Raw genomic sequence first — 54,332 nt, 5'->3', positions numbered from 1 at the left:
GAATTTATCTCGCTCACCCTCGGCGAAATCCGCCGTCTTCTGGCACACATAATCACCTACCGCCCAGACCACACCGCTATCTGGCAGTGGTCAACCTGGCGGCGCCGGCACCAATACCGGGCCAGAAAAGCCCACTACCAGCGCCGACACCGATTACATAACCAAGTGCGGCTGGAGTACTAGATCGGCTGATCCGCCTCGGGAGCGTGCCCACGGCATTCGGCACAGTCGCCGGCGCCCGGGCGAAACCGTTGGCGGGCCCGAGAGCGGCCCCGAACGCTGTATGCCGGAACCACAGGGGCGCCGGACACGGGGTATAGCGGTTCAGCGGCGCAGGGCGGTCTCGTGCCGCCGATGCGACAACTTCTGAGGATTGCGCACCGCGTAGAGCCAGTGATCGATCCGTTGTCGATGCGTACCGCCAGCACGGTGTCGATCTGTCCATCGACCGCAGGCTCAATACCGGGTGCCCGTTGACCTGCGCCGGCTGTATCGATCTGGCGGCGAGGTTGGCCAGTCCGGCGGTCAGTACAGCGACCGCGGTAGCGCCTACGACGGGCGCGGGCGCGGCTTGCGCGTCGCCGTCGCCGAGGAATACGACGTCGGGTACGAGGAGGTCGAGCAAGTGTTGCACGTGTTCCACCCACCAGACGCCGTGCTCCGTCGTTCTGTGACACCGAACTGTTATGACTCACACCACACTGCGTGGCTGTTACGCCGACAAGAGCGCCGCCGTCTTGTGGTCGTTCAAATTCGATTCATTACTGCGAGTGAGGATCACCTGATGGAACCCCGTTTCGACCTGAACGCGAACACCCTCGGCGCCGAGATCGGCAAGCGGTTCGCCAACACCAGCATGGCGATCATGCAGTCGGGTCTGCCGAAGTCACTGATGGAGCTCCTGGAGCTACGCGCCAGCCAGATCAACGGGTGTGGTTACTGCGTCGACGCCCACGCCAAGGAACTGGCGGTGGTCGGCGAACCCGCGGTCCGGGTCAACCTGGTGGCCGCCTGGCGCGAATCCACTGTGTTCACCGAAGCCGAGCGGGCAGCGCTGGCGCTGGCCGAGGAGGGCACCCGCCTGGCCGATGCGCATCACGGCGTGTCCGATCAGACCTGGGCCCTGGTGCGCAAGCACTACGACGACGATCAGATCGCCGCCCTGGTCTACCTGGTCGCCATGATCAACGCGGCCAACCGGTTGCTGGTGATCACCGAGACCAAGGGCGGCTCCTACCAGCCCGGCACATTCGACGCCGTCGAAGTCTGAACGCCGGGTCGATCCCGATCCCGCCCAGCGATCATCCGCTCCTGGGCCGGATCGGGATTCGGCCGGCAGTTGCTTCTCCGGGCTGCAGGTGAAGCCTCTGTCGCAATTTCCTATGCGCCGGTTCCCTCGAGTCCGGAGGTATCGGCGACCAGCAGCACGGCCGACTCCTGCTGCCATGACTGTCGCTACTGCGGGCGACCCGATTGCCGCAGCAACGTCGGGTTCCGGCGTCCGAGTCGGTGTGCCACCGAGGTCGCGGCTCAACGCCGCAACGAACCAGATCCATGAACTCGATCGGATCATCCGTGGTGATCGACTGCACCGAGTGGTGGCCGATCATCTTCGGCCTGTCGAGTCGTGGGCTGGGGCCACACGATCGTCGCCACAAGCACCGCCAGCGGTAGACCGACCGCGACAACGAACCCCAGCGTGACCACGGCCTACCACCGATCCACATCGACTACAGGCCACCGGTAGCCGCGCGGGTGGATCTGCCTCGGCGTGATCAGTGCACACAGGTCCGTGACCGTATGCCGCACCGCGTCAGGGCGACAGACGGTTCACGAGTCAATCCGGTCCGGACTCCTACGGCACGCTACGGGGCAGCTGACCCCGACTACGAACCGCTGCTCTCCAGATAAGTCGACGATTCAAACTGCACCGAGTCGACCTGTTGATCCTCGATGGCCTGGCCCTGCACCGCCCCGAGCCGAGCCAGGCCAACATTGCTGGCACAGAAAAGTTTTGGCAACATGTGGCCGTGACGGTGGTAGTTTGCCCACCTCCGGCAGGATTTGCAGGCAAGGCAGTCACGCCTAGAGTTGCAGTGCATTTACGTGTCCAACGGCAACGCGAAGATTCCGGTCAAGTCCTTGGAGGTGGTGTATCGGGGCGGTCACCGCTGATCCGGGTGTTGGTCAGGCGGTGAGTTCTGCGGGGGTGGTGTTCTCCTGTTCGTCGTGGTCGGTGGTGGTGGCTCGGGTGCGGGCCAGGACGTCGAGGCCGAGGTAGCGGCGTCCTTCGATCCATTCATCGTGTTGTTCGGCCAGGACAGCGCCGACGAGGCGGATGATCGAGCCGCGGTCGGGGAAGATCCCGACGACGTCGGTGCGGCGCCGGATTTCTTTGTTCAACCGTTCCTGGGGATTGTTCGACCAGATCTGGCGCCAGATCTGTTTCGGGAACGCGGTGAACGACAGCAGGTCCGCCCGTGCCGTATCGAGGTGGGCAGCGACCTTCGGCAGTTTTCTCCGACAGGGCGTCGAGCATCCGGTCGTATTGGGCGGCAACCGATATCGGGTCGGCTTGGTCGAACACTGAATGCAGCAGGGTCCGCACCCAGGGCCATGATGTTTTCGGGCAGACCGACATCAGGTTGACCGTGTAATGGGTCCTGCATCGCTGCCGGGCCGCGCCGGGCAGGGTGGCGCCGATAGCGGCGACCAGATCGCGGAAGAACGCGAGCCGGCCGGCGCCGTCTTCGCCGGAGGTGACCTGCAGGCCGAGGGTCTCGCGGTAGCCATCGGCGTTGACGCCGGTCGCGACCAGAGCGTGAACGTTGACCACACGCCCGTTCTCGCGCACTTTCAATACCCGGGCATCAGCGGCGACGAAGGTGTAAGGCCCTTGATCGAGTGGCCGGGTGCGGAACGCTTCGACCTGGGCATCCAGGCCGGCAGCCATCACCGATACCTGCGATTTCGACAGACTCGTGACGCCGGAGGATTCGACGAGTTTCTCCCTCCGCCGGGTTGACACACCGAGTAGATAGCAGGTCGCGACCACCGAGGTCAGGGCCCGTTCAGCGCGTTTGCGGCGTTCGAGCAGCCAGTCGGGGAAATAGCTGCGCTGGCGGAGTTTCGGGATCGCGACATCGAGGGTGCCGACACGGGTGTCGAAGTCGCGGTGGCGGTAGCCGTTGCGGGAATTGACGCGGTCGTCGCTGCGCTGTCCGTAGTCAGCGCCGCAGACGGCGTCGGCCTCGGCGCTCATCATCGTCTGGATGAACGAAGCGAGCATCTGACGGAGCAGATCCGGGCTCGCGGCGGCGAGTTGCTCGGCGAACGGGGTACTCGGGTCGATACGCTGGACAGAGGTCATCGCGTGGTCTTCTTCCTTCTGAATGACTTGGTAGGTCTTCTGAAGGATCACGCGGTGACCACCCTCTTTCCGGTTAGGACACGCTCAGACTCGGTCTGGCATCCGGGTCGTCACCATCCTGCTGGACTCAACCGACCAGTGATTCGACCGATTCGATATTTCGGACTGTGGATTACAGTTCGATATTCGGTACCCGGCCGGGTTGCTGAAAGTGTACGGGGGTGCTTTGGAAACGGGGTCCTTGCGAACCGCGCACCGAGATGGTCTGTGTGGCGGTCGAGCCGGAGGGTTCTGGGGCATGTACGAATCGAAGGCCCACACAACGGCCCGAAGATAATGGAATCGCGTCTGAAAGCCATTGCGCAGACGAGAATGTGGGCGGCTTCGGTGCGGCCCGCATACCCACCGATCAGACCTGAACGCGAGAGTTGTCCGGCACCATCGAACGAGGTGCCGGGTCTCGGAAGATACAAGACAAGGGAGTCCGGAATTGAGACGGAAAGTATTTTTGGCTGCGCCTGCGCGACGCGCCTCGACACGCACCGCGGCCTCGGCGATACTGACCTTTCTGTCGATGACTGTTCTGGCGACCCCTGCTCTCGCCACTCCGTTGATACTCGACCCGGCCGAGCGGATCGAAACTGCCGAGCAGCGGCCCAGTAAACCAGGCTCTCCGAAGCCGACCCGGCCGAAACCGGCACCACCGAAAACCGACCGGCCGAAACCGGCTCCTGCCAAGCCCGACCGGCCGACACCAGCACCACCGAGAACCGAACGCCACTACCACTACCACGACTACGACCCGCTGCCGTCGAATCCTCCACCATGTGACGGAATATGGTTCGGCAGCGGCTGTATCCGAGTCAGCTGATCAGCGGCCGGAAGTGGACCCGCGCGGGCGGCGCGGCCCGATCCGGGGCCAGGACGACCCCGGGGAAAGCCTCCGACAACGCGGCACCCGGGTTCAGTCGCCGCCCGGCGAAACTGCGTCCCGGCACAAGGAGGACTTCGCCGGCCGGCCCACCTACGAAAGGTACGCGCTGATCAGCAGGCGTTGTGCGCCGAAACAGGCACGTTGCGCGCCTACGGAGTCCAGCAGGGCACCCAGTTCACGCACGACCACCCGGCACTGCGTGGCTCGTCCGGGCGGCGCCAGCTGCCTGGATCGGCGGCCGAGGCGGCGTCCGACGGGGGCTTAGCATCTGCCGCCGGAGAACCGATCGGCGGACGGCCGCCGGTGGAAGTCGACCATGGTGAGGGCCTGCCCGGTGGCAGCAACAACCGAGGCGGAACCATCGGCGGCACGGGAAACGGTCGCCCAATGGCCCCGGCGCCCACCTGAATGGGCCAGGTCCGCTGACGTCTCCCCGGCGGGCCGGTCGGCGGACGGTGGGCGCGATCATGATCCAACCGGATTCGTCTGTTCCGGTGTGGATTCAGACCGATCCGGCGGAACGGCCAGGTTCACAGATCGGCCCACAGTCGGCGCGGCGGGGCCCGGTCATCCGGCATAACCTACGGCGCGGACCGGTGTATCTCATCCCGTCGGCTCCCGTTCGGCCGGTTCGGCATCGGCTCGGGCCAGAACGCCGGACGAATCAGATCGGCACCGAGAAGTGTTCGCACCCTGCGGTTCCCGGCGGTGCCTCGCTCATGTTCGTGGACGGGCGAAAGCAGGCCAGCTGTACGAAAGGTGAGCGATACCCTGTAATGCGCCAGAGGTACGGTGCCGCCGATCCACAAAAGTGGCCGGAGCCGGGGGAGACAGCAAAGAAAGGCCTCCACGAAAACCCGAACCGGCGCGGCAGCGCCCGACCGATATAGACCAGGCGCTCTCCGGGGCCGCCGATCGGTCGGGCACGCAGTCCGACCACGGTATGCACGTTCAGCCGACGTCGCGACGCAACCAGGTAACCTCCGCGCCCTCGCTGCCGGTTCGATAGACTTCGAGGTCCTCGTCCCAGGCCGTGCCCAGGGCCCGATCGAGTTCGGTGGCCAGATCGAATCCGGGCTGCAGGCCCAGTTCCCGGTCGGCCTGCAACAGGACCCGCAGGCGCATCTCGCCCACCATCACATCCCCGTTGGCGCTGGTGGAGCCGTGCCACAGACCCAGCGACGGCACGAAACTGTAGCGTTCCCCGTCGACCCCTTCGCTGGGATCCTCGGTCACCTCGAACCGCAGGACCGGCCACGAACGCAGCGACTGCGCGATACGGGACGCGGTGCCGGCCGGACCCACCCATTCGGTCGTCGCCCGGAGTTGCCCGGGGGCGGCGGGCTGCGCCGTCCAACGCAGCGAGGCGGGGACACCGAGAGCGGCCGCGAGCGCCCATTCGATATGCGGGCACAGCGCGGCGGGCGACGAGTGGATGTACACCACACCCGCCGTCGTCTCCGCGTATCGGGACGATCCGCGCACCTGTACACCTCCGGTTTCGACGATGCTCGTCTTCCCCAACGGGTCCGTCGAAAAGGCGTTGCCCGAGTGTACTCGAGTGCCCGGTGTTACACGTGTTACTTCACTGCCGTGTTGCGCGCGAGTGTTGCCTCCGCGATGACCGAATCACTGAACGGAGGCCATACTTCGCGCGACCAGTCGCCGAAATTCTCGTCACTCGAGGCCACACACGCCACGCCGGGGCGCGGATCCACCCACAGGAACGTCCCGGACTGCCCGAAATGACCGAAGGTCTCGGGCGAGTTGGCCGACCCGGTCCAGTGCGGCGCTTTCCCGTCCTTGATCTCGAAGCCCAGGCCCCAATCATTGGGCCGCTGCGAGCCGAAGCCCGGCAGGACACCGTCGCTGCCCGGAAACTGGACGCTGGTGGCCTCCGCGAGGGTCTGCGCCGAGATCAGGCGCGGTTCGAGAAGTTCGGCGGCGAAACGCAACAGGTCGGCGAGAGTGGAGCTCGCGCCGTGCCCGGCCGAGCCCGTCAATTCCGAATCGACCATGCCCAGCGGCTCGAAGACGCCCTGCCGCAGATACTCCGGGAAAGGGATGCCGGTGTGCTCGGTGACCGCGTCGGCCAGCAGTTCGAAACCGGCGCTCGAATAGATCCGTTTGGCACCGGGCCGGGCCAGGATATCGGTGGTGTCGAAGGCCACGCCGGAGGTGTGGGCCAGCAGATGCCGGACGGTCGCACCGGGCGGCCCGGCGGGCTGATCGAGCTCGATGGCCCCCTCTTCCACGGCGACCAGCGCCGCGTAGGCGACCAGGGGTTTGGTGACCGACGCCAAGCGGTAGACCCGGTCCGTTTCCCCGGCCGACCAGCGTCCGTCCCGGGTGACCACACCCGCCGCGGCATGCCTGACCGGCCATTCCTGGATCTGCTCGAGTGCGCGCACACCCCGAGGTTACGAGACCGAACCGGGGCCGCGGAACCCGGCCGAGCAGTTACCGGAGAACGGTGGAATGCCGCCACACGCCGACGGTCGGCCCGGGTAACGCAAATACGCTGCGAGGGAGCAGATCACCAGGTCGTACGTGTCGGTGGGCCGCACGGATCGGTTCGTCCCCCGGCGGCCGTGGCGGCGGCCGGGGGGTACATCAGGTGCGGCGATCAGAGCGACGCAGCGGGCGAGCACCCGGGTGGGCCGGTGAGGGGTCGGCCCACCCGGGAGCGCCCGGGTCCGCCCGCCGATTCAGCGGTCGGCGTCGGTGTACTTGATGATGCCGCGGATGTTCTTGCCGTCCAGCATGTCCTTGTACCCCTGGTTCACGTCCTCCAGCGAGTAGCTGCGGGTGACCATATCGTCCAGGTTCAGCTGGCCGGCCTTGTACATGGACAGCAGGCGCGGGATGTCCTGGCGGGCGTTGCCACCACCGAAGATGCAGCCCTTGACCGTCTTCTGGAGCATGCAGAGCAGGAAGTTGTTCATCTTCACGTCGGCGGCGTCCATCCGGCCCATGGAGGTGACGACCAGGGTGCCCGCCTTCGCGGTGAGGATCAGGCCCTCTTCGATGTATTCGCCCTGCATCTCGCCCATGGTGAGGATGACCTTGTCGGCCATCCGGCCCTCGGTGGCCTCCATCAGCGGCATGATCGCCTCGGCCATGCTGGCGTAGGTGTGGGTGGCGCCGAATTTCTTGGCCTGCTCCAGCTTCCACGGGTTCGGGTCGATGGCGACGACCTTCTGCGCCCCGGAGAGCACCGCGCCCTGCAGCGCGCTCATCCCGACGCCGCCGATGCCGACGATGGCCGCGGTATCGCCGGGCATCACATTGGCGACATGGGTGGAGGAGCCGAATCCGGTGGGCACACCGCAACCGACCAGGCAGGCGACCTCGAACGGGATCTCGGGGTCGATCTTGACCACCGAGCTGTAGTGCACCGTCATGTACGGCGAGAAGGTGCCGAGCAGGCACATCGGGATGACATCCTTGCCACGGGCCTGGATGCGGTAGCTGCCGTCGCTGATGGACTGCCCGGACAGCAGACCCATCCCGAGATCACACAGGGCCATGTTCCCCGATACGCACGCCGGACAGCGGCCGCAGGCGGGGATGAACGACAGCACCACGTGATCGCCGACGGCGAGGTCGGGCGGGGTGCCGGGGCCCAGTTTGGTGATGACGCCCGCGCCTTCGTGGCCACCCATGGCCGGGAACGACGGCATCGGGGTGGCTCCGGTGACCATATGGTGGTCCGAATGGCACATTCCGGCGGTTTCCAGCTGGATCTGCACCTCACCGGCGCGGGGGTCACCGAGTTCGATTTCCTCGACCGACCACGGTTCGTCGATCCCCCACAGGATCGCGCCCTTCGTCTTCATTCGTGTCCGACCTCTCGCATGCGCGGGCTTTCATGTGACGGCTTCCACACTACGATACGAACTGGAACACGTTCTAGTGGTTTGGCGAAGATTTTCCGAAGAGAACTGGTCGGCCGACCATGACACGGCGGCCGACGAGGGGAACCCACCGCCGGCCGCCCGCCGAGCAACTTCCGAATCGTCCGCTTCCACCGCCGATACCCTCGAGGTGGCGCCTACGGACGAGCGCGCCGCGATACCGCCCGACTCGGACCGAGGGAGGCGCCCACCCGCTCTCGGCGCGTCGAATTAATGAAACCTGTTCTCACTCCATCAGTCCGCGCGCCCGCGCGAAGAGTTCGAGCGTATTCGCGTGCAGGAACTCACCGACCCGCTTCGGCGCCTTGCCCGCGAAGGACCGCGCGTAGGTGCCCTCGAGCACGATGCCGAGTTTGAAGCAGGCCAGCACCGTGTACCAGGTGACCGCGCTCAGATCACGCTCGGAGTATTCGCCGTAGTGCTCGATCATCTCCGCACTCGTCGGCAGCGCGCCCGCCTCGCCGAGCCTGCCGATCAGCGCCGCGCCCGAGGTGCCCGGTTCGGGCCGGGTCGCGATCTGCCAGCCGAGGTCCAGCAGCGGATCGCCGATGGTCGACATCTCCCAGTCGACCAGGGCCGCGACCTCGGGCCGCTCATAGGAGAACATGATGTTCGCCAGATGGCAGTCGCCGTGCAGGATCCCGGGGGTCCATTCGGCCGGGCGGTGGCGTTCCAGCCAGTCCGCCACCGCCTCCACGCCCGGGATCCGCGGGCCGGGATAGCCCTCGTTCGCCGAGTACGATTCCAGTTCGTGGGTCCAGCGGCCGACCTGCCGCTCCAGGAATCCCTCCGGTTTGCCGTAGTCGTCCAGGCCCAGCGCCCGGTAGTCCAGCGCGCCCAGCCGGGCGATGGCCTCCACCGCCGACAGGCCCATCTGCCGGCGGGCCTCCGCGTCCTCGGCGAAGCGGGCGGGCAGCTCGGTCTGCGGGTTGAAACCCTCGATCGGCTCCATCAGATAGAAGACCGCACCCAGCACCGATTCGTCGGGTTCGGCGGCGATCACCCGCGGGGCGCGGACGTCGGTATCGGCCAGGGCGCCCAGCAGTCGCGCCTCCCGGCGGATGACCTCGTTGCTCTTCGCCCGCAGATGCGCCGGGCCGCGGCGCAGCACATAGTCGCGCCCGCCCCGGGTGAACCGCAGCATGATGTTCTGGGTGCCGCCGCCGAGCGCCTTCACCTCCCGGAACTCACCGCCGGTGAGCCCTCGCTCGTCCATCCAGTTCCCGACCACGGTGAAGTCGACGTGCTCGGGATCCACGCCTTCCGGCTGCGCAACAGACATGCCTGACATTGTGCCCCACCCGCCCGGACAAACTGCGGGCAACCGACAACAGTTCGATACCCGCGCACGGCGTAGGGTTCGGTCCACGATGTCTTTCTCCGTGACCCTCCAGCACCACGTACTCGAGCGGGCCGTCGATACCGAGGCGGCCTTCCTGCGGTTGTACGGCACCTCGACGACCGCGTTCTGGCTCGACAGCGAGCACGTGGAACGGGGATCGGCCCGCTTCTCGTTCCTCGGCGACGCCGCCGGCCCGCTGGCCGAGGTGATCGGCTACCGGGTGGGCAGCGGGACCGTCACCGTCCGCACCGCCGACGGCGGGGTCCGCGAGGAGCCGGGCACCATCCTCGACCATCTGGCCGAGGCGCTGCGGACACGGCCGGTCCCGCTGCCCGAGGACTTCCCGTTCGATTTCGCGGGAGGTTATGTGGGATATCTGGGATACGAGGTCAAGGCCGATTGCGGCGGGTCCGCGGCGCACCGCGCACCGGCGCCCGACGCCCAGTGGATCTTCGCCGACCGGGTGGTGGTCGTCGACCATCTCGCCGGGCGCACGTATCTGCTGGCACTGGCCGGCGGCTCCGGCGCCGCCGCGGCGCAGATCTGGCTGCGCGCCACCGCGGCGGTCCTGGACACGCTGCCGACCTGGTCGAATCCGCCACTGATCGACACCGAACGCGACACCACCGGCCTCGGGGAACACCTGGTCCGCGGCCGGGCGCGTTACCTGCGCGATATCGCCGACTGCCGGGCCGCGCTGCGGGCCGGCGAATCGTACGAGATCACGCTGACCGACCAGCTCGTCTTTCCCGCCACCTCCGGCGGACTCGACGCCTACCGTACGCTGCGCCGGGCCAACCCGGCCCCCTATTCGGCCTACCTGCGGTTCGGCGATCTGGAGATCGCCTGCTCCTCCCCCGAACGCTTCCTGAAGATCGACCGGGACCGGGCGGTCGAGACGAAACCGATCAAGGGCACGGCCCGCCGCGACCCCGACCCGCGCGTGGACGAACAGCTGCGCCGCGCGCTGACCGAGGACCCGAAGACCCGGGCGGAGAACGTGATGATCGTGGACCTGCTGCGCAACGATCTGGGACGGGTCTGCGAGATCGGCAGTGTGCGCGTACGCGACCTGCTGGTCACCGAGACCTACTCGACCCTGCACCAGCTGGTCTCGACCGTGCGCGGCACCCTGCGCACCGATACCGGGGTCGTCGACTGCCTGCGGGCCTGCTTCCCCGGGGGTTCCATGACCGGGGCGCCCAAGATCCGCACCATGCAGATCATCGACGCCCTGGAAACCCGGGCACGAGGGGTGTATTCGGGCACGATCGGGTTCCTGGGGCTGGACGGTACGGCCGACCTCAATATCGTCATCCGCACCGCGGTGCGCTACGCCGGGGCCTGGCAGATCGGGGCCGGCGGAGCCATCGTGCTCGACTCGACGGCCGAGGCGGAATACGAAGAGATGCTGCTCAAGGCCGCGGCGGTGTACCGGGCCACCGCCACCGCGCCGGACGGCGCCACCGCGCCGGCCACCGAGGTCACCGCGGCCGGGTGAGCACCGCGGCCGGGCCAGAAGTATTGCGGGCCATCGGAAACGAGCGGCCCAATCCCGCGAACAGCGCGACAATGGAGCGATGGCACAGCTCTGGGTGAGAACACATGGTGGGGACTGGCTTCGCGCCGACCAGATCATCGAGATCGGCACGGAATCGGTGCGGGAGCGCGGCCCACACGACGGTCCGGGCGCCGTCGATGTCGTGGCCCGGCTGGCGGTGACGACCGGCAGCGGGCAATGGGACTACGACCGGGGCAGCGGGGCCTTCGAGCCGAGTGTCCGGGTGCTGGGTCGCTATCCCAGCGAGGAGACCGCCGACCGGATCGCCGACCAGCTGGTGCTGATCCTGCTCAGCGCGAACAAGAACGCGCAGATCACCTTCGACGACGCCGAGGTACAGGTGCGCCCCGTCCACGATCGCACCACCCACGACGCCCCCTACAACGGCCGGGCACTCGACTCGGCCTGAGACGCTCAGGACCGGCGCCGCGGCCGCTTCTTCGGTTCGGGTTCCGCTTCGGCAGATTCGGCCGCGGTGAGACCGGCCATCCGGCCGAGCCGACCGACCCCGGGCAACCGGGCCAGCGCACCGAACAGATCCTCACCCAGCGCGATCATCGCCTCCAGCCGCGGCAGCAGCCGGTCGTAGGCCGCGAACGCGGGGTCGGCGAGCGCCAGGGTGCGGTCGAGCCGGTCGATCGTGGCATTGAGCCGGTCGATGGCACTGGACAGGTTCTCCAGCACATCGGGCAGTTGCGCCGCGAGCTGCGCCGACGCCGGCGGCAGCCGTACCGCGGCGTCGAAGGCCTGACCGGCGGTCAGCTGAGCGGCCTCCAGGGCCTGACCGGCCGCGGTCTGCGCCGCGTCCACCGCGGACTGGGCGGCGGCCAGCACATCGGCGGGCGTGGGGACCCGCCGGGCGCCCGGCCTCTTCTCCCCCGGCTGCCCCGGATCGGTCATGCCACAACTGTGCCGCATCGATCCCGAAAACCGCTACGACCTGCACGCCTGCGGGCGTGTCGGCATCGCATGGCATAGTTCGACGACGATGGAACTGAGCAAGGGCGCCAATACGCCGATACCGACATCGCTTCTGGCCGTGGTGATTTCCTGGCGGTCGGACCATACGGTGGACGCGCACGCCTTGCTGCTGGGCAGCGACGGCGCGGTGCGCGGCGACCGGGATCTGGTCTTCTACAACGCACCCCGCCACATCTCCCAGGCCGTCACCCTCGATCAGGACCCCGATCCGGGCACGGCGCGGCTGAGCGTTTCGCTACCGCGCACCGAGGCCGAGATCGACCGCATCGTGGTGTCGGGCTCACTCGAGGAAGCGACCTTCACCGACCTCGGCGAAATCACGCTCACCGTATTCGCGGTCGACGGCCCGGTCGCGGTGTTCACCGTCGCCGATGCGGACTCGGTGTCGGCCATGATGTTCGGCGAGTTCTACCGCCGGGACGACGGCTGGCGGTTCCGCGCCGTCGGCCAGGGCTGGGCCGCCGGGATGGCGGGCCTGATCACGGAGTTCGGTATCCAGATCGACGAGGGGCCCGCGGCGCGGCAGGCCGCCGTGCCGCCGACCCGCGCCGAGGCTCCGGCCCGGGCGGCCACCGAGGAACCCACGGAGCACCTGCGGCCGGCCGCGGGCCCCGCCGGGGATCGGAGTACCGCGGTCCTCGACCGCCCCGCCGATCCCGGGCGCCGCCGCACCGGAAGCGCGGCCGAAGGCCCACCCCGTGCCGCTGATCGGGCGGATTCCCACCGCGGTCCGGACCGGGCGCCCGCCGCCGCGAACGGCGCCCGCGGCGCCTCGCCCGGAGCACATCCGGGCAACGCCCACTACCGCCTCGACGAGGCCCCGCCCGCCGCGGCGCCCGCCGCGCCCTGGGACCGCTTCGCCGAGCCGCGCCCCACCCGGCAGCTCCCCGGCACGGTGACACTGCGCCGGCTCGCCACCACCGAGCCGGTACACCTACCCCCGCCCCCCGACCCCGCCCGCGCCGACTGGTACCGCGACCCCGAGGATCCGGTGCGACTGCGCTGGTGGGACGGGGAACGCTGGACGACCGACCGGCGTCCGGCGGTACGCCCGCACGCCCACGACTGCGATCGCTGCGGCGCGCGCCTGCGGCGCCGGGTGTTCGGCGGCCATCACCCGTGCTCGTCCTGCGCCGCGGAGACCGAGGAGTTCCTCATCCACTGGCACACCCGGGCGGCCCGGGTGCTCGCCTCCGCCGGGCCGCGCGGCCCGGAATGGGAGGCGCTGTGGGCTTCCCTGCGCTACCAGCGCATCGATGCGGCCAGGGCGCGTACCGCACTGCAACCCGCGGCCCTGCAGTACGTGGAGCGCCGGGTCGCCTTCGCGTTCGCCGACGGGCAGATCACCGCCGCGGAATACGACGACGTCGAATCCGCCGTCACCGAGCTCGGCCTGAGCGGTCCCCTGATCGATGAACTGCGGTCGCGGATGGGACGCGGCCGTGCACTGTCACGACTGCGGGAGGGCGATCTGCCGGCGATCGCCACGCCGGGTCTGCATCTGGACGCCGAGGAACTGGTCTACCTCGATATCGAGGCGACCCATATCCGGAAGCTGGCCCGCGGCCCCAAGCACACCGACGGCCGATTGATCGTGAGCACCAAGAAGCTGCGTTTCGTGGGCACGGGCGCGGGCGTCGAGCTGCCGTGGTCACGGATCGTCTCGGTGACCGCCGAATACGACGCCGTGGTGGTCGCGGCGACATCGGCGCGCGGCGGCGCCACCTTCGCCGTCGCCGATCCGGACTATCTCGCGGCCGCGCTGGAGGGCGCGCTGCGCATTGCGAAACGACTGGTCCTGGCCCCGGGCCAACGGGATTCACGCAGTATCCCGCAGGAGGTGAAAGCGGAGGTGTGGCAGCGCGACGGCGGACGCTGCGTGGAATGCGGGGACAGCCACTATCTGGAATTCGATCACGTGATCCCGCTCAGCCGCGGCGGCGCCACCAGCGCGGCCAACCTGCAGATCCTGTGCCGCGGCTGCAATCGTGCCAAAGGGGCCAATATCTGATCGTGGTACCGCCGCGGGTCAGGACACCAGCGGTGGCGGCGACCAGCTACCGTCCAGCACCCGGGGTTCGGGCTCGTACAGCCGCATGATCAGGGAGAACTGCCCCTGCTCGGGGATCGGCAGCCAGTTGGACCGCGGCACCGCGGGGCCGGGATCGGCGGCTTGCACCGCGAACTCCAGCGCGCCGTCGGGCGCCGGCTGCGGTGCCACCGGATGACCGATGGTGTGCAGGTCCGCCGCATTCTGCACCAGGTAGCCGTCGTCCCCGTAGGCGGTGATCGACCAGAACGCGGCCACGGGGGGCACCTGGCCGGGTTCGAACCGCAGGGTGAACTCCCGCGGCTCGCCGTCCTCGTCGGCCTCGTCGAACAGCGCCGGATAGAGCATGGCCTCGGCGATATTCGCGCCGACACCCCGGCGGGCGGTGGTGGCGCGCAGCAGATAGTTGGTGCCGTATCGGCCGACGTTCATGGCCACCAGCCACCCGTCGCGCATCCGGGAGGCCGGATCCACGTAGGCCGTGATCTTCTTCTTCGCCACGTCGACGCCCGCGTCGAGTTCGCCGGTGCTCACCCCTTCCGGGGATCCGCCCGGACGGATTCCGATGGTGGCGAACCGCCGCATCGCCGGTTCGTCCTCCGGCGCCGGTGGATTGTCCTCCATCAACTCGCACAAGCGCTCGAAGTATTCGCGCGCCGACATCGCGTCGACCGAATCGCGGCCCACCGGTTCCGACCAGTCCTGGTTACCCGGTATCGACTCCGATTCGGTGGCCGCACGCGTATTCCACGCGCTGAGCGGCGCCAGCCGGAGCTGGGACTGGATGGCGCGAACGGCGGGCACATCGGCACTGCCGCGCACCTCGACCCGCCCGTAGAGCCAGGCGTCCGCGGTCGGCACCGTCAGCTGCACGACACCGGCCGGGAGCTTCCCGGCCCAGCCCGGCCCCGTGACCGCGTAGGTATAGGGCGGGGACGCCCCGGGTTCGACCTCCGGTCGCACATTGCTCGGCGTGGACACGGTATTGGACCAGGCGTCGAGGACCTGCATCACCCAGTACCGATCCCGGATCTCCGGCACCTCGAACAGCACCGGTTCCTTGCGCAGGTCCAGCCACGCCACCGAATACAGGTTGTCCAGGTCGATCCGCACCACCGTGCGCTGACTCGCGGGCGGCAGCGAGGAGGTGTGCTGGAACCGATTCGTGGAGACGTAGTCCAGTGCCCGCCTGCGGAACGTGTCGATCAGGATCATGGGGTAGCCGAAGATATAGGCATCGGCCGCCACCTCCCGCCGGGCGGAGGGGGTGCCCGACGGCTCGACGGCGGTGCCGGAGTCCTCACCGCCGCAGGCTGCCAGGCCGGTGACAGCCACGAGACCCAGCATCGACCGCCGGGTCATGCGGAATCGATCTGCCACCGGCCGCGTCCTGTCTCCGGCTGCCGCGGCGGGCACTTCGCGCATTCGCACTCTCCCTGCTCATCGCTGTCGACGGACTGCGAGCAGGATACGCGGAGATAGCTGGAACGTAGCGGATGCGCTCGGCGCGGCCGCTCTCAGATGGCGAGGACCGTATTCATGATGGTGCCCGCGCTGGTCGCGACCACACCGCCGATCATGGCTCCGGCCACCATCTTCGGCGACTCCATGCCGCTACCGGACCATTTCTCCCAGGCGAACTTGGCGCCCGCGAAGATGATGCTGACGGTGCCCGACAGAATGGCCAGCCAGGTGCCGTACCGGACGAACTGATCGATCTTGTCCGCCAGCGGCGGCGGTTCCGGAGTCGGGTCGCTGACCTGTGCGTATACCGATACTGCGTCCACAACCGACGCCGCGATGCTGCTCACCGTCTGCTCCCTCGCCGATACCGTCCGGGGCGCACGGCCCCGCCTCCATCATCCAGACCGATACCGGTGCGACGCAAGTTCTTGCCGCGCAGCCACTTTCACGCTATAACCGCTGGTGACCCGAACACCTACCCGGACCTGGGATTACTGCGTTCCACCCGGCGAGCGGTTACGATGCGTTAGCGTTCCCGCCCACCCCGAAACCAGAGTGAGCTGCGAGATGATACTGGCCGCCGTGACCGATACGCTGGCGCAAATCGGTAACCCCACCCCCGAAGCACCCCCCATCTCGGACAAATTCCTGCAACTGGTCAGGTATCTCACCTGGTTCGTGCTGCTCGCCGGGATCTGCGCGATCATCTACGCCGGCGGCAAGTTCGCCTGGGAGAAATGGTCCGGTGGCGGTCTGGAGTCGCCGAAGATGGTGGCCGGAGCCATGATCGGTGGTGTCATCGCGACCAGCGCGGGCACCATCATGAACGCCGTGATCGGCTGACCCGCCGCACAAGGGTTCAGTTACCCATCCCCCTCGGCCCGACCGATTTGCGGTGCGCGAGCGTCAGCCTCGGCGACCGCGCGTCACCCCGCCGGGCCGGGTTCGACACCGGCCCGACGACGGTCACCGCGCCGGTGTCCGACCGGACGGCGTGCGGTGGCGCCTCGCGGGTATCAAGGCCGGATCGGTTCCGGCGCGGCGGCTTCGAGGTCGGCGATACTGCCCGACATGATCGCGCGCACATGCCGGGTGATGTGCTCGACGGGCCAGTCCCACCAGGCCACCGCGAGCAGCCGGGCGATGTCGGGCTTGTCGTAGCGGGTGCGGATGAGGCGGGCCGGGTTGCCGCCGATGATGCCGTAGTCGGGCACATCGCCGGTGACCACGGCGCCGGCGCCGACGATCGCGCCGTGGCCGATCCGCACGCCGGGCAGAATCTTCGCGCCGTTGCCGATCCAGACGTCGTTGCCGACGACGGTGTCGCCCCGGTTCGGGAGATCACTCAGCAGATCGATATGGGACGCCCACGAACCGCCCATGGTGGGAAACGGGAACGTCGACGGACCGTCCATCCGATGATTGGCGCCGTTCATGATGAACCGCACGCCGGTGGCCAGCGCGCAGAACTTCCCGATGATCAGCTTCTCCGGCCCGTAGTGGTAGAGCACATTGCGGGTTTCGAACACGGTCGGATCGTCGGGGTCGTCGTAATAGGAGAACTCCCCGGCCTCGATCAACGGTGAGGTGATCAGCGGTTTCAACAGGACCACACGCGGCCGGCCGGGCATCGGGTGCAGCACGGTGGGATCGGCGGGTAAAGGATCGGCAGGCACAGCAAAACTCCTTCGGGACGTGGGATTCGGTCGGCGGCGCGGGTCAGACGGGAACCGTCGCACGCAATGCCAGGCGGTCACCGTGCCAGCCCGCGCGCAGCCGGCGGTCGTGGCTGACGATGACCAGCGCGCCCCGGTATTCGGCCAGCGCGGTGTCCAGTTCCTCGACCAGCCCGGGTGAGAGGTGATTGGTGGGCTCGTCGAGCAGCAGCACATCGAACGGTTCCACGACCAGCCGCGCCAGGGCCAGCCGCTGCCGCTGCCCGGTGGACATCTCCGCGACGCGGGTCGTGAGCTGCGTGCGGTCGAACAGGCCCAGCGCCAGGAGTCGTTCGGTGTGCTCTTCGATGTCACCCGCGCGGCCACGGGCGAAGGCCGCCGGCAGGGTGTCCCCCGGTTCGGCGGGCGGCGGTTCCTGCGCGAGACAGCCGATCCGGCCGCGCCGAACGACGGTGCCGGCGTCCGGCTCGAGAGTCCCGGCCAGCACCCGCAACAGCGTGGACTTGCCCGCGCCGTTCGGACCGGTGATCAGCAGGCGATCACCGGCGGCGAGGGTGAGACTCGTCGGGTCCAGCCGGCCGGCGACCGCGATCCCGGTGGCGTCGAGCACGGTGCCGTGCACACCGCCGGACCGCAACGCGGGGGTGAAGCGCAACGGCTGCGGTGGCCGCGGCACCGGGTCGGCGAGCAGGCGGCGCAGTCGTTCCTCGGCATTGCGGACCCGCCCGGCCAGCGACTGCTGCACCCGGCCACCCGCCCGGTCGTAGGCCATCTTGTTGTTGTCCTTCATCGCCCGGCCCGGAGCGACCCGGCGGGCCGTGGTGGCGGCGGTTTCCCGGAGCCGGTCGATATCGGCCTGCCATTGCTCGTGGGCCTGGACCCACCGCTGCCGCGCCGCGGCCTTCTCGGCACGGAAACCCGTATAGCCGTTGCCGTATCGGACCACCTGCCGCCGGTCCGCGTCGACCTCCAGCAGAGTGGTCGCGACCCGCTCCAGGAAGACCCGGTCGTGGGAGACCGTCACCGTCGTGCCCCGGCGGGTACGCAGGTGCTCCTCCAACCAGGTCAAGGCATCGTCGTCGAGATGATTGGTGGGCTCGTCCAGCAGCAGCACCTCCGACCCGGCCGCCAGGACCGCCGCCAGGCGCAACCGGACCTGTTCACCGCCGGAGAGTCCGCCGACCCGGCGGTCGCGGGCCACCAGACCCAGGCCGAGACCGTGCAGGGCACGCTCTACCCGGGCATCGGCGTCGTAGCCGCCGCGCAGTTCGAACACGGTCGTCAGTTCCCCGTATTCGGCGAATCCGGACTCGTCGCCGGCCGCCATGGCGGCCTCCAGGGCACGCATGCGGCCCTCGATAACGCGCAGCTCGCGCAGGGCCCGGTCGATGACCCGCTGCACCGTCGTATCCGGCGGCAGCTGCTCGTCCTGGGCGAGATAGCCGATACCGCCGTCGGCCCGGACGACGATCTCACCGGCGTCGGGCCGCTCGCGCCCGGCGAGCAGGCGCAGCAGGGTGGACTTACCCGATCCGTTCTCCCCGATGATTCCGGTGCGTTCGCCCGCGGGGAGCGAGCACGTCACCTCATCGAGAACGCGCCGGACGTGGAAGGACTTGGTAACCGCGAGCGCGGTGATCTGCGTGGGCATAGAGACTCTCCGAAGCATTCGAGTACGACGCGGCCCCGGGGGACCGCAGGACGGGGTGAATGCTTCGAATGAGCATCGGCTACCTCACTAGTGCGACGACTGTTGCATTAGCATGGTGCCACAGCACGTCCCCACGAGCAACCGGATGATCGATATGACTTCCCCACCCCCGGCCGAGGAGGCCTCGCGCCCGGCAGCGCGCCCGGGCGGGCGGACCGCCCGCATCCGCGCCCAGGTCCTGGACGCCGTGCACGCGGAACTGACCGAGCGCGGTTACGACGCGCTCACCGTGGACACCGTCGCCGCCCGTGCGGGGGTCCACCGCACCACCGTCTACCGCCGCTGGCGCGACGTCGGCGGCCTGCTCACCGACGTCTTCGCCGCGGCCGCCGATATCGATTGGCACCCCCGCGACACCGGTTCGCTCCAGGGCGATCTGGCCGCCCTCAACCGCGAGATCCAGGACTCCCTCACCGAGGAACCGTCGATCGCGGCAGCGCTGATCGCGGTGTCCTTCCGTTCCGAGGAGGCCGCCCGCGCCCTGCGGCAGTTGTGGGAGAACCGCTACGCCCAGTCCGAGATCGTGGTCGAACGAGCAGTGCGCCGTGGCGAGCTGGGTCCCGGCGTCGACGCGCGAGCCGTCCTGATCGCGGCCACCGCGCCGATCTATCACCAGCTGACGCTGCTGCGCACCCCACCCGACCCACGACTTCCCGACCGTGCCGCGGCGGCGACAGCGCTCGCCGCGCGTGGTGGCGCGTTCACCGAACTCCGGGCCGCGCCCGATCGGGAGACCGACGACCGGCCGTGACCGGGCCGGCGAGCCGGTCCGCACGGCCCGGCGCGCGAGCCCGGCACAGGCGTTGCCGGGGCCGAGAATCCATGGAGCGGCGGCCCATGCCGTAGCTCGCCACAGCTATCGAAAATATGTTCGAACTCGGGTACGGTTACCCGCATGCCCGAACTCGCCCCCATCCCGTTCGCCCGGCTCAATCTCGAACAGGTACGGGAACGACTTCTCGCCGCGGCGGCTTTCGGCGAGTCCCTCTCCCCCGATCAACTCGAGGCCCTGGCCGGCAAGCTCAGCACCGGCCTGAGCATCTACATCGAGGCGACCCAGAACAGCGCACCCCGCGCCCACACGCCCGGCCGGGCCTGCCTGGATTTCCGCGGACACCTGCGCTGAACCCGATCCGCCACGCGGACCGGGCCGGCGCCCTCGGGTCACCGGTCGCGCTCCACCACCGGTCTCCCGTCCACGACCTCGATGGGTGAGGTGACGAGCTCGAACTCGCCCTCGTGTCTGGCCACCCCCTGCAACACCGCACCCTCGACCAGTTCGACGCCCAGGTTCGCCCGGACGATGAGCGGATCGCTGCGGACATCGCGGTAGAGCGAGACGCACATCAGCACCATCACCACCATGAACGGCAGCGACACCACGGTGGTGAGCGCCTGCAAACCGGTCAACGCGCCACCGAGATCGCTCGAATCGGCGATCACCAGCATGATCGCGGCGACCGCACCGGTGGCGGTACCCCAGAAGATCACGGTGAGCCGGGACGGTTCGATGCTGCCCCGCTCCGACAGCGTGCCCATGACGATCGAGGCGGCGTCGGCACCGGAGACGAAGAAGATACCCACCAGGATCATCACCAGCACGGTGGTGATCGAGGTGAGCGGATACTCCCCGAGCAGGTGGAAAAGCGCGAAGTCGGGGTTCACGCTGCCGTCGGCCTCGGTGAGGTCGTGGGTGTCGGTCTGCTGGCGGATGGCCGCGCCGCCGAAGATCGCGAACCAGACCAGGCTCACCAGGCTGGGCACCAGCAGGACACCGGCGACGAACTGCCGGATGGTGCGGCCCCGGCTGATCCGCGCGATGAACATCCCGACGAAGGGGGTCCAGGAGATCCACCACGCCCAGTAGAAGATGGTCCAGCTCGACAGCCACGTCTCCATTTCCTCGCCACCGGCTATGCCGGTACGCGAGGCCATGGTCGGCAGTTCGGCGATGTAGTCGCCGACCGCGGTGGGCAGGAAGTTCAACATGAACAGGGTGGGACCGGCGATGAAGACGAAAGCCGCCAGGATCACCGCGAGCACCATATTGATATTCGACAGCCACTGGATACCGCGGGCGACACCGGAGACCGCGGACAGGACGAACGCGACGGTGAGCCCGGTGATCACCGCCACCAGGCCGACCTTGCCGACGGCGTCCACCCAGCCGTTGAACTCGAACCCGGCCCCGATCTGCAACGCACCCAGGCCGAGCGAGGCCGCCGACCCGAACAGGGTGGCGAAAATGGCCATCACATCGATCGCCTTACCACCCAGCCCCTCCGCGTGCCGGCCGAGCAGCGGCCGGAACACCGAGGAGAACAGCTGGGACCGGCCGCGCCGGAACGTGCCGTAGGCGATGGCCAGACCGGCGACCGCGTAGATGGCCCACGGGTGCAGTGTCCAGTGGAACAGCGTGGTCGCCATCGCGACCTCCGCGGCCTGCGGGCTACCGGCTTCGGCCGTCCCCGGCGGCGGGGAGGTGAAATGGGTCAGCGGCTCGGCGACACCCCAGAACATCAGGCCGATTCCCATCCCGGCGCTGAACATCATGGCGATCCAGGAGACCGTCCGGAATTCCGGTTGTTCGTCGTCGGCGCCGAGCGGGATCTTGCCGTAGCGGCTCAGCGCCAGCCAGATCACGTAGACCACGAAGGACGTCGCGACCAGGACGAACAGCCAGCCGGTATTGGTGATCACCCAGGACTGGGCGTTCGACGCGAAGGTGGCCAGACTGTCCTGGTCGAAGATGCCCCAGAGCACGAAGGCCACGGACCCGACCGAGGTGATGCCGAAGACCAGCCAGTCGAGCCCGCGGCCCACCGGTCTGTGTCTGGTCGCGTCCGGCACGCCGCTGTTACGCGTCGCGGATTTCCCGCCGGTGTCGATCGCCATGGACGAGTCCTTCCAGATCGCACGTGCGTCCGGCACCGAGGTCGCGGGACCACGCGGACCAGCCGTTACCCGGCCACTCCGCGCACCGCGACCACGCCGCCGAACCGGATGTTCCGGAAAAAACCGTACTCGCCCCCGATTCGAACGCTGCGTCGAACACGGGCACAGCGTGCGGCGCGCCCTGCCACACTCGTACGCGGACCGACGAATCGATCAGGAGGCGCACCGGCATGGCCGACCCCACGAAACTGGTGGTGGGAGCCTCTGGATTCCTCGGCTCGCACGTGACCCGCCGGCTGGCGGCGACCGGGTCCCCCGTCCGCGTGCTGGTCCGCCGTACCAGCGATCTCCGTGCCCTCGCGGATCTGCCGCTGGAGATCCACTACGGCGACCTGTTCGACGATCGCGCGCTGCGCACGGCCATGCGCGGCTGCGACGAGATCTATCACTGCGCGGTGGACACCCGGGCCTGGCTGCGCGATCCCGAACCCCTCTTCCGGACCAATATCGCCGGCCTGCGCCATGTGCTCGACGCGGCCCGCGCCGCCGGACCGCGGCGGTTCGTCTTCACCAGTTCCGCCGCCACCATCGGACGCCGGCCGGGTGGTGTCGCCGACGAAACCGTCGCGTTCGACTGGCCCCGCCTCGGCGGACCGTATGTCCGTTCCCGGGTCGAGGCGGAAGACCTGGTGCTGCGCTACGCGACCGAACGCGGGTTGCCCGCGGTGGCGATGTGCGTCGCGAACACCTATGGTCCCGGCGACTGGCAGCCGACACCGCACGGTTCGTTCGTGGCCGCCGCCGCCCTCGGCAGACTCCCGTTCCGCTTCGCGGGCACCGGGTCGGAATCGGTGGGGGTCGAGGACGCGGCCCGGGCGCTGATCCTGGCGGGCACCGCCGGACGGCCCGGCGAACGCTATATCGTCTCCGACCGCTTTCTCACCAACACCGAACTCCTCACCGCCGCCGCCCGTGCGGTGGGGCGCGAACCACCCCGGGCAGCCCTCCCGCTGGCCCTGCTGTACCCGGCCGCCGCCATCGCCTCGACCGCGGCCCGGGTACGCGGCCGGGACAGCCGGTTCACGGTGACCTCGGTGAATCTGATGCACGTCATGTCCCGGCTGGACCACGGTAAGGCCGAACGGGAGCTCGGCTGGAAACCCGAACCGGTGCTGGACGCGGTGGCCCGCGCCGCGCGATTCTTCGTCGAACGCCGATCCCGGCGGGCCGCGGCCGCAGGCTGACCGCGATCGGTGCGCCGCACACAGAAATTGCACCCTACATACAATGTGTAGGATACAAGCTGCTTCCGGCCGCGTGGTCACCACGACCGGCAGGACGCCCGCCGCGCCGCCACGGCATCCCAGTACGAGCAGGACACCCGCCATGGACAAACCCACGCATCTGATCGAATTCGAGACCATGCTCCTGGGCCGGCACAGCCTCAATGCCCATCTGCGCCGCCCGGATCACCTCGAGCGCAGTGCCTACCTGGTGTTGCGCCGGTTGCGGATCGAAGGTCCGATGTCCATCGGCGAACTCAGCGAAGCCTTCGGCCTGGACACCTCGACCGTGCACCGGCAGACCGCGGCCATGCTGAAGGCCGGCCTGGCTGAGCGCATTCCCGATCCCGAGGGCGGCCTGGCACGCAAGTTCCGGATCACCGAAGAGGGCGAACGCCGCGTCCTGGCCGACCGCGACTACAACATCAATGCCCTCGACCGGCTCCTGCGCGGCTGGAGCAGCGAGGACGTCCAGACCTTCGCCGCCTATCTGGAGCGATTCAACACCGATCTCGAGGCCAGTGAGGCACGGCCCTGGCCGCGGCCCTCGCGTACCGAACCGCGATCGTAGCCGCGCCGCGCCCAATCAGTAACGCCGCATATCGACCTGACGGCGCACATTGGACAACGCGGTCACCACGGCCGTGCCCAGTGGTCCACTCCGGTCGTAGAGGGTGGTGGTGCCGACGGCGACCCCCGCGTAGGCGACCTGATCCTGCGCCAGCACCCCGATACCCGGCCCGGACGGCACCCGGGCAAGCGTCAGTGTGACGTCGGAGTTGATATAGCCGATCCCGGCGGTGCCCCAATTGCACATGAGACTCGCGGCGTCCCCGGCCATACCCGCCCGCTGCAACGGCGTCACCGGTTCGCCCGCGACCACCGGCAGCATGTTCTGCCAGATCGCCTTGCGTTCGGCGTTCTGCGTGGCCGCGAAATCGCGGGTCCAGGCGCCGTCACCGCTCTTGAACAGTGGGTGCGCGCCCGCTTCCGAGGTGTCGGGGGTCTCGGGGACCGGGAAGTCGTGCGACGGCTGCCACAGTTCGCCGGCGGGCACCTCGCCGGTGCGCAGATACACCACAGTCGCCCGCGACCGCACCTCGCCCCGTTGCCGCAGTTCGGCGTCCGCGACGCAGATGCGTTTGCCCTCGCGGACCACGACACTGCGCACCACGGCCGGTTCGTCGACCACCGGACGGAACAGGTCCACGGTCACCCGGGCGGGAACGAAGTCCTCGCCCGGGGAGCGCGTTTCCAGTTCGCGCGCCAGCAGCCCGCAGATCGCCGGCCCGCTCACCTGGGTCGGGCTCCAGCTGGACATGGCTATGGGGGTGGGCAGGTACTGCTCACCCTCCCTGGTGAAGAACGCGAACACGCCCATCGGCTCCTCTCACGCGGACCCCTGCCCCAGAATTACAACACGTTCTAGTTTGTGGTCGTGTAAAGGGCCGGTGGGCGCCGCCTCACACCCGTAGCTCCCGAGCCAGCGACCCGGCCGCCGCCCGGACCTCGGCGGGGTCCTCGGCCCAGCCGAGCACCCGCAGCACCGCGTCGGCGATCGCCCGCCGCATATCCTCGGGCACCGCACCGGCGTCCGAGCGGATATCGATCACCGTCTCCACCAGCCGGAACGGCAGCGTCCGCGCTTCGGCCACCCCGCTCGTACCGAGCCCGGCCACCACCCGCGCGGCCAGCGATTCATAGCTCGTGCGCAGAGTGTCGCGACGTGACCGGAAGCGCGCGAACCGATCCCCGCCCAACTCCGGCAGAAAGTACAGCGCACCGATATTCCAGCGCGCGTCGCACAGCTGGCCGATATCGAAGCGGGCCAGGGTGTACAGCGCGACCGCGGCCGGCTCCGGTCGCGACTCCAGGCGTTCGGCCAGATCGGCCGCCGCCGCGATGGTTTCACCGAGCAGCGCGTCGAGGATGTCGTCCTTGGCCGCGAAGTGGTGGTACAGCGAAGCTTGACGGATGCCGACCGCCTCGGCGATGGCCCGTGTCGAGGTACTTCCGTAGCCCTGGGTGGTGAACAGTTCGGCGGCGGCGTCGAGGATTTCCGCGCGCGGCGTGTGCCCCTGGCGGCGGCGCGGCGCAAGGCGCGGGCGGCCCGGACCGAGTTGGGTCATGGCTCCATTGTCGCCGACCAGCGGGTCGGCACCGCGGAGAGATTTCTGTCATTCGACAGAAATATCGGCAACGCAGACGTTACGCCAGGCCGCGAGACGGATACATCGCCGTCACCACCAGGACGCGGGAGTCGAGGAACCTTTCAACCGATAGATATTCGTGTCGGACGAAGGGCTCCCGGCCATGATCATTCTCGGAATCGCGATCAGTGTGCTCGCGGTAATCGGCATCGGCCTGCTGGTCGCCCGCAAGGTCGACGGTGACAGCGTCAACTTCCTGGTCGCCGGCCGATCACTGGGCCTACCGCTGGTCGCGGCGGGCCTGATGGGCCAGGCGGTCGACTCCAACGCCACCCTCGGCAATACCGATCTGGCCGGATCGGTCGGCTTCTGGGCCGGTGCGTCGCTGCCGCTGGGCCTCGGCCTGTGCCTGCTGCTCACCGGGCTCTTCTTCGCCAAGCCGATGAACCGGATGGGCCTGCTGACCCTGCCGGACTTCTACCGGATCAAATACGGCCGCGGGGTCGAGTTCAGCGCCTCCATCCTGATGATCTTCAGCTTCTGCATCCTGCTGGCGGGCAATCTCGTCGCCGGCGGCTTCCTGTTCGAACGCTTCCTCGGTATCCCCTACACAGCCGGGGTCCTGCTCATCGTGGCGATCGTGCTGACCTACACCGTCACCGGCGGCATGTTCAGCGATGCCTACACCGCCCTCGCCCAGATGGTGATCACCGTGATCGGGTCACTCGCCCTGCTCATCTGGGTGGGATCCACCTACGGGATCAGTATTCCCGAGGGCATGGGACCGTTCGATCTCGGCCAGCTCGGCAACAGTTCCGAAGGGGCCGTGGTGAACTGGGCGACACTGATCGCCCTCGGTATCGGCGATATCGTCGCCATCGATTTCATGCAGCGCATCTTCTCCGCCCGCTCCCCCGAGATCGCCCGCCGGGCCTGCTTCGTGGGCGCGGTCGGAACCGCCGTGGTCGGGATCCCCTACGCGCTGGTCGCCCTGGCCACCACCGATCTCGTCGGTGACGGATCGGGTCCGCGGCTGCTGGCCCTGCTGGACGAACACGCCCCGGTGGGACTGGCGATCCTGGTGCTGTCGGCGATCGTGGCGGCGTCGTGTTCCACCGCCAACGGCGCCATCCTGGGCACCGCCTCGGTGGCGACCCGGAATATCGCCGGGCGCACCGACCGGACCGACGCCGCCGGACGCGACACCCTGCTGCGGGACGTGCGCCTCACCATGATCCCGGTCGTCGCGGTGGCGATCTTCTTCGCGGTACAGGTACCGCAGACCGGCATCCTGCTGACCCTGGCGTTCGACCTCATGCTGGCCGCGCTGATCGTCCCGTTCGTCGCGGCGCACCTCACCTCCCGGATCACCACCGCCGCCGCGGTCGCGGCCATGGTCGCCGGACTCGGTGTCCGGCTGGTCCTGTTCGTTCTCACCCCCACCATGTACGGGGTACCGAACACCGTTCTCCACATCGACAATTCGCTGATCGGACCGGGTTTCGACGGCTGGCCCACCTTCTTGGGATTCCTCGCCTCACTGCTGGCCTTCCTCGGCACCCTCGCCGTACAGCGGCTGCGCCGACCCGCGGACAAGGCCGTGAGCCCGCAGCACATCCGCCCGCTGCCCGCACCGGAACCCGTCGTCCAGCACGGCTGACCCGTCGCCGCGCACCGGCTCGGCTGCCCGAGCGGTCACTCCCGCCGGCCCACCCACCGGCTCGGACGAGCAAGGAAAGACCATGACACCCACCACCGCCTCGACGACCGGCGCCCGCGCGCACGCCCGCGCCCAGGCATCGGCGACCGCGGCCACACCCGAACTGCCCGAGGGCGTCCCGCTCGACGCGACCACCTGGACCGTCCGGCTACCGCCCGGCGGCTACACGAGCACCGTGCTCGGGCGCGGCACCCGGCTGCGGCTCGCCGACCCGCACGGCGCGGCCTGCGCCCACCTTTTCCTGCTGCGCGCGGACGCACCGTGGGAACGCCTCAATATCGCCGACACCGTGAAGGTGCCGTGGCAGGCCTACCTCGGCGTGGGGCATCCGCTGCTCTCCGACCAGGGCCGGCTGCTGGCCACCGTGGTCGCCGACACCTCGGGCCGGCACGACGCGCTCTGCGGACCCACCCGTGAGGGCCGGTTGCTGCTCGAACGCGCGGCCGCGAAACACGGCCTGGCACCGCGCGATATCGGCCCCACGCTCTCGCTCTTCCGCGGGGTACGGGTGGGCGGCGACGGCTCTCTCACCCCGACCGGCTCGGCCGGCGCCGGGACCTACATCGACCTGATCGTCCACCTCCCGGTGACCGTCCTGGTGGCCGCCGCCCCACACCCCCTCGGCGACGCCCCGGTCACCGACCTCGATCTGGTCGCCTGGCCGGGCGACCGCGCGGCCGCGGCCGCCGCGAACAGCGATCCGGAATACCTGCGCGCCGTCCAGAACACCGAACAGGCCTGGTCGGCCGCCCGCACCCGACAGGAGTGGATATGAACACCGTGACCCCGGCAGCGACCGTCGTGCTCGACGAGGTGGTCCCCGCGTGTGCGCCGTGGTCGGCGGTCGTGCGGGCGGGACACCGGCTCGACATCATCGATCTGCACGGCAACCAGGCCGTCGACTGCCTGTTGTACGCCGCGGCCGACCACACCGACCGCTACAGCGCCCAGGCCACGATCACCGCGCAGCGCAATATCTTCCTCACCACCGGCAGTGTGCTGCGCACCGACGCGGGCACGGCACTGATGACCGTGCTCGCCGACGAGGTCGGCAACCACGACACCATCGCCGGCGCGTGCTCGCGGGAGTCCAATACGCTGCGCTACGGCCACCACACTCGCCACCAGCACGCCTGTGTGGAGAATTTCCTGGCCGAGGCGGCGAAATGGGGTATGGGCAAACCGGACCTGGTGTCCAACATCAACTGGTTCATGAATGTTCCGGTGGAACCCGACGGCACCCTCGGGATCGTCGACGGCCGGTCCGCGCCGGGCAAGACGGTGTCACTGTGTGCCGAGATCGACACGCTGGTGCTGGTATCCAACTGCCCGCAGATCAACAATCCCTGCAACGGCTTCGACCCCACCCCCGTCCGCATGGTGGTGACCCGGTGACCGCCCCGGTGACGCTCGCCTCGCCACCCGCCACGGTCGCCACCACCCGCCACGCCGTGGTCGAACGCCCGGGTCTGCTCACCACCGTGCAGGACTGGCCCGGCCGGACCGGCTACTGGCACGTCGGTGTACCGCCGTCGGGCCCCATGGACGATCTGTCCTTCCGGCTGGGCAACCGCGCCCTGGGCAACCCCGAGGGCGCGGCCGGGCTGGAATGCACCATGGCCGGTCCCGCCTTGCGATTCGCCGAGGCGGCTTGGGTGTGCGTCACCGGCGCGCCCGTCACGGTGACGCTGGCCGGGCGGCCGATCCCCCTGTGGCGGCCGGTCCTGGTGCCCGCCGGGGAAATCCTCGATATCGGCACGATCCGCGGTCCGGGGATGCGCAGCTACATCCTGGTGTCCGGCGGGTTGGCGCTCCCCGCGTACCTCGGCAGTACCGCCACATTCACCTTGGGCCGCTTCGGCGGCGTGGCCGGGCGCGCGCTCGCCGCCGCCGACGTCCTCCCGATCGGCCCCGCGCCGGGCCCACCGGCCGCTGCCGTACCCGGCGACGCGCAACCCGTGCTGACAGGCGACTGGGAACTGGCCGTCACCGAGGGACCGCACGGGGCACCCGAGTTCTTCACCCGCGCGGATATCGATACGCTGCTGGCCACCGGCTACGAAGTGCATTTCAACTCCGACCGCACCGGGGTCCGGCTCATCGGCCCCAAACCCCGCTGGGCCCGCCCGGACGGCGGCGAGGCCGGCCTGCATCCGTCGAATATCCACGACACCGCCTACAGCGTGGGCGCGCTCGATTTCACCGGGGACACCCCCATCCTGCTCGGCCCCGACGGGCCGAGCCTCGGCGGCTTCGTCTGCCCGGTGACGGTGACCGCCGCCGACCTGTGGAAGCTCGGCCAGCTGTGCCCGGGCGACCGGGTGCGTTTCGTCCCGGTCCGCGCGGAACGGGCCGCGTCACCGGCCGCACTGGGCCCCGCGCGCCGGGCGGGCTGGCCGATCGTGCTGTCCACCGGAGGCGACGGCGACGACGGAGTACTGCGGTACGGCGACACCGCGGACGGCACCCCGGTGACCTGCCGCCGCGCGGGCGACGACGGCATCCTCGTCGAATACGGTGCCATGACCCTGGATCTCGAACTACGCGCCCGCGTCCACGCGCTGCACGAGCACCTGCGCGCCCGCGGCGACCGGGGTATCACCGAGCTCACCCCCGGCGTCCGTTCGCTCCAGGTCCGGGTCGACCCGCGGACGCTGCGTATCGGTGCGGCACTGGACCTGCTGGCCGAGGTGGAGGCCGGACTACCGGCGGCCGAGGACCTGGTCGTGCCCAGTCGTACCGTGGACCTGCCGCTGTCCTGGGACGATCCCGCGACCCGGGAAGCGATCACCCGCTATATGCACGGCGTCCGCGCCGACGCACCGTGGTGCCCGTGGAATATCGAGTTCATCCGGCGGATGAACGGGCTCGATACTGTCGGCGATGTCTTCGACACCGTGTTCGCCGCCGAATATCTGGTGCTGGGACTCGGGGACGTCTATCTCGGCGCGCCGCTGGCCACTCCGATCGACCCCCGGCACCGGCTGATCACCACCAAGTACAACCCGGCACGGACCTGGACCCCGGAGAACGCGGTCGGTATCGGCGGCGCCTACCTGTGCATCTACGGAATGGAGGGCCCGGGCGGATATCAATTCGTCGGCCGCACCACCCAGGTGTGGAACCGGCGCACCGATATCGAGACCCCGTGGCTGTTGCGCTTCTTCGACCGGATCCGCTGGTACCCGGTCAGCGCGGAGGAATTGCTCGACCTCCGGGCCGATATCGCCGCCGGACGTGGCGAACCGCGCACCGGCCCAGGGGAATTCCGCCTCGCCGAACACCGGAGGTTCCTCGCCGCGGAAGCCGGCTCGATCGAATCGTTCCGCGTCCGGCAGTCGGCCGCCTTCGCGGCCGAACGGGAGTCCTGGCGCCGCTCCGGCGAATTGGGCGAGGCGCGCTGAGGGCCCGGCACCGCCGACCACGCCGGTCGGCGGGCGGCCGGGCTGCGCCGGCTCGGGTCAGGCACCCGAGGACACCACCGAGGGTTGCAACTGGTTCAGCATCTCGTCGGTACCGAGCACCATGCCGCAGCGGCGGGCGGTGTACTTGGAGGCGATCAGATGTTCTTCGCGGCTGAAATCGGCGACCGCGTCGTGCGCCAGGAACGCGGCGATATCGTTCATGAACGCCTCGGCCGCACTGAGCATGCACCCCATATGGGCGTACACGCCGGTGACCATGAGCTGGTCCCGGTTCCGGTAACCGAGCAGTTGGCGCAGATCGGTGCGCTGGAACGCCGAATAGCGCCATTTGGTGACCTGGATGTCCTGCTCGCCGGGTGTCAGTTCGGCGATGACCTCGGTATCCGGACCGTCCGCCATACCGGTACCCCAGAAATCGGCGAGCAGGCCGCGGCGGTCGGGGTGCTGGTCACCCGGTTGCATACTGTAGATCACCGGTATCCCCAGCTCGTGGCACCGGGCACGGAGCCGGACGATATTGTCGATCATCGTCCGGGCGGGATCGCGATCGAGCTGGTAAGCGGTGAGGAAGTAGTTCTGCATATCGTGGATCAGCAGGGCGGCGCGATCGGGATCAAGTCTCCAGGCCACTCTGTTGGTGATCTCGTCGTCCAACGGCGGCATCGCATAGGGTGCGATCGGCTGCATGGCCATGTCCAGAACTCCTCATCTCTTGTCACCCGCGACCTTCTGGAGGGTTGCGGGCCCGGGCGCAGTGGCGAAGCTGTAGGTCAGGGCACCGCCGCCGGACGGCCGGCCACCCCCAGGGGTCCGAGAACCCGCTGCAGTTTCCCGGTGGTCTCGGCCAATTCGTCCTCGGGATCGGATTCGGCGACGATGCCGCCACCGGCGTAGGCCACCAGAGTCCGGTGGTCGGCGGCGAGTTCGGCGCAGCGGATGCTGACCATCCATTCCCCATTGCCCTCGGCATCACACCAGCCGACCGCGCCGGCGTAGAAACCGCGTTCGCCTTCGAGTTCGGCGATCAGCCGGGCGGCCGGAGCGGTGGGGGTACCGCAGACGGCCGGGGTCGGATGCAGCGCGGCGGCCAGTTCCAGCGCCGACGGCCCGGCCACCGGAACGGTTGCGCTGAGGGTGGTGCCCAGATGCCACATGGCCGGTGTCTCGGTGAGATCCGGGCGGGCGGGCGTGCGCACATCGGTGCACCGATCGCGCAGCACCCCGGCCACATGGTCCACCACGAAACCGTGCTCGTGCTGATCCTTCGCCGAACCGAGCAGTGTCTCGGCGGCGATCCGGTCGGCCAGCGCGTCCTCCGGTACCCGCCGGGCCGAACCCGCGAGCGGATGGCTGGTGACCTCGGAACCGATCCGCCGCACCAGGATCTCCGGGCTGGATCCCACCAGATGACGGCCGGTGAACAGACCTCCGGCCGCCGACAGATCCACCAGGTAGCCGTTACCGGCGGGGTCGGTGGAGACCAGGAGATCCAGGAGGTCGGCGGCGCGGACGGTCCGATCGGCCCGGGCGCGCAGGGCCCGGGCGAGCACGACCTTGCGCAGCGGCTGGGCGGAATCGGCCAGCAGCCGCACCGCGGCGCCCACCCGGCGCTGATGCTCCTCCGGTTCCGGGAGATGCTCGGTGATCGAGATATCGGGCGCGGTGACCGCTCGCGCGGCCCGGGGGCCGTCGGTCACCGCGATCGAGTCGGGTGCCCACAGTGCGGCCGGCGCGCCGGGGGTGAACGGTAGCGCGCCGACGATATGGCTCACCCGGCGCGCACGCAGCTGCGCCACGGCCTCGGCGGGACTGTGGAAGACACGCCCGCCGGCAGACGCGGTCACGGTGCGCTGCGGCCGGGACAGGACAAAAGCGGGATCCGCGGGGTTCTCGGCGTTGATGGTGATCATCCTCTCGTGTCACATATCCAACGTCGCGCCGCCGTCGACCCGCAGGTCGTGCATGGTGATGTGGCGCGCGGCATCGGAAACCAGGAAGCGAACGGCGGCGGCGATATCGGCGGGTTCGGCGATCCGCCGCAACGGGATGCCCAGCCGGTAGTTCTCGGGGTCACCGTCGAGCAGGCTGACCCGCCCGGCCTCGCCGAGGCCGTTCTCATCGGAGTCCGCGTACATTCCGCGCAGCATCGGGGTGTCGGTGGAGCCCGGCGAGACCAGGTTCACCCGCACGCCGTACGGGGCCACCTGGAGCGCGAGCGAGCGGGTGAACGCCGTGGCCGCGGCCTTCGCGGCGCCGTAGGCGGCGAGGTTCACCCGGGGGACGGTAGCGGAGTTCGACGAGACGACCACGATGGAACCGGTTCCCGCCGCGATCATTTCGCGGGCCGCGCGCTGGGCCACGTACACCGCGCCGTTGGCATTGACGGCCACACAGCGCTGCCATTCCTCCGGGGAGGTGTCCAGGGCGGAGCCACCGATCATCGCGCCCGCGGCGTGCACGACCACCCGGGGTGTGCCGCGCTCGGCGAGCTCGTCGTCGAATGCCGCGGCCACCGCGGCGGCGTCGCTGGTATCGATTTCGGTGGCGGTCACGCCGGTGCCCTCGTACTCCCGCCCGAGCCGGGCCGCCACCTCGTGTACCCGGGAGTCCCGGTCCCACAGGGCGATATTCGCGGAATCGCCGGCGAGTTCGGCGGCGATTGCCGCACCGATTCCCCCCGCGGCTCCGGTGACGACAACCCCTTCGCCCCCTTGCTTCGTGACCATTAGGTTAGCCTAACCTGAAGTTACACCGTAAGGCCAGCATTCCGGTGTGATGTGCAACAAGATCGCTGATCGGAAAGAGGTGTTCCATGTCATCGCCCGCCCTCCCCGGTTTCACACCGTGGCCGCCGGACCGGATCGACCATTACCGCGCCGAAAAGCTCTGGACCGGAGAAACTTTCGGATCCCTGCTGACCTCCCGCGCTGCCACCGGCCCCGAGGCGATCGCGGTCGTGGACGCGGCGAACCGCTGGACCTACGCCGAGTTGGCGCACCGCTCCCGGTCGCTGGCCACCGGATTCGCCCGGCTGGGCATCCGGCCGCGCGACCGCGTCCTGGTCCAGCTGCCCAACCGCGCCGAATTCGTCGAAGTGATCTTCGCGCTGTTCCATCTGGGCGCTCTGCCGGTGTTCTGCCTGCCCGCGCACCGGGAGGCCGAACTGATCCCCATCGCCACGGCGAGCGGGGCCGTCGCGATGGTCACCTGCGACCGGCATCAGCGATTCGACCATGCCGCACTGGCGGATACGGTGCGGCGCGAGGTCGGGACGCTGCGGCACGTACTGCTGGTCACCGACGACCCCGCGCACGAGTTCGCCGAGGGCGCCGCCGACCTCGCCGACTACCGGGACGAGCCCGGCGAACTCACCGAGCCGGACGCCGGGGATGTCGCGTTCCTGCAGTTGTCCGGGGGCAGTACCGGTATCCCGAAACTCATCCCGCGCACCCACGACGACTACCTGTACAGCGTGCGGCGCAGTGCCGAGATCACCGAACTGGGTCCCGATACCGTCTACCTGGCGACACTGCCGATCGCGCACAACTTCCCGATGAGTTCGCCCGGAATCCTCGGCGCGCTCTACGCGGGCGGCACCGTGGCCATGACCCCCGACCCGACCCCGTCGACGGCGTTCGCGGCGATCGAACGTTTCGGCGTCACCATCACCGGACTGGTGCCACCGCTGGCCCGGCTGTGGGTCGAACGGGCCGAAAAGGGCGGCGAGCTGCCCGATCTGGCCAGTCTGCGGGTGGTCCAGGTGGGCGGCGCCCGCTGCCCCGACGAACTGGCCCGCCGGGTCGGCCCGGCGCTGGGGGTGACCTTGCAACAGGTCTTCGGAATGGCCGAGGGGCTGGTGTGCTACACCCGCCTCGACGATCCGATCGACGTGGTGGTCGGCACGCAGGGCCGGCCGATGTCGGAATACGACCGGATCCGGATCGTCGACGACGCGGACGCGGACGTGGCGCCGGGGTCCGACGGAAATCTGCTGACCCAGGGCCCGTACACGATCCGCGGCTACTACGACAATCCCGAGGCCAACGCCCGCGGCTTCACCGCGGACGGCTGGTACCGCACCGGCGATATCGTCGCGCTGCGGCCGGACGGGAACCTGGTCGTGAAGGGCCGGGCGGGCGACTGGGTGAACCGCGGCGGCGAGAAGGTCTCGGCCGAAGAGCTCGAGGCCCATCTGCTGGCACATCCGGGCATCCGGGACGCGGTGATCGTCGGCACCCCCGACCCCGTACTCGGACAGCGCATCTGCGCGTTCGTGCAGCCCCTCGACCCGGCGGCCCCGCCCACGCTGACCACGGTCCGGACCTTCGTCCGGGAACGCGGTATCGCGGCCTGGAAGATGCCCGACGCGGTGGTCACCGTCGCCGAATTCCCCGAGACGGGAGTCGGCAAGACCAGCCGCCGCGATCTGCGCCGGCTGCTCGCCGAGGGGCACCGCACCGCGTGACCCCCGAGGCAGCGGACCGCGCCGAACGCGCGGTCCGCGGCGCCCGGTCACGGGCACAGCACCTCCAGCCATGACTCCAGAACGGGGTCACCGGCCAGCATCAACGGGTCGACGGTCTCGTGTCCCTCCGACCGCCACTTCTCCACCAGCTGCATGATGCGCACCGAATCCAGTCCGGCGTCCAGCAGATTGGTGTCGGTGGACAGTTCTTCCGGCGCCACCCCCAGCAACTCGGCCACATCGCGGATGAAGTGTTCGCGATCGGCCACCGCGGTCGGCTCGTTCGTCATCTCTGTCTCCTCATTCCTCGCGGTCGAAATCCGCGACTCCGTGCTTCCAATAGCCCGCGATCAGGCAGTCCTTCGCGGGCACACCGAGTTCACCGCGCACCCATTTGCGAATCGGCCGCAGCTGGCCGGCTTCCCCGGCGACCCACGCGTAGACGTTCTGCCCGTCCGGCACGGTCACCGTGCGGATCGCCTTCTCCAGCAGGTCACCGGTGCCGGCGCGGGCGTCGCCGCGGTGCAGCCACCGCACCTCCACCCCGGGCGGAGCGGCCAGTTCGATCTCCTGGTTCTCGTCGACCACTTCGACGAAAACCCACCCGGTCTTCTCACGCGGCAGCCATTCCAGCCAGCGGGCGATCGCGGGCAGTGCGGTGATATCACCGGCGAACAGATAGTTGTCGTAGCTGGTGGGCACCACGACACCGCCCGGCGGACCCGCGATGTGGATGCGGGCACCGGGTCGCACGGACAGCGCCCAGTCCGAGGCGAGACCACCCGGGTGCACGGCGAAATCGATATCGAGTTCCCCGGCCGCGGCGTCGTAGCGGCGCACCGTGTACTCCCGTGAAATCGGCCGGGGCGCGGGCCAATCCAGCGACAGGCCGTCGCGGATCGGCAGCCGCAGGGTGCCGTCGGTATCCGGGAACACCAGTCGCACGTGCTCATCGGGCACGTAGCTGTGGAAACCGTCGAGTTCCGGACCGCCGAAGGTGATCCGGACCAGCCCCGAACCCACCGGGACGGTGCGGATCACCTCCAGTTCCCGCAACCCGATCGGATAACCGACCTTCGCGCCGTGCGTGCCGGCGAGTACCTCGGCGATCCGCTCACGGTAGGCTCCGCGATCCACCATCACATTCCGTCCTTCTTCTCCTCGACCACGGTCCCGGCGGCCTTCTCTTCGACGATATTGCCGCCCACCGGAATCTGCGCCGGCGGCGGTGGCCCGCCCGTGGGCGCGGTGAGCCCGTACAGCGGCCACACCAGCACCAGCGCGAAGACGAACAGCACCAGCACCGCCGCGCCGTAGACGACCAGCGCGGTACCGGGTTCGACCAGATTGCCGATCACACCGGCGGCCATGGATCCGACCGCCGTCCCGGCCACCGACTGCACCATGAGCAGCCCCGACATCCGGCCCCGCATATCCTCGGGCGCGTTCTGCTGCAGGACCGCGTAACGCAGGATGCCGTTCACGGCGCGGGCGACACCGAAGGCCGCCAGCCCGAGGAAACTCCACGCGACCTGCGGCCAGATACCGGCCATGACCAGACCCAGCGGCATGAGTGCCAGCGACGCCAGCAGCACCGGCCCGTTGCGCCGGGCGCGGCCGATCCAGCCACTGGTCAGCGAGCCCAGGACGGCACCCGCGCCGGGCGCGGCGTAGAGCAGGCCCAGGGTGGCGGGACCCGCGTCCAGGGCCCGGTCGGCGAATGCCGGGAGCAGTACCAGGGGTCCGCTGACCAGCATGGCGAGCAGCCCACTCACCAGTACCGCGCGAATAATGCCGTGCCGTACCGCGAAGGCGATACCGTGGCCCAGTTCCACCAGCGGATTGCGGGTATCGCGGGACGGCGGCGGCGCGGACCCGATCGCCCGGATGAGCGACACCGTCGCCACGGTCGCCGCCGCGGCGGCGAAGAACGCGAACGACACCCCGATCTGCGCGATGAGCACGCCGGCGATCGCCGGGGTGATCATGGTGCCCAGATCGGAGGTCAGCGTCGTCAGCGCACCGGCGGCCGGGACCTTCTCCCGGGGCACCAGCATGGGCACCAGCGCCATCATCGCCGAACCGCTGATCCCCCCGGCCAGGCCGTCGACCACGGCCGCGGCGTAGATCACCGCGAGGAACGGATCGGGAAGCAGCGCGTTCACGCCCAGCGCGAGGAAGCCCAGGCCCGCCGCCGAGCGGGACAGCGAGATCACGGTGCGCCGGTCGTAGCGGTCGGCGATCACACCGCCGCCGAGACTGCCCGCGAACAACGCGACCGCCATCGCCGTGGATACCCCGGCGACGTGCAGACTCGATCCGGTGAGCTCGTAGACCTGCACCGGCAGGGCCACCATCAGCAGGCCGATACCGAGAACGGAGACCAGTCGCGCACCGAAGGCACAGCGAAACCGCCGGCTCTCCCGCAACGGAGAGATATCGATGAGGAGGCCGGCGGGGGCTTTCACGTGAACTGCTCCTGGATCAGATCGAGGGTGTCCATGACGCCGCGGTAGTCCGGCCGGTAGCTGGTGGCCGGCAGTTCATAGACCTTCTTGTCCTTGAACGCCGGCAGCTGCGCGTACAGCGGATCCTTCGCCAGATCGGCCGCTCCCTTGGCGCCGCTGAGTGGCACGACGAACACCACGGGCGCGTCCACGACCTCGGTCAGCAGTTCGGGGCTGAAACCGAACCAGTCGGCCGAGGGGTTCAGTTCCGGATTACCGGCCTTGGCGAGCACCTGGTCGTCGGCCTTGAACCCCAGTTCGGCGAGCAGCGTCGGCAGCGCGGCATTCGGCAGGATCATCTTGGGCTGCCCGTCGGCGGCGGACTGGAAGTAGCCGACCTGCTGGTCGGGTACCTCGATCGCCGCGGAGACCTGCTTCACCTTGTCGTCGTAGGCCGCGATCAGGTCACCGACCTTGTCGGCGCGATCGACCACATCGGCGATCTGCTTCAGCTGGTCCTGCCAGCCGGTCACATTGCCGGGCAGCAGCACCGTCGGCGCGATGGCGCTGAGCTGGTCGTAGGCGTCCACCGACTGTTTGGCCGGGAAGCCCTGGCCGCCACCGATGATCAGGTCGGGCTGGAGGGAGGCGACGAACTCCACCTTCACGGCCTGGCCCACCGGCACCATCTGGGTGCCCTGCTCCTTCGCGGCGTCCGCCCAGGTCTTCGGGAAATCGGCATTGCGGCCGCTGACCCCCAGCACCCGCGGGTCCGCCGCGGCCACCGGAACGTCGAGGTCGTAGAGGTAGCCGGCCAGCGCGCCGTTGAGCACCACCACCCGCTGCGGATCCGCGGGAACCTCGATGACGCCCTTCTCGGTCTGGACCGGGCGGGTCCCGGACGCGGCGGCGGGTTCGGCGTCGGAGCTACAGCCGGCGAGCGCGACCACCGCGACGAACAGACCGACCACGAGGCGTAGCCAGGCCGCGAAGCGGCTGTGGGATAACAGCGACATAGGTGTTCTACTTTCTTTCTTCGGACCGCCGGGACACCGGCTGGTGCCGCGGCGAAGTCTCGGGGACCGGGACGCGCGGTCAGGTCCGCAGGGCCGCTTCGGTATCCAGCAGCGCGGCGACCTCCGACCAGCCGTCCTCGGAGACGATCCCGACATGGGAGTAGGGCAGGCGGCGCGAGATGATCCGCGCACCGGCGGCGCGCCATCCCGACAACTGGGCGGCGACCCGCGCGGCATCGTCGTCGCCGCCGGGGTCCGCGGCGTACAGCGCCATCGGACCGGCGTAGTCCGGTGTCTCGGAGACGGTGACCATGCGCAGCAGTTCACCGGCCGCGCCCCGGATGAGCGCCGCGAGATCCGGAGCGTCGTCGGGGAGTTCGGGCAGCAGGGCCGCCAAGCGGTCCGGATCGGCCAGGGCCGCGGTCGCCTGGTCGGCCAGGTTCGCCAGCGGATGCGAATCGATCAGGCCCACGAACGCTGTCGCCGCGCCGCGCTCGGCGAGCGCGGCGGCCATCGCGTGCACGATATTGCCGCCGAGTGAGTATCCGAGCAGGTGGTAGGGCCCCTCGGGCTGGATCTCGCGGACGGTCGCCAGATAGCGCGCGGCGAGTTCGTCGATGGTTGTGGCGCCCGATTCCACGCCCCGCAGCGCCGGCAACTGCAAGCCGATCAAGGGCCGGTCGGCACGCAACCGCCGGGCCAGCGGAGTGAACTGCCAGGCGGTGCCGCCCACCGGATGCACACAGAACAACGGTTCGGCCGCGCCGCGGGGACGCAGTTCGAGCACATGGTCGAGGCGCCGGCCCAGCATGGCGATCTCCTCGGAGGGTGCGGCGAGATCCGCCGCCCGAGGCGGAACGGCTCGCGGTGCCGTCACCGGGGCGGCACCGTCGATGCGGGCCGCCAGCGCCCGTGCGGTGGGCGCCTCGAAGATATCGTCGACCACCACCTCGTGCCCCGCCCGGCGCAAGCGGCCGACCAGCCGGACCGCGGTGAGCGAATGACCGCCCGCCGCGAAGAAATCGTCGTCCGGGCCGATGGCGGCCACTCCGAGGACGGCGGCCATGGCCTCGAGGACCGGGCCGGCGGCCGCGGACAGCGTCGGATCCGCGACCGCGGTGCCGGCGACGGCAGGGGCTTCCACGGGATAGTCGGGAACGGGTAACGCCTTGCGGTCGAGTTTGTCGCTGCTCGTCATCGGGATCTCGCCGAGTTCCACGAAGGCCGCCGGAATCATGTACTCCGGCAGGGCATCACGCACCGTGGCCCGCACCGCGTCGATGTCCGGGACGGCGCCTGTCCGCGCTCGCAGATAGGCCACCAGGCGCTGATCGCCGGGACTGTCCTCGCGCAGGATCACCGCCACCTGGGCGATCTCGGGGCGGCGCAGGATCGCCGACTCGATATCGCCGAGTTCGATCCGCTGGCCGCGGAGTTTGATCTGGCTGTCGGTGCGGCCCACGTATTCGAGTTCACCCTCGGCGCCCCACCGGACCAGATCGCCGGTGCGGTACATCCGTTCGCCGCTGCCGGCGGGATCGGCGACGAAGGTCCGGGCGGTCTGCTCCGGACGGTGCAGGTAGCCACGGGCGAGCTGGACGCCGGTCAGGTACAGCTCCCCGACCACCCCGGACGGCACCGGCAGCAACCTGTCGTCGAGCACCCGCACCCCCGCGCCACCGGGCGGACGGCCGATCGGGACCGTCACGGTGTCGGCGTCGTCGGTGGCGTGATAGGTGATGCAGACCGCGGCCTCGGTGGGACCGTACAGGTTGTTCACCCGGGCCCCGGTCGCGGTCCGGAACCGTTGCGCCGTCGCGGGCGGCAGCGGTTCGCCGCCGGTGAACACGCAGCGCAGCGCACCGCACCCGGACAGATCGCTTTCCTTGGCCGTGGTGGTGAGCATGGACGAGGTCATCTGGATCGCGGTGACCCGTTCCTCGGCCATCAACCGTGCCTGATAGTAGGGATCGCGGTGGCCGTTGGGCCGCGCCACCACGATCCGGGCGCCCACCAGCAGCGGCAGGAAGATCTCCAGCAGTGAGGCGTCGAAGGTCGCCGGGGTCCGGTACAGCACGGTGTCACCGATCCCGAACCCGTGCTGCTCCTGTAGCCAGGCGAAGGTGTTGACGATGGCCGCGTGCGGGACCGTCACCCCCTTGGGCACACCCGTGGAGCCGGAGGTGAACAGCAGGTAGGCCGCGTTGTCCGGCCGCAACGGCGCGAGCCGGTCGGCGTCGGTGAGCGCGGTGTCCGCGAAGTCCGCGGTGTCGAGGGCGTCGACGGAAATCACGGGCGCTCGGCGGGTTTGGAAGGCATCGGCGGCCGTGGTCAGCACCAGGGGCGTCGCGGCGGCGGCGAGGATGGTGTCCACGCGTTCGGCGGGCTGCTCCGGATCCACCGGCAGGTACACCCCACCGGCCCGGCAGATGGCGTGCGCCGCGATCACCTGATCGGCGCCGCGCCGCATGGCGACCGTCACCACGGTCTCGGGGCCGATGCCCTGGGCGACCAGCCGGCGGGCGAGCCGGTTGGCGCGCGCCTCGAATTCGCGGTAGGCGATCGTCGCGCCGTCGACCGTGATCGCGGGCGCCGCGGGATCGAGCGCGGTGCGCGGCCCCCAGTCGGCCATGGTGCGGCCGCGGGTGTCCGGGTGACGGGTGGCCGCCAGCACGGCCCCGGCGGTGGCACCGGGTTCGTCGACCAGGGCGCTGAGCACCGCGCCGAGGCGGGCCGCCATCCGCGCGGCGGACGCGGCGTCCACCGCGCCGGGGTCGTGGTGCAGCATCAGGCGGAACGGGTCGCCGGGCAGGGCCGTCACGGTGACCGGGTAATGGGTGAGGCTGTGCACCGTCACATCCGCCACCCCGACCTCGTGCGATTCATTGCCCCGCACACCGGTTTTCGGGAAGTTCTCGTAGACCACCAGCGTGTCGAACAGCCGCCCGATTCCGGCCGCCCGCTCGACCGTGGCCAGGCCCAGGTAGCCCTGATTCTGCAGATCGAGTGTGGTCTGCTGGAATTCGGCGAACTGAACGGCCGCGGGCCGCGCCGGGTCCAGGGTCAGCCGGACCGGGACGGTATTGCTGAACAACCCGACCATGCCCGCCACGCCCGGCAGTTCACTCGGCCGGCCCGACACCACCGCGCCGAAGACCACATCGTCGCGGCCGAGTCGCTCGGCCAGGACCATTCCCCACGCACCCTGTAGCAGGGTGTTCATGGTCAGCCCGTGGGCCCGGCCGAACGATTCGAGCGCGGCCGCGGTCTCGTGGGCCAGCGGCACATCCAGCCCCACCGCCGCCGACCGCGGGCCGGTCGCGCCGACCAGACTCGGCGCGGACAGACCGGCCAGGTATTCGCCCCAGCGGCGGACGGCCGCGTCGCTGTCGCGGGCGGCGAGCCAGGCCAGATACGTTCCGTAATAACCGGGTTCGGGCAGCCGCTCGCCGTGGTAGAGCGCGAGCATCTCGCGCAGCACGATCGGCACCGACCAGCCGTCGGCCAGCAGATGATGGGCGGTCAGCACCAGGCGGTGCGCGGTATCGGACAGCCGGATGAGCACGGCGCGCAGCAGTGGCGGTTCGGCGATATCGAACGTCTGCGCACCGGCCAGCCGCTCCAGCTCCAGCGCACCCGCCGCGGCGGCGGCCGGTGCCAGGTCGCGCAGATCCTCGATCCGCCAGGCCACCCGCGGGCTCCGCGGTATCACCTGGACCGGTCGGTCGAACTGCTCGTAGCGGAAGGCCGCGCCCAGGTTCGGATGGCGCCCCAGCACCGTCGTGAAAGCCGCGCCCAGCCGGTCCGGGTCCAGCGGCCCGGCCAGTTCGAAACGGGCGGTCAGCGTGTAGACATCGGCCGCGCCGTCGCGCAGGGCGTGGAAGAGCAGCCCCTCCTGTAACGGGGAGAGCGGCAGCACATCGGCGACCGGCCCGTACGCGGCGGTCAATTCGGCGGCGTCGTCCGGCGGGAGCGCGATCGAGACGGCGCCGGCGTCGGGCGGCTGCTCCGCCGCGGAAGCCGCCACGGGATCGGCGCTTTCGGCCGCCGCCGCCAGATCGGCCAGACTGCGGCGGGTCAGCATGTCCTGCGGGGCCAGGATCAGTCCCCGTTCCCGGAGGCGGGTACAGACCCCGATGGCGGTGATGCTGTCACCCCCGGCGCCGAAGAAGTCGTCGTCGATATCGACGGCCGCGCCACCGAGCAGTTCGGCGACCACCTCGGCCACCGCGCTCTCGGCCGCGGTGGCCGGCGCGCGCCCACCGGCCGGTTCGGCCGGGTCGGGCAGGGCGGCACGGTCGATCTTGCCGTTCACCGTCCACGGCAGTTCGCCGAGCACCACGATGCGGGTGGGGACCATCGGGTCGGGCAGCGATTCGGCCAGCCGGGTGCGTACCCGGGCCCCGAGATCACCCGGCCCGGTACCGCCGACCGGGACGACATAACCGACGAGACTCGCCCGCCCCGCGATATCCCGGATATCGGCGGCCGCCGCCGCGACCTCGGGGAGCCCGCTCAGCGCGGCCTCCACCTCACCGATCTCGATGCGGTGCCCGCGAATCTTCACCTGGGCGTCGGCACGGCCGGAATAAAAATAGCCGCTACCGGGCACCCAGCGCGCCAGATCGCCGGTGCGGTACATCCGTGCCCCCGGCGGGCCGAACGGATCGGCCACGAAGCGCTGGGCGGTGATCCCGGGTGCGCCCAGATAGCCCTGCGCGATACCGGCGCCCGCCAGATACAACTCACCGGGCTGTCCGTCGGCCACCACTTGGAGGCCGTTGTCCAGCAGATAGGCCCGCACCCCGGGTAGCGGGACACCGATATGTGGGTCCGCACCGCGCACCGGCGCGCCGATGGCGTCGACGGTGGCCTCGGTCGGGCCGTACAGGTTGACCGCGGTGATGCCGGCGCGCTGCACCCGCTGCCACAGATCGGGCGGGCAGGCTTCGCCGCCGAGGACGAGCAGCCGCGGCGCGAGCTCGGCCAGCCCGTGCTCGAACAGCGCGGCGGCCAGCGTCGGGGTCCCGTCCACCACCTCGATACCGTCCGACCGCAGAGCCGCGACCAGTGCCGCGGGATCGCGCCGGATGGTGCTGTCGTACAGATGGATCCGATGGCCGTCGAGCAACCACAGCAGTGGATCGAGCGCCGCGTCGAAGGCGAAGGACGTCGTATGCGCGACCGCCAGCCGCCGGTCCCCGGCCCGTTCGACGGTGTCGGCGTAGATCCCGGACCGGTGCCCGGCCAGCAGCTGCGCCAGCGCGGTGTGGTCGATCACCACCCCTTTCGGGGTGCCGGTGGAGCCGGAGGTGTACAGCACATACGCGGGGTGATCGCCGCGAACGTTCCCGATCTCGGCCGCGGTCGGCGGTGTGCCCGGGTACCCGCGCAGCGCCTCGCGCACCGGGTCGCTGTCGAGGGCCACCGCCGTACCGGCGAAGGCATCGGCCAAGGCGTTGTCGGTGAGCACCAGGACGGCCGCGGCGTCGTCGATCATGGTCTGTAGCCGGGGCACCGGATGTTCCGGATCCAGCGGCAGATACGTGCCGCCCGCGCGCCACACCGCCAGCAGCGCGATCACGAGATCCGCCGTCCGCGGTAGCGCGACGCCGACGAGCCGTCCCGCGGTCACGCCCCGGTCCCGCAGGTACCGGGCCAGCCGGTACACCCGCTCGCCGAGTTCACCGGCGGTGCAGCGCTGCGCCCCGCTGACCAGGACCGTGGCGTCGGCGTACGCCGCGACCATCCGGTCCAGCGCGGCGGGCACCGGTTCGGCGGCGTCGGCGGCCGGCGGTCCGCAGCGCGCGGCCAGCAGGCGGTCGCGGTCCGCGCGGTCGATCAACTCCAGTGTTCCGACGGCTACCTTGTCCAGTTCGGTGAACGCCTCGATCACCCGCACCACACCCGCCACCCGGCGGTAGGCGGTCTCCGGATCGTTGGTCCGGGCATCGCATTCGAAGCCGAGCAGCACCGATTTGTCGGGCAGCGGGGTCACCACCAGGCCGAGATCCTCCGGTGGGCCGCCGGCCACGTTCCGCAGCACTCCCTTCGCGCCGTCGAAGTCGAGAGCGAAATCGAAGACCTTGAGGTTCATGCCGATTCCGTGCAGCAGTTCACCCGCCCCGAAACCGCTCAGGTCGCGGGCCAGGTCGGCGCCGCTGTAGCGCTGGTGCCTGCGCATCTCCCGCAGCGTCTCGGCGACCCGCACACCGAGTTCGCCGACGGTGTCGTGGGCGTGCACGGTCAGCCGCAGCGGTAGCACATTGACCGCCATCGCCGGGGTGCTCAGCGCGACCCGGCCGACCCGGCCCATCATCAGCATCGAGAGCACGACATCGGAATTGCCCAGCAACCGCTGCACATACGCGGCATAGCAGGCGATCAGGCCGTCGGCCCAGGTGATCCGATAGCGCTCGGCGCAATTACGCAGCCGTTCCAGCGTTTCCGCCGACAGGATCGCCTCGGCGCGAATGGTGCGGTCCACCGCGCCCCCTGGGGCGGTCCCGCGACCGTCGAGCGGAGGTGCGGGACTGAGCTGTTCACGCCAGTAGCGCCGGTCCTCGGTGAATTGCTCACTGTCGCGATAGTTCTGCTCGTCGGCGACCAGCTCGGCGATGGTGCCGAAGGTCGCCCGGGGCGGTTCCGCCCCCCGGCGCAGCGCGGTGTAGTGCGCGGCGACCCGGCGCGACAGCAGGGCCGCGCTGTACCCGTCGACGATCAGGTGGTGGTACAGCTGCACACACCAGACCTCGGAGTCGGTGAGCCGGATCAGAGTGTAGTTGTACAACCGCCGGTCCACCATGCCGCGGCACCGCTGCGCCGCCCGATGACGTTCCAGTGCCACCGCCTCGTGGGCGAGCGAACGCGGTTCGGCCGCACCGCGTAGATCGATCAGCGGTTGCAGGACAGCGGGTTCGTCGCAGACGAACTGCCGTGGACCGGCCGCGGTATCGCGGAAACGCAGCCGCATGTTCTCCGCCTCCGCCACCGTGCGGCGGATCGCCTCGGCCAGGGCCTCGACGTCGATCGGGGTGTCGCCGGAGATCTCGAGGACCTCACCGACCAGATAGCGCCCGGACTCCGGGTCGAATAGCTGCGCGTTCCATATTCCCAGCTGGGGGCCGGTGAGCGGTAACCCGGGATCGCTGGCCTTCGAGGCATCCTGCTCTGCCGCCGGCACGGCAACTCCCTCCGCTGTGAACCACATTCGGTGTGGTGCCGATACCGGTCCCTCTATCGACCGGCACGACACACGACCACAGTTGAGGTTAGCCTAACCTTTACTGAAGTAAAACATCTATCACGTATTAGGCCCTGTCCAATTTGTCGCGTTCAACCTGTGCGCACCGCGTTCTCGGCCAGCGGAACCACCAGCGGGGCGCCGGTTTCGGGATCGTCGATCACTCGGCAGCCCAGGTCGAAAACCCGCTGCACCAGTTCGGCGGTGACGATCTCGCGCGGCGCTCCGGCCGCGATCACCGCACCATCCCGCATGGCTATCAGATGATCGGCGTACCGGAAGGCGTGATTCAGATCGTGCAGGACCGCGACCACCGTCCGCCCGGTCCCCCGGTTCAACTGGCGGCACAGATCCAGCAGCTGGATCTGGTGGGCGATATCGAGGAAGGTCGTCGGTTCGTCGAGCAGCACGATCGGCGTCTCCTGGGCGAGCACCATCGCGATCCACACTCGCTGCCGCTGCCCGCCGGACAGCTCGTCCACCAGCCGCCCGGACAGCTCGGCCACGCCGGTGGCGGCCATGGCCGCGGCGACGGCCTCTTCGTCGCGCCGCGACCACTGCCGGATCAGCGACTGATGCGGATACCGGCCCCGGCCCACCAGATCGGCGACCCGGATCCCCTCCGGCGCGGTCGAGGTCTGCGGCAGCAATCCGATCCGCCGGGCGACCTCTTTGGCCGGGTAACTGCCGATCTGCTTCCCGTCGAGCAGCACCGCGCCGGACTCGGGCGCCAGCAGCCGCGACAGCGCCCGCAGCAGGGTGGATTTCCCGCAGGCGTTCGGGCCGATGATGACGGTGAAGGTGCCGTCGGGGATATCGACGGTCAGTTCGTCGCTGATGACCCGGCTGCGGTAGCCCAGGCGCAACCGGTCGGCGCGCAACCTGGCCGGCCCGGCGGTCCCGTCGGCGACGCTGTGCCCGGGTTTCTCGTCCACCATGATTCCCTCAGTTCCGTCGAGCCTCGGCCACCAGCAGATAGGCCAGATAGGCGCCACCGATCGACGCGGTCACCACCCCGACCGGCAGGGTGGTCGGCGCGAACGCCCGGCGCGAGATCCAGTCGCAGACCACCAGCAGCAGCGCACCCATCGCCGCGGCGGGCAGGATCGCGGTCGTCGGGGTGCGCGCCAGGCGCCGGCCCAGTTGCGGTGCCGCCAGCGCCACGAACGCGATCGGGCCGGCCACCGCGGTGCCGACCGCGGTGAACGCGACACTGAGCACGGTCAGCGCCAGACGCGCCCGTCCCACCCGGATCCCGAGCGCCTGCGCCGCGTCGTCGCCCAGCTCCAGCACCTGCAATCGGTAGGCGGCGGGAATCACCACGACGGCCAGGATCGCCAGCACCACGAGGGCCGGCACGATCTCGTCCCAGGTGAGCCCGTCCAGCGTCCCGACACCCCACGCGGCGGCCGACATCGCCTCGTCGAGATCGGCGCGCAGGATGAGCCAGGTGTTGACCGCGGCCAGCATCGCGCCGACCCCGATACCGACGATGATCAGCCGGAATCCCTTGACGTTCCGCCGGAAGGCCAGCAGGAAGATCGCGAGCGCGGTGAGCAGCCCACCGCCCAGCGCACCGGCCGCGGTGGCGTAGTAGCCGCCGCCGGACAGCAGCACCAGCAGCGCACCGGTGTAGGCGCCGGAGTTGAAGCCGACGATATCCGGACTGCCCAGCGGGTTCCGGGTGACCGACTGCAGGATCGCGCCGCTGATCCCGAGCGCCGCGCCGAGTACCAGCGCCATGAGCACCCGGGGCATCCGCCATTCCCGCACGACCAGTTCGTCGCCACCCACCCCGTCGCCCAGCAGCGCCCGCACCACCCGGTCCGGCGGGATCGCGAAATCGCCGGTACCCAGCGCCAGCAGCGCCACCACGCAGGCGGCGGCCAGCAGCACGACCGTCACCACGAGGCCGCGCGTCCCGAACCGGGTGGTGACACCGCGCAGGCGCAGCACCCGGACCGACCGGCCGAAATCGATGGCGGAAGCGGTGCCGAGCCGGGGCGGTTTGCGCACGGTGGTCACGACTGCCTCAGCTCCGAGCGACGGGCCAGCCAGATCAGCACCGGGGCGCTCAGGAACGCGGTCACCACACCGGCGGACAGTTCGTCGGGCGGGATGGCGATCCGGCCGACCACATCCGCGAACAGGACCAGCGCGGGCGCCAGCAGCAGGGAATAGGCCACGATCCAGCGGTGGTCGGGGCCGACGATCCAGCGCGCGATATGCGGCACCGCCAGGCCGACGAAGGTGATCGGGCCGACCGCGGCGGTCGCGGTACCGCAGAGCAGGATCAGCGCGAGTGCGGTACAGGCCCGGGTGCGGGTCACGTGCACGCCCAGGGCGCGGGCCAGATCGTCGCCCAGCGCCACGGCGTTGAGGGAACGGGCGGCGACGAAGGCCAGGATCATCCCGGCCACGATGAACGGCGTGGCGCCGGCGAGAACGTCGTAGCCGCGCCCGGTCAGCGCACCGGCGTCCCACTGTCGCATCTTGTCGAAGGCGGTGGAATTCAGCAGGATCAACCCCTTGGTGACACCGGTGAGCACGGCGGTCACCGCGACACCGGCCAGGGTGAGCCGAATCGGATCGGTCCCGCCGCGGCCGGCGGTTCCCAGCCGATACACCGCCACCGACACTACAGCGGCGCCCGCGAAGCCGAACCAGATATAGGACGCGATTCCGTCGGCGCCCAGATAGGCGACCGCGACGGCGATGGCGAAGGCGGCGCCCGCGTTGACACCGAGCAGTCCCGGATCGGCGAGGGGGTTGCGGGTCAGGCCCTGCATCAGGCAGCCCGCGACCCCCAGCGCGCTACCGGCGAGCAATCCGAACAGCGTACGGGGCAGGCGGTATTCGCTGATGACCAGGTGGTCGGGCGATCCATCGGGCTCCCACAGTGCACTAATGATTTCCGTGATCGGAATATGCGCCACCCCGACCCCGAGGCTCAGTAAGCAGGCGATTACCAGGAAGACTGCTCCCAGCAACCATCCAGACCACCTGCGGACACCCACATATGTGTGGTATTCATAGGACGAACCGGCAGTCATGAGGCGGTGTCACAACTTCTGTGCATCGAATCGTCCCTTCCGGTCCGCGTGACGTAGGCCACTGTCATCGCTCACAAAAAACGTTAACAAGGCTTTATAGTGAGCGAAGGCTAACCTAACTACAGACGGGCTGGCAACAGACTGCGCCGACACCGCACCCACGGTGTCCGCGAACGGTGCCCACCCCGAACGGGGTGAGCGGCCGTCCGGCGCAACGACACACGAGCGAGAGGTGTGAGGGATGTGGACTCCGACGCTGCTGACGCCCGTGCGCCTGCCTTCCCCCTCGCCGCACAGTTTCCGGCCGAACCCGGCCGGGTTGTAAGAAGATAGACAGGGATGAGGGATAGATGACGCAGCCATTCGTCACCTGATCGCCCAGGAAGACGATCCGACACCACCGGTGGGTTTTTCGTAACCCCCGGATTTCACCTGCGATTGCGCAGTAATACCCCCCGAACCGCGGCCTACGCGCGTGCGCGTACAGGCCCGGGGATCACTGCTGCCTTTTTTCGCCGGACGGCACCTTCCGGCCGAAATACGGCGACAATTCGCAAAACCATGAGGGAATCACGATGAATATCAAGTCGATTGCTGCCACCGCGGCGATGACGGCGGCGGTACTGGGCGTCGCCGGAGGCATGGCGAGTGCCGACACCTTTGTGCCGCTCCCCGGCGGCGAAAAACTCGGCCCGGGCGTCAAACTGAGCCGTGTCGACGAGAGCGCGCTCATCTCACCGTCGCTGTCGGCCAATGGCGCCGGCCGGGTCGCCTGGCTGAGCGGACGGGTCTTCGCCGACGTCAGCCAGACCCCGGAGGGCACCCCGGGCCCCTGGAAGGGCCCGACCAACGCCCCCGGCACCAACAACTCGTCCACCCACGGCACGTCCCGCGTCAGCGCCGGGTACATCGTCGGCTGCCAGGTCAGCATCGCCGACGACGCCATCTCGGCCGGCGTATCGGCCAGCGTGAGCACCTCCAGCCTGGGTGCCAGCGGCTCGCTCGGCATCAAGCTCGGCCCGGGTGAGGTCAAATTCGTCAACGTCGAAGGCGTCGATATTCCGAAGCCCGGCGTGTACTGGGTCGACTACAAAGACGTCGAAATCAATATCGAAGGGTGCGCCGGATACGCGCAGGCCCGTTCCTACGCCGTCGTCGAAATCATCGGCGACCACTATTCGAAGACCACCCTGTACGGAGCTCCGTTCAGCATCGGCTGACGCACGTCGTATCTGGTCGATCAAATCCGTCGCTGAACGGAATTCTTTTCCGAGAGGGAAACTGTCATGTCTGTAATCAAGAAAAGCGTCGTACGGGCCGCCAGCGTGACGGCCGCGGCCGTCGCCGCGGTCGGCCTGTTCTCCACCGGCGCGGCCGATGCCGACACCTTCGTGCCGCTGCCGGGTGCCGAGCTGAACCACACCCTGCCCAACGGCCTGAACATCACCGCCCGCATCGCCAACGAATCGGCGCTGATCAACCCGTCGATGGGTTCGACCCCGCTGCACCGTAACGCCTGGGTCTCCGGTAGCGCTCAGGTCGAGGTGCACGGTCCGCACAAGGGCACCAAGATCACCCCGGGATATGTCGTGGGCTGCCAGGTCGATATCAGCGGCGGCGCCGGCAACGGTGGCGCCGGTGTGACCTCCTCCGGTGACAAGGTGACCGGCAGCCTCAGCTCGGGTGCCAACCTGACCCTCGGCCCGGGCCAGGCCACCTCGTTCCTGCTGCTCGATATCGAGAAGCCGGATGTCTACGGCGACGAGGGCCACACCTTCGCCAACAAGTTCACCGGCCCCAACGGCTCGGTGACCTGGACCGATTCCACCATCGGCCTCAACGGCTGCGCCGGTTACGCCCAGGCCCGTGCCTTCGTCCGCGTCGAAACGACCACCGACCAGGGCATCTCCGAGTTCCGCGTCTGGGGTAAGCCCTTCAGCCTCGGCTGAGCCCGATCGCGCGGTTCCGCTCGACGGCTGTAGCCCCGGCCCGATGGCCGGGGCTACTGTCGCGGGCGCAGCCGTCAGCGCCCGCGCGAGAGAACCGCTCCGGCCATGCGGTTCCACACTGCCGAGGACGCGACACCGTCGCCTCACGAGAGGTTCGGGTTCCGGCGTATTTGTGACACGGCACAAGAACACTCGGATCGCCCGGAGCATTCCCGGCGCCTGTGCCGGCACCTGTGGCCCCGTGCGGCCGTACGCCTCCGCGCGCCTCCGCCGGCGCCGACGCGGCACAGGACTTCGCCCGGCCACGTTCGTTAGGCTGACCGTCTTATGGCTATCGGCGCGACTCTGCACACCGTCACCCTGCACCTGTCCGATATCGATCGGGGCGTCTACCAGGAGCTGGAGTTGCGGATGGCCCGGCACCCGTCGGAGACCGCGGAATTCCTGATCACCCGGCTGCTGGCCTACGGCCTCGAATACACCGACGGCATCACCTTCAGCGACGGCGGCGTATCGTCCACCGACGAACCCGCGGTGCTGGTCCGCGATCTCACCGGCCGGATCACCGCGTGGATAGAGGTCGGCGCCCCCGATTCCGACCGCGTGCATCGCGGCAGCAAACTGGCCGATCGGGTCGCGGTGTACACCCATCGCGACCCCGTCAAGGTGCTGGCGCAGCTGGCCGGCAAACGGATCCATCGCGCCGAGCACATCCCGCTCGTCTCCTTCGACCGGGCCTTCGTCGAGGCCGCGGCGGCGGCCCTCCAACGCCGGAACACCGCCACTCTCTCGGTGACCGAACGCCAGCTCTATCTGGAACTGAACGGCAGTTCGCTCACCACCCCGATCACCGAGCAGCGGCTCGGCTGAGCCGTTCCGGAAGCGGGCGGCGAACCGCCCGCTTGACTTGAACATACGTTGAGGTTTCAGAGTGGCTGTATGCATGCCGAAGACGAGGGCCGTATCAGAGCCACCCTGACTGCCCATACCGAGCTGTGGGTGCGCCACCGTATGCGGGAATGGGGAACGTATTTCACCGAGGATGCCGATTTCATCACCCACCGCGGGATCTGGTGGCGGTCCCGCGAGGCGAACATCCGGGGCCATCTGGAGGTACCGGAGTCGGTGATCGCGCAGAAGGGCGGCTACACCCAGGAGATCGTGGCGATCGACGAACTGGCCCCGGGAGTCGCGCTCGTACACACCCGCTGGTCGTGGCCGGGCCACCTGCTGCCCGGCGCGGACACCGCCGAGGACCGGCACGGATTCATCACCCTCGTCCTGGTCCGTCACGGCGGCGAGTGGCGAATCCGGGCCGCGCACAACACCCGGGCGAACGGTGTGGACGACTTCTCCCCGGAGCGGATCGCCGCCGATCCCCGATGACTCGGCGGGGCCCTCATTCCCCACCGGCGGCCCGGTAGCGCACCGGCGGGAGCACCCGGTCGACGCCGAGCCTGACCGCCGCGTCCCGGCGGGTCAGGGCGGCCGCGCCGCGCATCAGGTTCTCCCCGATCTCGACCACGCCCGGCGCGCCGATATCCGGCCCCACCCAGCGGTTGAACGCGCCCAGCGCCGGTCCGCACCACAGCTGGAAGTCACCGCGACGCTCGGTCTCGCCCTCGGTGGCCCAGCGGGTGGACATCCCGAGATACCAGCGGAAGCACAGGGCCATCCGGTGTTTACGGTCCCGTTCGGCACGGATGAGCTGCTTCGGATCGCGGGCCTGCCAGAAGTCCCGGGTCCGCGCCCAGATCTCGTCGACGGTAGCGCCGAAGATCTCGGTCTCGAGCTTCGTCGTATCGGTCGGGCTCAGTTCGTCCAGACCGGAATGGGCGGTGTAGCGGTCGTAGAGCCACTGGGCGCGGGTCCAGAAGCGGCTGCCCTTCTTGAGCACCTGCACGCGGGCGCCGATCTCGAACATATCCGCGGCGGGCGCCGTGGTGAAGTCGGCGATATCGGCTGCCGCGAGCAGGGACTTCGCCGCTTCGGACAGATCCGCTTCCGGTGCGAGCTGATTGATCGAACCGGTCAGCACATAGTCGGCGCCCAGGGCGAAGGCGGCGGCGACCGCCTCGGGGGTGCCCAGACCGCCGGCGGCGCCGAGCCGGACCCGCCGGTCGTAGCCGAACTGCCGGGTGGCCTCGTCGCGCAGGGCGATCATCCGCGGCAGCAGCGCCAGTAGCGGACGGCCGTCGGTGTGACCGCCGCTGTCGCCCTCCACCGTGATGTCCTCGGCCACCGGCACCAGGGCGGCCAGCTCGGCCTCCACGGGGGTCAATTGCCCGGCCGCCACCAGCTTGCGCAGTATCTTCTCCGGGGCGGGGGCCAGGAACAATCGCGCGACCTCGGGCCGCGACACCTTGGCCATGATCTTGGTGGCGCGCTGGACGCGGCCGTCCGGACCGCGGTGCAATCCGGCCGCCGCGCAGCGCACCACAGCCGGGGTGAGCCCCATGAAGGCGGACGCCGAGACGGCCGGCACCCGGTGTTCGAGCAGCAACGCGGCGGTGGCCTCCTCGAGCTCGGGTTCGCCGGGGTTGTGCAGCAGGTTCGCGCCCCACGGCAGACCGTCCAGCTGTCGAGCCAACTCGGCCACCGTCCGCTCCACCCGGGCGAGACTCAGCCCGCCGGTGCCGAAGAAGGCCAGGATCCCGGACCGCGCCGCGGCGGCGACCATTTCGGCGGAGGCGATCCCGCGGGCCATCTCGCCGACCACGTACGCCAGCCGCACACCGTACGCGCGCCGGAACGCCGCCGAACCGAGAGCGTCCGTTCCGCAGGGTTCCACCACCCCGAGCACCGGGAGGTCACCGGTGACCGCGTCGGCGGCGGGCACCAGCGTGCCACCCGCCGCCGGTAGCGGCTCGGTGTCCGCCACGACGAACAGCCGCCGGCCGATATCGTCCAGCAGCTCCGCGCCGTCACCACCCACCACGTCCGGGTCGCGCAGGTAGAGATCGTGGGCGGCGCGCGGCGCGGGCAGGGTCGGCGTGGCGTACGGGGAAGACATCGGCGAATCCTTCGGTCGGAGTGTGGATGCGGGCCGGCGGGGGTGGGTACGGCCGTACCGTCCCCACCCGCCGGCTCATTCCGCGGTGAGCTGCTGGTCGATCAGGGCGAAGAGCTCTTCGGCACTGGCCTGTTCGACCGCGGACTGGTCGACACCGGTCTCGGTTTCCGGTTCGGGCAGGGACTCGGCCAGCAGGGCGCGCAGGCCGTCGGCCAGCCGCGACCTGTCCTGTTCGGAGGGCAGGGACCCGAGCAGGGACCGCAGCGCGGCGAGCTGATCGTCCACCGCCGACCCGTTCGACACCTCCGGGCCGGCGGCCGCCGCCTCCTCCACCAGCGACCGCAGCATGCCCGCCACCGCGACCGCGGTCGGATAGTTGAAGACCAGGGCGTAGGGCAGCGTGACGCCCGCCGCCTCGGCCAGGCGGTTGCGCAATTCCACCGCGGCGAGCGAATCGAAACCCAGTTCCTGGAAGGGGGTTCCGGGATCCAGTGCGGCGGCGTCCGGATATCCCAGCACCCCCGCGGCGTGCTCGCGCACCACCTCCAGCACCAGTCGGTCGCGCTGGTCCTCCGGCACCGCGCTCAGCCGGGCGGCCAGTGCGGTGCCGTCACCCCCGGACTCCGGCGCCGCGGACCCGGCCGCCCGCCGGACCCCCGGCGCCGGG

44 protein-coding genes and 1 pseudogene are annotated in these 54,332 nt (G+C 69.5%); 19 read left to right on the top strand and 26 right to left on the bottom strand.

Annotated features, from left to right (window positions below):
* Together ABZV91_RS20880 and ABZV91_RS20875 are read left to right on the top strand one after the other, a co-directional pair.
* Positions 1-183 (top strand): hypothetical protein (locus ABZV91_RS20880; RefSeq protein WP_355239774.1); only part of this gene is annotated, 183 nt, incomplete at its 5' end.
* A gap of 601 nt (positions 184-784) precedes the next feature.
* Positions 785-1,270, top strand: coding sequence for a carboxymuconolactone decarboxylase family protein (locus ABZV91_RS20875; protein WP_355244080.1), 486 nt, complete (start codon positions 785-787; stop codon positions 1,268-1,270).
* 917 nt (positions 1,271-2,187) lie between these two features.
* On the opposite strand, the pseudogene ABZV91_RS20870 reads toward ABZV91_RS20875, so the two are convergent.
* The 5 genes and pseudogenes from ABZV91_RS20870 to ABZV91_RS20850 form a co-directional block, all read right to left on the bottom strand.
* Positions 2,188-3,370 (bottom strand): annotated as a pseudogene (locus ABZV91_RS20870) (transposase).
* Positions 3,371-5,255: 1,885 nt separating this feature from the next.
* Positions 5,256-5,789, bottom strand: coding sequence for a DUF3145 domain-containing protein (locus ABZV91_RS20865; RefSeq protein WP_355244077.1), 534 nt, complete (start codon positions 5,787-5,789; stop codon positions 5,256-5,258).
* Between the two features lie 95 nt (positions 5,790-5,884).
* Positions 5,885-6,715, bottom strand: coding sequence for a serine hydrolase domain-containing protein (locus ABZV91_RS20860; RefSeq protein WP_355244074.1), 831 nt, complete (start codon positions 6,713-6,715; stop codon positions 5,885-5,887).
* Between the two features lie 297 nt (positions 6,716-7,012).
* Positions 7,013-8,143, bottom strand: a complete 1,131-nt coding sequence (locus tag ABZV91_RS20855; RefSeq protein ID WP_039823507.1) for an NDMA-dependent alcohol dehydrogenase — start codon at positions 8,141-8,143, stop codon at positions 7,013-7,015.
* A gap of 304 nt (positions 8,144-8,447) precedes the next feature.
* Complete coding sequence (locus ABZV91_RS20850; RefSeq protein WP_355244070.1) at positions 8,448-9,512, bottom strand: phosphotransferase family protein; 1,065 nt, start codon at positions 9,510-9,512, stop codon at positions 8,448-8,450.
* A gap of 79 nt (positions 9,513-9,591) precedes the next feature.
* Here ABZV91_RS20850 and pabB point away from each other — a divergent pair, with 79 nt between their 5' ends.
* Both pabB and ABZV91_RS20840 read left to right on the top strand, forming a co-directional pair.
* Positions 9,592-11,064: an aminodeoxychorismate synthase component I gene (gene pabB, locus ABZV91_RS20845; protein WP_355244067.1), complete on the top strand. Its 1,473-nt coding sequence runs from the start codon at positions 9,592-9,594 to the stop codon at positions 11,062-11,064.
* Positions 11,065-11,143: 79 nt separating this feature from the next.
* Positions 11,144-11,533 carry a hypothetical protein gene (locus ABZV91_RS20840; protein ID WP_355244064.1) on the top strand — a complete coding sequence of 130 codons (390 nt, stop codon included), beginning with the start codon at positions 11,144-11,146 and terminating at the stop codon, positions 11,531-11,533.
* A gap of 5 nt (positions 11,534-11,538) precedes the next feature.
* On the opposite strand, the gene ABZV91_RS20835 is transcribed toward ABZV91_RS20840, so the two are convergent.
* Positions 11,539-12,024 carry a hypothetical protein gene (locus ABZV91_RS20835; protein ID WP_355244061.1) on the bottom strand — a complete coding sequence of 162 codons (486 nt, stop codon included), beginning with the start codon at positions 12,022-12,024 and terminating at the stop codon, positions 11,539-11,541.
* Here ABZV91_RS20835 and ABZV91_RS20830 point away from each other — a divergent pair.
* Positions 12,023-14,116: a TerD family protein gene (locus ABZV91_RS20830; RefSeq protein ID WP_355244058.1), complete on the top strand. Its 2,094-nt coding sequence runs from the start codon at positions 12,023-12,025 to the stop codon at positions 14,114-14,116. The two genes, ABZV91_RS20835 and ABZV91_RS20830, sit on opposite strands and share 2 nt — an antisense overlap.
* 18 nt (positions 14,117-14,134) lie before the next feature.
* Here ABZV91_RS20830 and ABZV91_RS20825 read toward each other — a convergent pair whose 3' ends face one another.
* Entirely contained in the window at positions 14,135-15,535 is a 1,401-nt protein-coding gene (locus ABZV91_RS20825; RefSeq protein WP_355244055.1) for a DUF1254 domain-containing protein, read from the bottom strand.
* Positions 15,536-15,672: 137 nt separating this feature from the next.
* Positions 15,673-15,966: a hypothetical protein gene (locus ABZV91_RS20820; RefSeq protein WP_039823503.1), complete on the bottom strand. Its 294-nt coding sequence runs from the start codon at positions 15,964-15,966 to the stop codon at positions 15,673-15,675.
* Positions 15,967-16,186: 220 nt separating this feature from the next.
* Here ABZV91_RS20820 and ABZV91_RS20815 point away from each other — a divergent pair, with 220 nt between their 5' ends.
* Positions 16,187-16,462: a hypothetical protein gene (locus tag ABZV91_RS20815; RefSeq protein WP_030524066.1), complete on the top strand. Its 276-nt coding sequence runs from the start codon at positions 16,187-16,189 to the stop codon at positions 16,460-16,462.
* Positions 16,463-16,635: 173 nt separating this feature from the next.
* Here the strand turns inward: ABZV91_RS20815 and ABZV91_RS20810 are convergent, their stop codons facing one another.
* The gene (locus tag ABZV91_RS20810) at positions 16,636-17,295 is read right to left on the bottom strand and encodes a CatB-related O-acetyltransferase (protein ID WP_355244051.1); all 660 of its coding nucleotides are present in this window, start codon (positions 17,293-17,295) and stop codon (positions 16,636-16,638) included.
* A gap of 43 nt (positions 17,296-17,338) precedes the next feature.
* Positions 17,339-18,946, bottom strand: a complete 1,608-nt coding sequence (gene abc-f, locus ABZV91_RS20805) for a ribosomal protection-like ABC-F family protein (protein WP_355244048.1) — start codon at positions 18,944-18,946, stop codon at positions 17,339-17,341.
* 154 nt (positions 18,947-19,100) lie between these two features.
* Here abc-f and ABZV91_RS20800 point away from each other — a divergent pair, with 154 nt between their 5' ends.
* Together ABZV91_RS20800 and ABZV91_RS20795 are read left to right on the top strand one after the other, a co-directional pair.
* A complete protein-coding gene (locus tag ABZV91_RS20800) occupies positions 19,101-19,757 on the top strand; it encodes a TetR/AcrR family transcriptional regulator (protein WP_355244045.1) in 657 nt (218 codons plus the stop codon).
* Between the two features lie 144 nt (positions 19,758-19,901).
* Positions 19,902-20,132, top strand: coding sequence for a DUF6374 family protein (locus tag ABZV91_RS20795; protein WP_355244043.1), 231 nt, complete (start codon positions 19,902-19,904; stop codon positions 20,130-20,132).
* Between the two features lie 38 nt (positions 20,133-20,170).
* On the opposite strand, the gene ABZV91_RS20790 is transcribed toward ABZV91_RS20795, so the two are convergent.
* A complete protein-coding gene (locus tag ABZV91_RS20790) occupies positions 20,171-21,901 on the bottom strand; it encodes a BCCT family transporter (RefSeq protein ID WP_355244040.1) in 1,731 nt (576 codons plus the stop codon).
* A 230-nt stretch (positions 21,902-22,131) separates the two neighbouring features.
* On the opposite strand from ABZV91_RS20790, the gene ABZV91_RS20785 reads away from it, so the two are divergent.
* Positions 22,132-23,145 (top strand): NAD-dependent epimerase/dehydratase family protein, encoded by a 1,014-nt coding sequence (locus ABZV91_RS20785; protein WP_355244037.1) that lies wholly within the window; start codon positions 22,132-22,134, stop codon positions 23,143-23,145.
* A gap of 142 nt (positions 23,146-23,287) precedes the next feature.
* Complete coding sequence (locus ABZV91_RS20780; protein ID WP_355244034.1) at positions 23,288-23,755, top strand: MarR family transcriptional regulator; 468 nt, start codon at positions 23,288-23,290, stop codon at positions 23,753-23,755.
* Between the two features lie 15 nt (positions 23,756-23,770).
* Here ABZV91_RS20780 and ABZV91_RS20775 read toward each other — a convergent pair whose 3' ends face one another.
* Together ABZV91_RS20775 and ABZV91_RS20770 are read right to left on the bottom strand one after the other, a co-directional pair.
* A complete protein-coding gene (locus ABZV91_RS20775; RefSeq protein WP_355244031.1) occupies positions 23,771-24,565 on the bottom strand; it encodes an acyl-CoA thioesterase domain-containing protein in 795 nt (264 codons plus the stop codon).
* A gap of 82 nt (positions 24,566-24,647) precedes the next feature.
* Positions 24,648-25,313, bottom strand: a complete 666-nt coding sequence (locus tag ABZV91_RS20770) for a helix-turn-helix domain-containing protein (protein ID WP_355244028.1) — start codon at positions 25,311-25,313, stop codon at positions 24,648-24,650.
* A 184-nt stretch (positions 25,314-25,497) separates the two neighbouring features.
* Between ABZV91_RS20770 and ABZV91_RS20765 the strand changes: the two genes are divergently transcribed.
* The 4 genes from ABZV91_RS20765 (at position 25,498) to ABZV91_RS20750 (ending at position 30,458) form a co-directional block, all read left to right on the top strand.
* On the top strand, positions 25,498-26,994 hold the full coding sequence (locus ABZV91_RS20765) for a sodium:solute symporter family protein (RefSeq protein WP_355244025.1): 1,497 nt from the start codon (positions 25,498-25,500) through the stop codon (positions 26,992-26,994).
* An 82-nt stretch (positions 26,995-27,076) separates the two neighbouring features.
* Positions 27,077-27,829, top strand: coding sequence for a DUF1989 domain-containing protein (locus ABZV91_RS20760; protein WP_355244022.1), 753 nt, complete (start codon positions 27,077-27,079; stop codon positions 27,827-27,829).
* Positions 27,826-28,449, top strand: a complete 624-nt coding sequence (locus ABZV91_RS20755; RefSeq protein ID WP_355244019.1) for an urea amidolyase associated protein UAAP2 — start codon at positions 27,826-27,828, stop codon at positions 28,447-28,449. The genes ABZV91_RS20760 and ABZV91_RS20755 overlap by 4 nt, the downstream gene beginning before the upstream one ends.
* 8 nt (positions 28,450-28,457) lie before the next feature.
* Positions 28,458-30,458 carry a 5-oxoprolinase/urea amidolyase family protein gene (locus ABZV91_RS20750; protein ID WP_355244086.1) on the top strand — a complete coding sequence of 667 codons (2,001 nt, stop codon included), beginning with the start codon at positions 28,458-28,460 and terminating at the stop codon, positions 30,456-30,458.
* A gap of 57 nt (positions 30,459-30,515) precedes the next feature.
* Here the strand turns inward: ABZV91_RS20750 and ABZV91_RS20745 are convergent, their stop codons facing one another.
* The 3 genes from ABZV91_RS20745 to ABZV91_RS20735 all read right to left on the bottom strand — a co-directional run bounded on the left by ABZV91_RS20745 (position 30,516) and on the right by ABZV91_RS20735 (position 33,205).
* Positions 30,516-31,172 (bottom strand): isochorismatase family protein, encoded by a 657-nt coding sequence (locus ABZV91_RS20745; RefSeq protein WP_355244016.1) that lies wholly within the window; start codon positions 31,170-31,172, stop codon positions 30,516-30,518.
* Between the two features lie 77 nt (positions 31,173-31,249).
* Positions 31,250-32,389, bottom strand: a complete 1,140-nt coding sequence (locus ABZV91_RS20740; protein ID WP_355244013.1) for an isochorismate synthase — start codon at positions 32,387-32,389, stop codon at positions 31,250-31,252.
* Positions 32,390-32,398: 9 nt separating this feature from the next.
* Positions 32,399-33,205, bottom strand: a complete 807-nt coding sequence (locus ABZV91_RS20735) for an SDR family oxidoreductase (protein WP_355244010.1) — start codon at positions 33,203-33,205, stop codon at positions 32,399-32,401.
* Positions 33,206-33,291: 86 nt separating this feature from the next.
* On the opposite strand from ABZV91_RS20735, the gene ABZV91_RS20730 reads away from it, so the two are divergent.
* Positions 33,292-34,944, top strand: coding sequence for an AMP-binding protein (locus ABZV91_RS20730; RefSeq protein WP_355244007.1), 1,653 nt, complete (start codon positions 33,292-33,294; stop codon positions 34,942-34,944).
* Positions 34,945-34,991: 47 nt separating this feature from the next.
* On the opposite strand, the gene ABZV91_RS20725 is transcribed toward ABZV91_RS20730, so the two are convergent.
* From ABZV91_RS20725 to ABZV91_RS20690, 8 genes are all read right to left on the bottom strand, one after another.
* Positions 34,992-35,234: a phosphopantetheine-binding protein gene (locus ABZV91_RS20725; RefSeq protein ID WP_355244004.1), complete on the bottom strand. Its 243-nt coding sequence runs from the start codon at positions 35,232-35,234 to the stop codon at positions 34,992-34,994.
* A 10-nt stretch (positions 35,235-35,244) separates the two neighbouring features.
* Positions 35,245-36,081 (bottom strand): siderophore-interacting protein, encoded by an 837-nt coding sequence (locus ABZV91_RS20720; RefSeq protein WP_355244083.1) that lies wholly within the window; start codon positions 36,079-36,081, stop codon positions 35,245-35,247.
* Positions 36,082-36,083: 2 nt separating this feature from the next.
* Positions 36,084-37,412, bottom strand: a complete 1,329-nt coding sequence (gene entS, locus ABZV91_RS20715) for an enterobactin transporter EntS (RefSeq protein ID WP_355244001.1) — start codon at positions 37,410-37,412, stop codon at positions 36,084-36,086.
* On the bottom strand, positions 37,409-38,407 hold the full coding sequence (locus ABZV91_RS20710) for an ABC transporter substrate-binding protein (RefSeq protein WP_355243999.1): 999 nt from the start codon (positions 38,405-38,407) through the stop codon (positions 37,409-37,411). The genes entS and ABZV91_RS20710 overlap by 4 nt, the downstream gene beginning before the upstream one ends.
* Positions 38,408-38,486: 79 nt before the next feature.
* Entirely contained in the window at positions 38,487-45,590 is a 7,104-nt protein-coding gene (locus ABZV91_RS20705; RefSeq protein WP_355243996.1) for an amino acid adenylation domain-containing protein, read from the bottom strand.
* 152 nt (positions 45,591-45,742) lie between these two features.
* Positions 45,743-46,588, bottom strand: coding sequence for an ABC transporter ATP-binding protein (locus ABZV91_RS20700; protein ID WP_355243993.1), 846 nt, complete (start codon positions 46,586-46,588; stop codon positions 45,743-45,745).
* 7 nt (positions 46,589-46,595) lie between these two features.
* Positions 46,596-47,675 carry an iron chelate uptake ABC transporter family permease subunit gene (locus ABZV91_RS20695; protein ID WP_355243990.1) on the bottom strand — a complete coding sequence of 360 codons (1,080 nt, stop codon included), beginning with the start codon at positions 47,673-47,675 and terminating at the stop codon, positions 46,596-46,598.
* On the bottom strand, positions 47,672-48,640 hold the full coding sequence (locus tag ABZV91_RS20690) for an iron chelate uptake ABC transporter family permease subunit (protein WP_355243988.1): 969 nt from the start codon (positions 48,638-48,640) through the stop codon (positions 47,672-47,674). The genes ABZV91_RS20695 and ABZV91_RS20690 overlap by 4 nt, the downstream gene beginning before the upstream one ends.
* Before the next feature lie 638 nt (positions 48,641-49,278).
* Here ABZV91_RS20690 and ABZV91_RS20685 point away from each other — a divergent pair.
* The 4 genes from ABZV91_RS20685 to ABZV91_RS20670 all read left to right on the top strand — a co-directional run bounded on the left by ABZV91_RS20685 (position 49,279) and on the right by ABZV91_RS20670 (position 52,038).
* On the top strand, positions 49,279-49,923 hold the full coding sequence (locus ABZV91_RS20685) for an MspA family porin (protein WP_039827685.1): 645 nt from the start codon (positions 49,279-49,281) through the stop codon (positions 49,921-49,923).
* A gap of 66 nt (positions 49,924-49,989) precedes the next feature.
* A complete protein-coding gene (locus ABZV91_RS20680) occupies positions 49,990-50,652 on the top strand; it encodes an MspA family porin (protein WP_355243984.1) in 663 nt (220 codons plus the stop codon).
* A 327-nt stretch (positions 50,653-50,979) separates the two neighbouring features.
* The gene (locus ABZV91_RS20675) at positions 50,980-51,522 is read left to right on the top strand and encodes a YaeQ family protein (RefSeq protein WP_355243982.1); all 543 of its coding nucleotides are present in this window, start codon (positions 50,980-50,982) and stop codon (positions 51,520-51,522) included.
* A gap of 69 nt (positions 51,523-51,591) precedes the next feature.
* Entirely contained in the window at positions 51,592-52,038 is a 447-nt protein-coding gene (locus tag ABZV91_RS20670; protein ID WP_355243979.1) for an SgcJ/EcaC family oxidoreductase, read from the top strand.
* Between the two features lie 13 nt (positions 52,039-52,051).
* Here the strand turns inward: ABZV91_RS20670 and ABZV91_RS20665 are convergent, their stop codons facing one another.
* Positions 52,052-53,665 carry a PfaD family polyunsaturated fatty acid/polyketide biosynthesis protein gene (locus ABZV91_RS20665; RefSeq protein ID WP_355243976.1) on the bottom strand — a complete coding sequence of 538 codons (1,614 nt, stop codon included), beginning with the start codon at positions 53,663-53,665 and terminating at the stop codon, positions 52,052-52,054.
* A 75-nt stretch (positions 53,666-53,740) separates the two neighbouring features.
* A partial coding sequence (locus ABZV91_RS20660) for a phosphopantetheine-binding protein (protein ID WP_355243973.1) occupies positions 53,741-54,332 on the bottom strand: 592 nt, incomplete at its 5' end.

Source organism: Nocardia sp. NPDC004568, from assembly GCF_040609955.1.
GTDB lineage: Bacteria > Actinomycetota > Actinomycetes > Mycobacteriales > Mycobacteriaceae > Nocardia.
The sequence above is the reverse complement of the archived record's forward strand: the minus strand, read 5'-3'. Positions and strand labels throughout refer to the sequence as shown.

What these genes read in the sequence shown, in the direction of transcription:
- ABZV91_RS20835 (WP_355244061.1), bottom strand. Translation starts at nt 12,024, where the DNA reads ATGACCGATCCGGGGCAGCCGGGGGAGAAGAGGCCGGGCGCCCGGCGG.
- ABZV91_RS20755 (WP_355244019.1), top strand. Translation starts at nt 27,826, where the DNA reads ATGAACACCGTGACCCCGGCAGCGACCGTCGTGCTCGACGAGGTGGTC.
- ABZV91_RS20875 (WP_355244080.1), top strand. Translation starts at nt 785, where the DNA reads ATGGAACCCCGTTTCGACCTGAACGCGAACACCCTCGGCGCCGAGATC.
- ABZV91_RS20855 (WP_039823507.1), bottom strand. Translation starts at nt 8,143, where the DNA reads ATGAAGACGAAGGGCGCGATCCTGTGGGGGATCGACGAACCGTGGTCG.
- ABZV91_RS20765 (WP_355244025.1), top strand. Translation starts at nt 25,498, where the DNA reads ATGATCATTCTCGGAATCGCGATCAGTGTGCTCGCGGTAATCGGCATC.
- ABZV91_RS20770 (WP_355244028.1), bottom strand. Translation starts at nt 25,313, where the DNA reads ATGACCCAACTCGGTCCGGGCCGCCCGCGCCTTGCGCCGCGCCGCCGC.
- pabB (WP_355244067.1), top strand. Translation starts at nt 9,592, where the DNA reads ATGTCTTTCTCCGTGACCCTCCAGCACCACGTACTCGAGCGGGCCGTC.
- ABZV91_RS20800 (WP_355244045.1), top strand. Translation starts at nt 19,101, where the DNA reads ATGACTTCCCCACCCCCGGCCGAGGAGGCCTCGCGCCCGGCAGCGCGC.
- ABZV91_RS20780 (WP_355244034.1), top strand. Translation starts at nt 23,288, where the DNA reads ATGGACAAACCCACGCATCTGATCGAATTCGAGACCATGCTCCTGGGC.
- ABZV91_RS20815 (WP_030524066.1), top strand. Translation starts at nt 16,187, where the DNA reads ATGATACTGGCCGCCGTGACCGATACGCTGGCGCAAATCGGTAACCCC.
- ABZV91_RS20775 (WP_355244031.1), bottom strand. Translation starts at nt 24,565, where the DNA reads ATGGGCGTGTTCGCGTTCTTCACCAGGGAGGGTGAGCAGTACCTGCCC.
- ABZV91_RS20795 (WP_355244043.1), top strand. Translation starts at nt 19,902, where the DNA reads ATGCCCGAACTCGCCCCCATCCCGTTCGCCCGGCTCAATCTCGAACAG.
- abc-f (WP_355244048.1), bottom strand. Translation starts at nt 18,946, where the DNA reads ATGCCCACGCAGATCACCGCGCTCGCGGTTACCAAGTCCTTCCACGTC.
- ABZV91_RS20745 (WP_355244016.1), bottom strand. Translation starts at nt 31,172, where the DNA reads ATGGCCATGCAGCCGATCGCACCCTATGCGATGCCGCCGTTGGACGAC.
- ABZV91_RS20725 (WP_355244004.1), bottom strand. Translation starts at nt 35,234, where the DNA reads ATGACGAACGAGCCGACCGCGGTGGCCGATCGCGAACACTTCATCCGC.
- ABZV91_RS20830 (WP_355244058.1), top strand. Translation starts at nt 12,023, where the DNA reads ATGCCACAACTGTGCCGCATCGATCCCGAAAACCGCTACGACCTGCAC.
- ABZV91_RS20680 (WP_355243984.1), top strand. Translation starts at nt 49,990, where the DNA reads ATGTCTGTAATCAAGAAAAGCGTCGTACGGGCCGCCAGCGTGACGGCC.
- ABZV91_RS20840 (WP_355244064.1), top strand. Translation starts at nt 11,144, where the DNA reads ATGGCACAGCTCTGGGTGAGAACACATGGTGGGGACTGGCTTCGCGCC.
- ABZV91_RS20700 (WP_355243993.1), bottom strand. Translation starts at nt 46,588, where the DNA reads ATGGTGGACGAGAAACCCGGGCACAGCGTCGCCGACGGGACCGCCGGG.
- ABZV91_RS20740 (WP_355244013.1), bottom strand. Translation starts at nt 32,389, where the DNA reads ATGATCACCATCAACGCCGAGAACCCCGCGGATCCCGCTTTTGTCCTG.
- ABZV91_RS20790 (WP_355244040.1), bottom strand. Translation starts at nt 21,901, where the DNA reads ATGGCGATCGACACCGGCGGGAAATCCGCGACGCGTAACAGCGGCGTG.
- ABZV91_RS20710 (WP_355243999.1), bottom strand. Translation starts at nt 38,407, where the DNA reads ATGTCGCTGTTATCCCACAGCCGCTTCGCGGCCTGGCTACGCCTCGTG.
- ABZV91_RS20665 (WP_355243976.1), bottom strand. Translation starts at nt 53,665, where the DNA reads ATGTCTTCCCCGTACGCCACGCCGACCCTGCCCGCGCCGCGCGCCGCC.
- ABZV91_RS20850 (WP_355244070.1), bottom strand. Translation starts at nt 9,512, where the DNA reads ATGTCAGGCATGTCTGTTGCGCAGCCGGAAGGCGTGGATCCCGAGCAC.
- ABZV91_RS20760 (WP_355244022.1), top strand. Translation starts at nt 27,077, where the DNA reads ATGACACCCACCACCGCCTCGACGACCGGCGCCCGCGCGCACGCCCGC.
- ABZV91_RS20735 (WP_355244010.1), bottom strand. Translation starts at nt 33,205, where the DNA reads ATGGTCACGAAGCAAGGGGGCGAAGGGGTTGTCGTCACCGGAGCCGCG.
- ABZV91_RS20730 (WP_355244007.1), top strand. Translation starts at nt 33,292, where the DNA reads ATGTCATCGCCCGCCCTCCCCGGTTTCACACCGTGGCCGCCGGACCGG.
- ABZV91_RS20670 (WP_355243979.1), top strand. Translation starts at nt 51,592, where the DNA reads ATGCATGCCGAAGACGAGGGCCGTATCAGAGCCACCCTGACTGCCCAT.
- ABZV91_RS20675 (WP_355243982.1), top strand. Translation starts at nt 50,980, where the DNA reads ATGGCTATCGGCGCGACTCTGCACACCGTCACCCTGCACCTGTCCGAT.
- ABZV91_RS20785 (WP_355244037.1), top strand. Translation starts at nt 22,132, where the DNA reads ATGGCCGACCCCACGAAACTGGTGGTGGGAGCCTCTGGATTCCTCGGC.
- ABZV91_RS20685 (WP_039827685.1), top strand. Translation starts at nt 49,279, where the DNA reads ATGAATATCAAGTCGATTGCTGCCACCGCGGCGATGACGGCGGCGGTA.